This is a genomic window from Variovorax sp. YR266 (assembly GCF_900107295.1).
Lineage (GTDB): Bacteria > Pseudomonadota > Gammaproteobacteria > Burkholderiales > Burkholderiaceae_C > Variovorax.
In genome coordinates this window covers 114,204-171,874 of sequence record NZ_FNPM01000011.1, presented here as the reverse complement: position 1 = coordinate 171,874, position 57,671 = coordinate 114,204, and the positions used below count along the sequence as shown (strand labels likewise).

The window sequence follows — 57,671 nt, the reverse complement described above, 5'->3', positions numbered from 1 at the left end:
AGCGCCCTGGCCCATGCCCACGCACATCGTGACCATGCCGTACTTCAGGTTCTCGCGGCGCAGCGCGTGCACCACGGTCGCCGAGCGAATGGCACCGGTGGCGCCGAGCGGGTGGCCCAGCGCAATCGCGCCGCCCATCGGGTTGACCTTCGACGGATCGAGCCCCAGCGTGTTGATGACCGCCAGCGACTGCGCGGCAAAGGCTTCGTTCAGCTCGAACCAGTCGATGTCCTCGTGCTTCAGGCCGGCATAGCGCAGCGCGGCCGGAATCGCCTCGATCGGGCCGATGCCCATGATGTGCGGCGGCACGCCCTTGCTGGCGAAGCTCACGAAGCGTGCGAGCGGCGTGAGGCCGTACTGCTTCACGGCCTTCTCGCTCGCCAGGATCAGCGCGCCCGCGCCGTCCGAGGTCTGCGAGCTGTTGCCGGCCGTGACGGTGCCGCGCGCGGCGAACACGGTGCGCAGCTTGGCGAGGCCTTCGATGCTGGTGTCGGGGCGCGCGCCTTCGTCGAGGTTCACGGTGCGGGTCTTGGCAATCGACTCGCCGGTCTCCAGGTTCGGCGTGCGGTCGGTCACTTCGATGGGCGTGATCTCGTCGGCGAACTTGCCGGCCTTCTGCGCGGCCAGTGCCTTCTGGTGCGAGGCGAGCGCGAACTCGTCCTGCGCCTCGCGGCTCACCTTCCACTGCTGCGCGACCTTCTCGGCCGTGAGGCCCATGCCATAGGCAATGCCCACGTCGCCTTCGCGCTCGAAGATCGAGGGCGACAGCGAGGGCGAGTTGCCCATCATCGGCACCATGCTCATGCTTTCGACACCGGCTGCGATCATCACGTCGGCCTCGCCAACGCGGATGCGGTCGGCCGCCATCTGCACGGCCGACAGGCCCGAAGCGCAGAAGCGGTTGACGGTGATGCCGCCGACACTGGTCGGCAGGCCTGCCAGCACCGCGCCGATGCGCGCGACGTTCAGGCCCTGCTGCGATTCGGGAATCGCGCAGCCGCAGATGATGTCTTCGATGGCCTTCGGGTCGAGGCTGGGCACGGCAGCCAGCGCAGCGCGCAGCGTGGTGGCCAGCAGGTCGTCAGGACGGTAGTTGCGGAAGTAGCCGCGGTGCGACTTGCCGATGGGGGTGCGGGTGGCGGAGACGATGTAGGCGTCTTGTACTTGCTTGCTCATGAAATCTGTCCTTAGTTGCGCACTGGCTTGCCGGTGCTGAGCATCCCCATGATCCGCTCCTGCGTCTTGGGATGCACGATGAGCGAGCAGAACGCCTTGCGTTCCAGCGTCATCAGGTATTCCTCGGTCACGAGCGAGCCCGCGTCCACGTCGCCGCCGGTGACCACGTTCGCGATCAGGCTGGCAATGTGGAAGTCGTGCGCGCTGATGAAGCCGCCGTCGCGCATGTTCACGAGCTGGCCCTTGATGGTCGCGGCGCCGCTGCGGCCCGCCACGCGGAAGGTGCGGCGCAGTGGTGCGCGGTAGCCGGCGTCGGCCATGGCCTTGGCCTGCTGCAGCGCCACGTACAGCAGCTCGTCCTTGTTCGGCACGATCACGTCGCTGTCGAGCAGGTAGCCCAGCTTCTTCGAATCGAGCGCGCCGGTGCCGACCTTCGCCATCGCCGCAGCAGTGAAGCCTTCGGTGAGGAACGGCAGCAGGTCGCTACCCGTGGAGGCCGCTGCGTTCTCCGCAGCACGACGCGCGATGTAGGTCAGGCCGCCGGCGCCGGGGATCAGGCCCACGCCGACTTCGACCAGGCCGATGTAGCTTTCCATTGCAGCCACGCGCTTGGCCGAATGCACGGCCAGCTCGCAGCCGCCGCCCAGCGCCATGCCGCGCACGGCCGAAATCACCGGCACGCTGGCGTAGCGGATCTTGAGCATCACGTTCTGCAGCTCTTCCTCGGCGCCTTCGACCGCGCCGATGCCTGCGACCACGAAGGCCGGCAGCATCGCCTGCAGGTCGGCGCCGACCGAGAACACCTCGTCGGGCGACCAGATCACAAGGCCCTTGTATTCGGCCTCAGCCAGCTCGACCGCGGCGCCAAGCGCCTCGGCCACGTCGGGACTGATGGCGTGCATCTTCGAATGGATGCTGGCGATGAGCACTTCGCCATCGAGCGTCCACACGCGCACGTCGCCTTCGTCGCTGATGGTGGTGCCGGCCGTGTTGGCATCGGCTGCGTTCGCGCCGAGCACGCTCTCGGGGAACAGCTGGCGGTCATGCACCGGCAGCCTGCGCTGCGGCACGAATTTGTTCTGCGATGCGCTCCACGAGCCTTCGGGCGTGTGCACGCCGCCAGCCTCGGCCACCGGACCTTCGAACACCCACTTGGGCAGCGGCGCGCTGCTGAGCGCCTTGCCTGCGTCGATGTCTTCCTGCACCCACTTGGCGACCTGCGCCCAGCCGGCCTCTTGCCACAGCTCGAACGGGCCCTGCTTCATGCCGAAGCCCCAGCGCATGGCGAAGTCGATGTCGCGTGCGCTCTCGGCGATGTCGCCCAGGTGCACGGCGGCGTAGTGGAAGCCGTCGCGCAGGATCGCCCAGAGGAACTGGCCCTGCGGTCCTTCGCTCTCGCGCAGCAGCTTCAGGCGTTCGCCCGCGGGCTTCTTCAGCATGCGGCCATACACCTCGTCAGCCTTGGCGCCGGCGGGCACGTACTCGCCGCTCTTCAGGTCGAAGCGCAGGATGTCGCGGCCGACCTTCTTGAAGAAGCCGGCCTTGGCCTTCTGGCCCAGGTTGCCCAGCTCCAGCAGCTTGGCGAGCACCGGCGGCGTCGCGAAGTTGGCATAGAACGGATCGGTCTCTACGTTGAGGTTGTCCTGCAGCGTCTTCACGACGTGGGCCATCGTGTCGAGGCCCACCACGTCGGCGGTGCGGAAGGTGCCGGAGCTCGCGCGGCCCAGCTTCTTGCCGGTGAGGTCGTCCACCACATCGGGCGTCAAGCCGAACTTCTCGACTTCCTTCAGCGTGGCCAGCATGCCGGCGATGCCGACGCGGTTGGCGATGAAGTTGGGCGTGTCGTGCGCGCGCACCACGCCCTTGCCGAGCGTGCTGGTGACGAAGGCTTCGAGGTCGTCGAGCACCTGCGGCTGCGTGGTGGGCGTGTTGATCAGCTCCACCAGGAACATGTAGCGCGGCGGGTTGAAGAAGTGAATGCCGCAGAAGCGCGGCTTCAGCGCTTCGGGCAGTGCCTCGCTGAGCTTGGTGATCGACAGGCCCGAGGTGTTCGAGGCCAGGATCGAATGCTTGGCAACGTGGGGCGCGATCTTCTTGTACAGATCGAGCTTCCAGTCCATGCGCTCGGCAATGGCTTCGATGATGAGGTCGCACTCGCCGAGCTTGGCAAGGTCGTCTTCGTAGTTGGCCTGTTCGATCAGGCCCGCATCGGCCACGTCGCCGAGCGGCGCGGGCTTGAGCTTCTTGAGGTTGTCGATGGCGCGCGTGACGATGCCGTTCTTCGGGCCTTCTTTTGCGGCCAGGTCGAACAGCACGACAGGCACGCGCACGTTGACGAGGTGGGCCGCAATCTGCGCGCCCATCACGCCGGCGCCGAGCACGGCGACCTTCTTCACTTGAAATCGGGACATGTTGCTTGGTATTTCTTGGATTGGTTGCGCGCAGGCTTGTTACTGCACGCGGTTCCAGGTTTGGGTACGCCAGAAGGGGCCCAGGTAGCCGCGCACTTCGAGCTTCTTGCCGCCGTCGACGGGCGTGTAGCTCGCGCGGTATTCCTTGCCGTTCTCGGGGTCGAGGATCTTGCCGCCTTCCCAGACTTCCTTGCCTTCGGCCTTCTTGCCGCCGCGGATGATGTCCAGGCCCACCATGGGCTTGCCCTTGCGGTCGTCGCTGCATTCGTCGCAGGTGGCGCCGGGCTTGGCGTCCTTGCCCAGTGCCTTTTCGATGCGGCCGAGCAGCGCACCGTTGGTTTCATCGATGCGGATCTCGGCCTTGACCTCACCGGTCTTGTCGTCAACGTTGCGCCACAGGCCGACCGGCGTGACCTGGGCCATGGCCGAGGCTGCGGTGACGGCGAACAGAACGGCGGCGAATGTTTTCTTCATGCGTGTCTCCCGGCGAAGTGAAGGAAAAGGCAAAGGGCTTGCTTCAGGCCAGTGCCGCGTCGGTGTCCATCAGCACCTTGCTGCCGGCGCGCGCGGTGCGCATCAGCGTCGCGGTCTCGGGGAACAACTTGGCGAAGTAGAAGCGCGCGGTCTGCAGCTTGGCGACGTAGAACGGGTCGGTGTTGCCGGCGGCGATTTCGCGCAGGGCCACTTGCGCCATGCGGGCGAACAGGTAGCCGAACACGAAGTGGCCAGCCACGCGCAGGTAGTCGACGGCGGCGGCGCCCACTTCGTCGGGGTTCTGGAAGCCCTTGAAGCCGATCTCGGTCGTGAACTTGGTGAGCTGGTCGCCCAGGCCCGCGATGGGGTTGATGAACTCGGCCATCTTCTCGTTGACGCCTTCTTCTTCCACCAGCTTCGCAACCAGCTTGCCGAACTTCTTCAGCGAAGCACCGTTGTTGCCCAGCACCTTGCGGCCCAGCAGGTCCAGCGACTGGATGGTGTTGGTGCCTTCATAGATCATGTTGATGCGGTTGTCGCGCACGAACTGCTCCATGCCCCATTCCTTGATGAAGCCGTGGCCGCCGAACACCTGCATGCAGGCGTTGGTCGCAACGTGGCCGTTGTCGGTGATGAAGGCCTTGACGATGGGGGTCAGCAGCGCGACCAGTTCGCCGGAGTCCTTGCGCACCTTTTCGTCGGGGTGGTTGTGCTCCTTGTCGAGCAGCAGCGTGCAGAAAATTTGCAGCGCGCGGCCGCCTTCGGCATAGGCCTTGGCGGTGAGCAGCATCTTGCGCACGTCGGGGTGCACGATGATGGGGTCGGCTTCCTTGTCCTTGGCCTTCACGCCGGAGAGCGAACGCATCTGGATGCGGTCCTTGGCATAGGCCAGCGCGTTCTGGTAGGCCACTTCGGTCAGGCCCAGCGACTGGTTGCCCACGCCCAGGCGCGCGGCGTTCATCATCACGAACATCGCGGCCAGGCCCTTGTTGGGCTCGCCCACCAGCGTGCCGGTGGCGCCTTCGATCACGATCTGCGCGGTGGCGTTGCCGTGAATGCCCATCTTGTGCTCCAGGCCGGCGCAGAAGATCGGGTTGCGCTCGCCGAGCGAACCGTCGGCCTTGACCTTGAACTTCGGCACCACGAACAGGCTGATGCCCTTGCTGCCCTTGGGCGCGTCAGGCAGGCGGGCCAGCACCAGGTGAATGATGTTGCTCGTCATGTCGTGCTCGCCGGCCGAGATGAAGATCTTGCTGCCGCTGATGCGGTAGGTGCCGTCCGCCTGCGGCTCGGCCTTGGTGCGCAGCAGGCCGAGGTCGGTGCCGCAATGGGGTTCGGTCAGACACATGGTGCCGGTCCATTCGCCGCTGGTGAGCTTGGGCAGGTAGGTCTTCTTCTGCTCGTCGGTGCCGTGGGCCGCCAGCGCCTCGTACGCGCCGTGCGAGAGGCCGGGGTACATGGTCCAGGCCTGGTTGGCGCTGTTGAGCATCTCGAACAGGCACTGGTTCACCACGAACGGCAGGCCCTGGCCGCCGAAGGCCGGGTCGCACGACAGCGCGGGCCAGCCGCCTTCGATGTACTTGGCGTAGGCGTCCTTGAAGCCCTTGGGCGTCTTCACTTCATGCGTGGTCTTGTCGAGCGTGCAGCCCTCTTCATCGCCGCTGATGTTGAGCGGGAAGGTCACTTCGGCTGCGAATTTGCCGGCCTCTTCGATCACCGCGTTGATGGTGTCGGCATCGGTCTCGGCATGTGCCGGAAGCGCCTTGAGTTCCTCGGCGACGTTGAGCACTTCGTGCAGCACGAACTGCATGTCGCGCACGGGTGGGTTGTAGGTAGGCATCCGGAACTCTCCTGGTCGAAGCTAGATAGAAAAAGAAAAAGGGGAAAACGAAAACGGGGCAGGCCGCGCGCTTCTTCAGCGCACGGTCTTGAGGCGGCGGCCGGCCGGCGCGGCCGTGTCGGCCTTGGGCGCATCGGGCGTGGCGCTGCGCGCGAGGATGTTGTCGAAGCCGACGTTGGCGCGGCCGATGGAGCCGGGCACCTGCAGGAAGCGCGCTTCGTAGTGCAGCGCGAGGATCAGGCCGTGAATCTCGAACGCCACCTGGCGCTCGTCGGCGTCGGCGCGCAGATGGCCTTCGCTCTGCGACTGCACGATGGCGCGCAGCACTGCCGCCTGCCAGATGCTGACCGACTCGACCAGCGCATCGCGCACCGGGCCTGGGCGGTCGTCGAATTCGGAAGCGCCGCTGATGTAGATGCAGCCCGAGTCGATTTCGGTCGAGGTGCGCTTCATCCAGTTGGCGAACATGGCGCGCAGGCGCGGCAGGCCGCGCGGCGCCTTCAGGGCGGGGAAGAACACTTCCTGCTCGAAGCGTGCGTGGTATTCACGCACCACCGAGATCTGCAGTTCTTCGCGCGAGCCGAAGTGGGCGAACACGCCCGACTTGCTCATCTTGGTGATTTCAGCCACCGCACCGATCGACAGGCCCTCGAGCCCGATCTGCGCGGCTAGCGCCAGCGCGGCGTCGACGATGACGGCCTTGGTCTGCTGGCCCTTCTGGGCGGCGCGAACGGGCTTGGCGGGAACGGCTGCTGCGGTCATCGTGGAATTTCCATGCAAAAACGAACGGTCGTTCTATTTTGCAGGGCTTTACCACTTTCGCCCGCAAGAAACCTTCAGGTATTGAAGGTTAATTGATGCGGGACGGGGCGCAATCGGCCCCATCCCTACCCCTCGGAAGCTCTCTTCAGAATTCCTGCGACACCGGCCGCAGCACGACTTCGTTGATGTCCACGTTCGCCGGCTGCTCCACCGCGTAGACGATGGCGCGCGCCACCGAATCCGACGGGATCTGGTTGGCGTCGTAGAACGCCTTCACACCCGCAGCGGACTCTGCATCGCTGCTGCCGAACTTCAGCTCCGATTCGACCGCGCCGGGCGACACGATGGTCACGCGCACGCCGCTGTTGCCCACTTCCACGCGCAGGCCTTCGGAGATGGCGCGCACCGCGTGCTTGGTTGCGCTGTAGACGGTGCCGATGGGCGTGAACACCTTCAGCCCGGCAATGGATGCGACGTTGACGATGTGCCCGCTGCCTTGCGCCTGCATGCGCGGCAGCACGGCGGCAATACCGTAGAGCACGCCCTTGATGTTGACGTCGATGGTGCGGTCCCACTCGTCGACCTTGAGCTTGTCGAGAGGCGACAGCGGCATCACGCCCGCGTTGTTGACCAGCACGTCGATGCGGCCGAAGGCCTCGACGGTGGCGGCTGCGAGCTTGTCGAGGTCGGCGCGCTTGGCCACGTCGGTGGCCACGGCGATGGCCTCGCCGCCGGCTTCGCGGATCTCGGCGACGACCTTGTCGAGCCGGTCGGTGCGGCGGGCCGCGAGCACCACTTTTGCGCCGCGCGCAGCCAGGTGGCGCGCCGTCGATTCGCCGAGCCCGCTGCTCGCGCCGGTGACGATGGCGACCTTGCCCTTGATGTTGTCTTGAACGGATGTCATGGGAAATTCCTTTCGGGTGTGTGGAAGAAGTGCCTCCAGTGTGGAAAATCCACATGTTCCCGTAAATGAAACTCTGGCGACTTCAGAATTCCTCAGAAAGGAACTCTCAACACCATGTCCAATCGTCTCGAAGCCCTGCGCGTGTTCTGCGCCGCCGCCGATGCCGCCAACTTCCGCGACGCGGCGGCGCGGCTTTCGGTGTCACCGCAGGTGATCACGCGCGCGGTGCGCGAGCTCGAAGACGAGCTCGGCGAGCCCCTCTTCCACCGCAGCACGCGCGGCGTGCAGCTCACCGACTTCGGTCGGCAGCTCTCGGAGCGGGCGCGCACCGCCCTGAGCGGAGTCGACGAACTCTTCCATCGCACCGACCGCCGCGCACTGTCGCAGCACGAGGGCACGGTGCGGGTCACGGCGCCGGGCATCTTCGGGCGCCAGCTCATTCCGCAGGCGCTGGCGCCGATGCTCGCCGCGCACCCGGGCCTGGTGCTCGACCTGCGCGTCTCGGAGTCGCATGCCGACGTGGTCGGCGAGCAGATCGACATCGGCGTGCGCGTGGGCCCGCTGCGCGATGCCCGCTTCGTCGCGCGGCCGGTCGGCCGGATGGCGCTGCACGTGGTGGCCGCGCCCTCGCTGATCGCGCGTACCGGCGTGCCGAAGAAGATCGAGGCGCTGGCCTCGCTGCCGCTCACCGCATTGATCGACCGCAAGTCGGGCCGTCCCTGGCCGATGATGTTCCGCAAGGGGCGCCAGCTGGCCGTGAGCTCGCCGGCCTTCGTCACCGACGACTTCGACACCGAGTGCGCCGCGGTGCTCGCAGGCCTGGGCTTCGCCCAGTTGATCGGCTCGCTGGCCGAGCCCTGGATCGAGCGCGGCGCGCTGGTGTCGGTGCTGGAGGCCGAGGCGCCCGAGCCGTGGCCGATTTATGTCTACCGCTCGCAACGGGCGCCTGTGCCGGCGCGCGTGCGGCTGGTGTACGACGAGTTGATCCGCGTGCTGCGCTGAACGCTACGCCCGCTGCCAGGCGCCGGGCGTGAAACCGAAGTGGCGCGTGAAGATGCGCGTCATGTGGCTCTGGTCCGCGAAGCCGCTTGCGGCGGCGGTGTCCGCGAGGTTCGTGCCGCGTCGGATCAAGGCGCGTGCGCGTTCGGCACGCTGCAGCAACAGCCATGCGTGAGGCGGCACGCCGTAGGCCTTCTGGAAACGACGCAGCAGCTGGAACTTGCCGAGGCCGGCCATCGCTGCAAGCTCATCGAGCGTGGGCGCGGCAAGCAGGTCATCGGCGAGGCGCTCGCGCACCAGCCGCACGTCGCCATCGATCTCGGGCTGCGGCACGGCGGTGGAATGGCCATCGAGCAGCAGGCCGCAGACTTCGACCAGCGACTCTTCGCAGGCTAAGGCTTCAGCGCTCGCAGAGGCGCTCGCGGCGCAGTTACGCCAATCATCGAGGCGGGTGAACAGGCGGCGCAGTGTTTGGACCAGCCGCAAGTCCTTGAGCACGGGCCGTGTGAATTCAACGCTGCCGTCCATCGCAGCGCCGCCCAGCATGCCCGCCATCACTGCCGCGTCGAGATACACCATGCGCCAACGCCGCGACGGGCCGCCAAACGGCCGGCCGTCGTGCACTTCCCCGGGATTGGTGGTGATCAGATCGCCCGCATAGGCATCTACCTTGCCACGGCCGCTGGCCGAGCTTTGCGCGCCATGGTCGAGAAGGCCGACGCCGTAGGTCGAATGCCAGTGCCGGCCGTAGTGGCGGGCACTGTCCATCGCGGTGCCGTGGACGCCCTCCCAGGGCGTTCCAAAGACCTGCGAGCGATGGTCCGGCGGCGTCTTCATCCGCCGGATGATCTCAGAGAACCGCGTTCAGAGCTTGAACGGAATCACTTCCTGGCGCTGCTCGCCCAGGCCTTCGATGCCCAGCGTCATCACGTCGCCCTTCTTCAGGAAGAGCGGCGGCTTCATGCCCATGCCGACGCCGGGCGGCGTGCCGGTGGTGATGACGTCGCCGGGCATCAGCGTCATGAACTGGCTCACGTAGCTCACGATCTTGGCCACGCTGAAGATCATGGTCTTGGTGCTGCCGGTCTGCACGCGCTGGCCGTTCAGGTCGAGCCACATCGAAAGCTTCTGCGGGTTCTCGATTTCGTCGCGCGTCACCAGCCAGGGGCCGAGCGGGCCGAAGGTGTCGCAGCCCTTGCCCTTGTCCCAGGTGCCGCCCCGCTCGATCTGGTATTCGCGCTCGCTGATGTCGTTGATGGTGCAGTAGCCGGCCACATAGTCGAGCGCGCTCTTTTGCGACACGTAGCGTGCGCGCGTGCCGATGACCACGCCGAGCTCGACTTCCCAGTCGGTCTTGACCGAGCCCTTGGGCAGCATCACCGGATCGTTCGGGCCCTGGATGCAGCTGTTGGCCTTGGTGAACACCACGGGCTCCTTGGGCACCGGCAGGCCCGATTCGGCCGCGTGGTCCGCATAGTTCAGGCCGATGGCGATGAACTTGCCGACGTTGGCCACGGGGCTGCCGAAGCGCGGCTTGCCCTTGACCAGCGGCAGCTTGTCGATCTTCTGCTTGCGCAGCTTGGCAATGGCGGCATCGCCCAGTTGCTCGGGGCCGATGTCCTTGACGACGGCGCTCAGGTCGCGCAGCTGGCCCTTGTCGTCGATGAGGCCGGGCTTTTCCTTGCCGGGGTTGCCATAGCGGACGAGTTTCATGCTTTCCTTTCAGTGCATTGAATTGAATTGATCAGTACGTGGAGCGGCCACCGGAGAGGTCGAAGACCGCGCCGGTGGAGAACGAACAATCTTCGGTGCAGAGCCAGCCGACCATCGCGGCCACCTCCTCCACCGTGCCGAAGCGGCCCATGGGAATCTTCGAGAGCATGAAGGCGATGTGCTCGGGCGTCATCTGGTCGAAGATGGCCGTCTTCACCGCCGCGGGCGTCACGCAGTTCACGCGGATGCCGGTGTCGGCCAGCTCCTTGCCGAGCGACTTGGTCAGGCCGATGACGGCCGCCTTGCTCGCGCTGTAGGCACTGGCGTTGGGGTTGCCCTCCTTGCCGGCCACCGAGGCGATGTTGACGATGCGGCCATAGCCACCGCTACCGCCGGTGCCCTGCTTGCGCATCTGCGCGACCACTTCGCGGCAGCACAGGAACACGCCGTTGATGTTGACGTCCATCACCTGGCGCCAGTCGTCCACGGGGTAGTCCCACAGCCTGGTGTTGGGGCCGGTGATGCCGGCGCTGTTGACCAGCGCGTCGATACGCGGCGCGTGCGCCAGCGTGGCGGCCACGGCCTTGGCGACAGAGGGCTGCTGCGACACGTCGACCTTCAGCGCAAAGGCCTTGTCGCCGAGCGACTTGGCCGCCTTCGCGGCGGCGTCTTCATCGCGGTCCCACAGCGTGACGCTGCCGCCCGAGGCCACCAGCCGCTGCGCGATGCCGAAGCCGAGCCCCGTGGCGCCCCCGGTGACGACTGCGTGGCGGCCCTTGAAGTCGAGCTGGTTCATATGGTGATGCCGCCGTCGACGGTGAAGGCCTGGCCGGTGGCGAAGACCGATTCGTCGCTGGCGAGGAACACCACCACCGGCGCGATTTCCTCGGCCTGCGCGAGCCGGCCCATGGGCTGGCGCGCGATGAAGGCCTTGCGCGCGGCTTCAGGGTCGGCATTGGCGTTGATGCGGTCGCCGAGCGAGGGCGTATCGACCGTGCCCGGGCAGACGGCGTTGCAGCGGATGCCGCGGGCCACGTAGTCGGCCGCCACGCTCTTGGTGAGGCCCAGCACCGCCGCCTTGGTGGTGCCGTAGACAAAGCGGTTGGGCAGGCCCTTCATGCTGGAGCACACGCTCGCCATGTTGATGATGCTGCCGCGCCCGGCCGCCAGCATGCCGGGCAGCACGGCCTGGATGGTCCACATCTGGGCGCGCACGTTGAGGCTGAAGGCGAAAAGCAGCTCGTCGTCGGTGGCCTGCTCGATGGTGCCGTTGTGCACCACGCCCGCGCAGTTGAAGAGGACGTCGAGCGCGGGCAGCTTCGCCACCACCGCGCCGATGGCGGCCTTGTCGAGCACGTCGAGCTTGAGCGCGGTGACGTTGGGCACGCCCGCGTAGCGTTCGAGCAGCTTCTCGTTGACGTCGGTGGCCCAGACCTGCGCGCCCTCGGCGGCCATGGCGAGCACGCTGGCGTAGCCGATGCCCTGGCCGGCGGCGGTGACCAGCGCGGTCTTTCCCTGCAATCTCATCGGTGTCTCCTCTGGTCGTGTCTTCGGGTTAGGCCCGATGATGGCGCGGGCGGTGTATCGTATTCTGAATTGGCCTTACCACTTGTCCAATTCAGGACAACCCTTAAGCCCCTCGACCTCCTTTTTTCGCTCCCGTGCCGATCCAGACCCTCGAACCCCAGCGCCTCTACCGCCAGATTGCCGAACAGTTGCGTGTGCTCATCGGCAAGGGCGAGTTCGCGGTGGGCGCGCGCATTCCGGCCGAGCGCGACCTGGCCAAGCAGCTGGGCGTGAGCCGGCCCTCGGTGCGCGAGGCGCTGATTGCGCTGGAGGTGGAAGGCTGGGTCGAGATCCGCACCGGCTCGGGCGTGTACGTGCTCGACCGCTCGCACCGCACGGCGCCGCCCGCCAACGGAGCGGCTGGCGCCGAGTGGGGGCCGCTCGAAATCATCCGCGCGCGCCGCCTGGTCGAAGGCGAGACCGCCGCCACGGCGGCCCAGTACGGCAAGCGCAAGGACGTGGACGCCATCCGCCGCGCAATCAAGATGATGCGCGAGATGGCCGCGCGCAGCGAAGTACCGCACGAGGGCGATCGCGCCTTCCACCTGGCCATCGTCAACGCCTGCGGCAACGTGGTGCTGACCGAGACGGTGCAGGGCTTCCTGGAGTCGCGCCACGGGCCGATCTTTGCGCGGATGATCGATTACTTCGAGACCATGGACTCGTGGCAGGCCGCCATCGGCGAGCACGAAGCCATCCTCGACGCCGTCGCTGCGCGCGACCCGGCAGCGGCGCGCGAGGCAATGCACCAGCACATGGACAAGTTCCACCAGAGATTCAGCGCGAGCTGGCGCCGCGCGAAGGTCTCCTGACAAACAAACAAGCGCCGACAGGCACTCACGATGACTCCCTACATCCGACTCCACCCCGCCGATGACGTCGTCATCGCGCGCTCGCAACTGCTCGGCGGCACCGTCGTCGAAGGTGTGGCCGTTCGCGGCCTGATTCCGCCGGGCCACAAGATCGCGATGCGCGACATCGCCCAGGGCGAGCCGGTGCGGCGCTACAACCAGATCATCGGATTCGCGAGCAAGCCCATCGTCGCCGGCGAGCACGTGCACACGCAGAACCTGAACATGGGCCCGGACAAAGGAGACTTCGAACGCGATTACGCCTTCGGCGCCGACGTGAAGCCCGCCCCTGCGAAGCGCGAGGCCACCTTCATGGGCATCAAGCGCGCCGACGGCCGCGTGGCTACGCGCAACTACATCGGCGTGCTGACCAGCGTGAACTGCTCGGCCACGGCCGCGCGCGCCATTGCGGACCATTTCTCGCGCAAGACCAACCCGCAGGCGCTCGCGGCGTTTCCGAATGTGGACGGCATCGTCGCGCTCACGCACGGCACCGGCTGCGGCATGGACACGCAGGGCATGGGCATGCAGATCCTGGAGCGCACGCTGACGGGCTACGCCACGCACCCGAACTTCGCGGGCGTGCTGGTGGTCGGGCTCGGCTGCGAGGCCAACCAGATCAACGCCTGGCTCGCGACCGGCCACCTGGCCGAGGGCGAGAACTTTCGCACCTTCAACATCCAGGACACGGGCGGCACGCGCAAGACGGTCGAGAAGGGCGTGGCGCTCATCAACGAGATGCTGCCACGCGCCAATGCGGTGAAGCGCGAGCCGTGCAGCGCGGCGCACATCACCATCGGGCTGCAGTGCGGCGGCTCGGACGGCTACTCGGGCATCAGCGCCAACCCGGCGCTGGGTGCGGCGGTCGACCTGCTGGTGGCGCATGGCGGCACCGCCATCCTCAGCGAAACGCCCGAGGTGTACGGCGCCGAGCACCTGCTGACGCGCCGCGCGGTGAAGCGCGAAGTGGGGCAGAAGCTGGTGGACCGCATCAAGTGGTGGGAGCACTACACCGAAATCAACGAAGGCGAGATGAACAACAACCCCTCGCCGGGCAACAAGGCCGGCGGGCTCACCACCATCCTGGAGAAGTCACTGGGCGCGGTGGCCAAGGGCGGCACCAGCAACCTCGAGGCGGTGTACGAATACGCGGAGCCCGTTACCGCGCACGGCTTCGTCTACATGGACACGCCGGGCTACGACCCGGTGAGCGCCACGGGCCAGGTGGCCGGCGGCGCCAACCTGATCTGCTTCACGACCGGGCGCGGCTCGGCGTATGGCTGCGCGCCTTCACCCTCGCTCAAGCTCGCGACCAACTCTGCGCTGTGGCAGCGGCAGGAAGAAGACATGGACATCAACTGCGGCGAGATCGTGGACGGCACGGCGTCGATCCAGGAGATGGGCCAGCGCATCTTCGAGCTGGTGCTGGCGACCGCTTCGGGCGCGCAGTCGAAGAGCGAACAGCACGGCTACGGCCAGAACGAGTTCGTGCCGTGGCAGGTCGGCGCGGTGATGTGACGTGATGTGAATCCATCGACAAGGAACAGCATGGCCAACCTCCCCTTCGGATTTCTCGAGGGCACCGGCTTCGAGCACAGAGACCCTCGCTTCAAGTCATGCATTCCCGGCCCCGAGCGCGTGCAGCGCCTGTGGACCGGTGCGCGCTGGTGCGAAGGCCCCGTGTGGTTCGCCGCGCACCGCACGCTGGTGTGGTCAGACATTCCGAACAACCGCATGCTGCGCTACGACGAAGTCAATGGCACGGTCGGCATCTTCCGTGAGCCGTCGAACAACACCAATGGCAATACGGTCGACCGCCAGGGCCGACTCGTGAGTTGCGAGCACCTCACGCGGCGCGTGACTCGCACCGAGCATGACGGCACGATCACCGTGCTGGCCTCGCAATGGCAGGGCAAGCGTCTCAATTCGCCCAACGACGTGGTCGTGCATTCGGACGGCGCCGTGTGGTTCACCGACCCGAGCTACGGCATCCTCTCCGACTACGAGGGCCTGAAGGCAGACAGCGAAATCGGCGCCTGCCATGTCTACCGCATCGACCCGGCGAGCGGCGAAGTCGAACGCATGGCCGACGATTTCGTGAAGCCCAACGGCCTGGCGTTCTCGCCCGACGAATCGACGCTGTACATCGCCGACACGGGCGCGAGCCATGCGGCGGACGGGCCGCGGCACATCCGCCGCTTCAGTGTCGGGCCTCAAGCCCGGAGGCTGGACGGCGGCGGGGTGTTCGCCGAATGCACCAACGGGCTGTTCGACGGCTTCCGGCTCGACACCGAAGGCCGCATCTGGACCAGCGCACTCGACGGCGTGCACGCCTATCACCCCGACGGCACGCTGCTCGGCAAGATCCTGATCCCCGAGCGCGTGGCCAACGTCTGCTTCGGCGGACCCAAGCTCAACCGCCTTTTCATCTGCGCGACCACGTCGCTCTATGCCATCACACTGAACGCGAAGGGAGTCTGATCCATGTCCAGAACACTGGAGGCCAACGGCCTGCAAGCCACCGTCACCCGCATCCTCGAGGCCGCGGGCAGTTCACCGGCCGAAGCGCAACAGGTGGCCGCCAACCTGGTGCTGGCGAACCTGAGCGGCCACGACTCGCACGGCGTGGGCATGCTGCCGCGCTACGTGGATGCGGTGGCCGAGGGCGGGCTGAAGCCGAACGCAGCGGTGCGCATCAACCTCGACATCGGCACGCTGATGGGCCTGGACGGCCAGCACGGCTACGGGCAGATCGTCGGCGTGCAGGCGATGGAACTCGGCATCGCGCGAGCCAAGCAGCACGGCAGCTGCATCTTCACGCTCTCGCACGCGCACCATCTGGGGCGCATCGGGCACTTCGCGGAGATGGCGACGGCGCAGGGGCTGGTGGCCATGCACTTCGTCAACGTGCTGTCGCGGCCGGTGGTCGCGCCGTGGGGCGGTGGCGACGGGCGCTTTGGCACCAACCCGTGCTGCATCGGCATTCCGCTCGCGGGTGCCGAGCCCTTCGTGCTCGACTACGCGACCAGCCGCGTGGCGCAGGGAAAGATGCGCGTGGCGCACAACAAGGGTGAGCGCGTGCCCGACGGCTACCTGATCGACGAGAACGGCGCGCCGACCAACGACCCCGGCGTGGTGGTGGTGCCGCAGGGCAACGGGCTCTTCGGCGCGCTCATGACTTTCGGCGAGCACAAGGGCTACGGGATGGCAGTGGCGTGCGAGCTGCTCGGCGGTGCGCTCACTGGCGGCGGCACATGGCACCGGCCGGCGGACACCGCGCGCACGGTGTTGAACGGCATGCTGACGGTGCTGATCGACCCGGCGCGGCTGGGCACGCAGAAGTCTTTCGACGAAGAGGCGCGTGAGTTTGTCGAGTGGCTGAGGCAGAGCCCGACGGGGCAAGGCTTCGACGAAGTGCAGATTGCCGGCGAGCCGGAGCGCAAGGCGCGCGCGGCGCGGCGCAAGGACGGAATCTGGGTGGATGACGCGACGTGGGGAGAAATCGTCGCGGCGGGAGCCAAGGTAGGCGTGGCCGTCGCATAGGGCTTTGGCGCCGGCGGCTATCGGCGGGCACTTCGCGACTTCTGGCTCAGCACCAGCGCGATGCCTCCCAGAATTGCCACCGAAGCAGCCGCCAGCCGCGGCGTGATCGCCTCCGACAGGAACAGCACGCCGCCGAACGCAGCCAGGAGCGGCACCGACAACTGCACGGTGGCCGCGCGCATGGCCGAAAGACGGCTCAGCGCCGCATACCAGACCGCGTAGCCGAGGCCCGAAGTCAACGCGCCGGAAGCGACAGCAAGCACAAGGCCGGTCGCGTCCACGCGAGCGCTGGCCGCAAACACCAGGCTCAACGCCAAGGCAAGCGGCACGGCCCGCGTGAAGTTGCGTGCCGTAGCGGCCAGCGGGTCAGCCACCCCACGGCCGCGCAAGGAATACACGCCCCACGCCACACCCGCGATCGCCATCAGCACGGCGCCGAGAAGCGGCGGCGCGGCGATGCCCGGAGACACCAGGTAGACGAGTCCGCCAGCCGCCAGGACGAAGCCGAACCATGCGAGAGCCCCGAAGCGCTCGCCGCCGGAGCGCAAGCCCACGCCGAACATCGTCAGCTGGACCGCGCCGAACAGGATCAGCGCGCCCGTGCCCGCCGACAGGCTGAGGTAGGCGAAGGAGAAGAACGCGACATAGCCGAACAGCATGACGGCGGCCAGCCAGTCGACGCGGGCGGACGAGGCCGGCGGCTGCGCCCTGAACCGCACGATGAGCCCCAGCATGAGCGCTCCCGCCACGAGCCTGACGCTGCCGAAGCTCGCTGCATCAATGCCTTTATGCTGCAGCGCGAGCCGGCACAGCAGCGAATTGGCCGCGAACGCGAGCATGGCCACCGCCGTGAGGAGGATCGTCTGCAGCGTGGGCTGCCGGTTGTCGCGCGCGTCATCGGGCATGCGCCCTCCGTCGAGGAACCTGCGCAAACATTGGCCTGCCGCCGAGGCCCGGCGGCAAGGGGCGAGTTGATGCTACTCCGCTCGAAGACTCAAGGCGAGCCGGCCGACGTCCCGCAAGGGACGAGCGCGAATCAAACGATCAATGCGATCGTGGCTTCAAGGTGCTCAGACGGTGCGCGGCGGAAACCCGAGCGCGCAAAGCGCTGCAGCTGGCCCACGACGAAGGCCGTGAGCGCAGCGGCGCGCACCTGGGCGTCGACGCTGGGCGTGGCCGAGCCGTCGGCCGCGGCAGCCCCGCGCAACACCTGGCGCAGGGTGGCTTCGATCTTGTCGAAGAACTGGTTCATGCGCTGCTGCAGGCGTTCGTTCTCGTAGACCAGCGCGTCGCCCACCATGACGCGGGTCATGCCAGGGTTGCGCTCGGCGAACTGGACCAGCAGCGTGAGGATCTTGGCGGCCTGCTGGGCGCCGGTGGCGCCCTCGCGCTCGAGGATCTGGTTGACCAGCGTGAAGACGCTCTGCTCGATGAAATCGATCAGGCCCTCGAACATCTGGGCCTTGCTGGCGAAATGGCGGTAGAGCGCGGCCTCGCTCACTTCGAGACGGGCGGCCAGCGCGGCGGTGGTGACCCGCTCGGCACCGGGCTGCTCGAGCATGGCGGCGAGCGCCTGCAAGATCTGCACGCGCCGCTCACCCGGCTTCGGGCGCTTGCGCGCCGGGGGAGTGAGCGTGTCCGCGGGGGTCTCTACGCCGGAAGCACTGGTCGTCTCTTCGTTCTGCATGGGAGCGCGTGCAAAGATGTAATCAATTGATTCTCGCACAGCGCAGTGAGCACGCGCCCACCCGTTCAACGGGCGCGGATCATCGTCCCGTAAGCCTGGTCGGTCAGGATCTCCAGCAGCATCGCGTGCGGCACCCGGCCGTCGATGATGTGCACCGCGTTCACGCCGCTCTTGGCGGCGTCGAGGGCGCCTTCGATCTTGGGCAGCATGCCGCCCGAGATGGTGCCGTCGGCGAACAGGTCGTCGATTTCGCGTGCGCTCAGGTTGGTGAGCAGCTTGCCGTCCTTGTCGAGCACGCCGGGCGTGTTGGTCAGGAGCATGAGCTTCTCGGCCTTGAGCACTGTGGCCAGCTTGCCGGCCACGACGTCGGCGTTGATGTTGTAGCTTTCGTTGTCCTCGCCGAAGCCGATGGGGCTGACGACGGGGATGAAGGCGTCGTCCTGCAGCGCCTTCACCACGCTGGGATCGATGGAGACGATGTCGCCGACCTGGCCCACATCATGGTGCACGTTGGGATCGGCGCGGTCGGCCAGCTTGAGCTTTTGCGCGCGAATCAGCCCGCCGTCGCGCCCCGTGAGGCCCACCGCCTTGCCGCCGGCCTGGTTGATCAGGCCCACGATGTCCTGCTGCACCTCGCCGGCCAGCACCCATTCGACGACTTCCATGGTCTCGGCGTCTGTGACGCGCATGCCCTGGATGAAGCTGCCCTTCTTGCCCAGGCGGTTGAGCGCCGCCTCGATCTGCGGGCCGCCGCCGTGCACCACCACCGGGTTCATGCCGACCAGCTTGAGCAGCACCACGTCTTCGGCAAAGTCTGCCTGCAGCGCCGGATCGGTCATGGCGTTGCCGCCGTACTTGATGACGATGGTCTTGCCGTGGAACTTGCGGATGTACGGCAGCGCCTGGGCCAGGATCTCGGCCTTGTCGCGCGGGGGGATGTTGAGGACGGGGTCGGTCATGGGCGGTCAGGCTCCAAAGCGAAGGACGGAAGGAAATTCTCGCAAAGAAAGATGTCGTCAGGGGCGCAACCAGCGGGGCACCTTGAAGCGCACGATCATCAGGTACGCCCCCACATAGGTGGTGACGAACAGCAGGCAGAAGAACATCAGCACGATCGTGTTGTTCCAGAACAGCACGGCCGGCACCACCGACAGCGCGGCAAACATCCACAGATACGGCGAGGTGCGGTTGTTGCGCGCCAGCAGTTGCCGGGCCTCGTCGTCCGCGAAGGCCACGCGCACGATGCGCCGGAAGATCAGCTGGTGGAAATGCAGCGCATCGGCCGTGCCGGGCGACTGGCCGCGCGCCAGCTTGCGGTAGATGGAGAACAGCGTCTCCCACACCGGATAGATCAGCAGCAGCATCGGGAACCAGGGCGACACCACGCGGTGCCGCTGCACCAGCGTCACGCAGGCCACGGCGATCACCATGCCCCAGACGTAGGCCCCGCCGTCTCCGGCGAAGATCTTGCCGCGCGGGTAGTTCCAGACCAGGAAGCCGAAGGTGGCGCCAACCAGGCAGATCACCATGGCCGCCAGTTGCCGGTCGCCCACCTGCAGCGCCACGTGGGAAATTGCCAGGCAGACCAGCACGGCGACCGTGCCCGCGAGCCCGTTGTAGCCGTCGATGATGTTGAAGGCATGCGGCAGGCCGCCGATGGCCAGGGCCGCGAACAACACGGTGGCGTACGGAATCATCGCCAGCCAGCCGTCGACCGTCTCGAAGCCGGTGCGCGCCACGCCCAGCCCCAGCAGCCAGCACACGAGCAGCGCCGAACCGATGGTGAGCCCCAGCCGGTAGCGCACCTTCACGTTCTGGGTAACGTCTTCGACGATGCCGCCCAGCACCGCCGGCAAGATGCACAGCAGCGTGAGCATCGAGGTCTTGACCGGCCACGACACATTGAACGGATCGGTGCCGGTGATGCCGGCCGCCAGCCAGGCCACCCCCATGCCCACCAGAATGCCCGCACCGCCCAGGCGCGGCACGTGGCCTTTGTGGAAGCGCTGGGGCATGTCGGCGCCGTAGAGGCGGGCATGCCTGCGCGCGCGGCGCATGAACAGCTGGACCGAGAAGGCAGCGACGAAGAAACTGATGACGATCAGAGCAATCATGTGTGGGGGTTGGGGAACCCTAGAATTCCCGAGCGAAATTAGACCATGCCCACGCCCCCCTCCCCCCGCCCCCCGATCACCATTTCAATCGTGAGCCACGGCCAGCTCGCGCTGGTGCTGCCGCTGCTCGAGCAGCTGGACCGGCACAGCCGCGAAGTCATCGACAAGGTTTTGCTCACATTGAACATTCCCGAGCCCGATGTGCTCGCTGGCCGCAACTGGGGCTTCGAGGTGGAGCGGATCGAGAACGCGAGCCCCAAGGGCTTCGGTGCCAATCACAACCAGGCCTTCGAGCGCTGCGGCACGCCGTGGTTCCTGGTGCTCAACCCGGACATCCGCTTCGACAGCGACGTGCTGACGCCGTTGCTCGCGCAGGCCGCGGCCGACGCCGGCCTGCTGACGCCGCGCATCCTGGAGCCCGGCAAGGCCGAGCCGGAGCCGCACCGGGCGATGCTCACGCCTCTTGAAATCGTAGGAAGAAGGAAGCCCGGCTATGTGCGGCCGACGGTGCCCGCGTGGATTCCGGGGCTGTTCATGCTGTTTCGCAGCGAGGTCTACCGGCAGCTCGGTGGCTTCGACGAGAAATTCTTCATGTACGGCGAAGACTTCGACATCTGCGCCCGCACCCGGCTCGCGGGGTGGAAACTGCAGGTCGGCGAAGACTTGGTCGCCCGGCACGACGCGCAACGAGAAAGCCACCGGAGCAAGAAATACCTGTACTGGCACGTGACCAGCCTGCTGAAGGTGTGGCTGTCGGGGTCGTTCTGGCGGTACTGGCGGCTTCGCGGTTGACCGATCAAGTCTGTCAGCCGCGTTCGAGCAAGTCTTGCGCGATGGCGTGCCCGCCGCGGCCGAAGCGCGCATAGCGGCCGCGCGCCGCCTCGATCAGGATCGGCAGCAGACGCAGCGCCCGCGCCGCCGGAAGCTCGGCCCGGAACCGCTGATGCTCGACCTTGGCGCGCTGCGCCTCCAGGTAAGCGGCCGGCACCCGGGTGCCAAGCTGCTGCAAGCGCTGCAGCAGCGCTTCGGCCCTGCGCAGCCGCGCCACGTGCTTGTCGCCGCGTTCGGCAAAGGCCTTGGCCATCTTCTCGGACAACGTGAGCCGCCGTGCGCCGATCTGGTTGCTGGCGTGCTGGCGGTAGTCGATGGTCGGCTCGGGCAGCACGTCCATGCGGCCGATGGCTGCCGCCACGGCGGCCAGCCACTCGTCGTGCACCCACTCCGGTGCGAACGGCAGCGCTGTGTCGAGCAGGGTCTTGCGGAACATCGTGGTGGCGCCGGTCACGAGATTGCGCCGCAGCAGGACACCGAAGGCCTCGCCGCCCGCGATGGCCGCCAGTTCGGCAGGCTGCACCTCCAGCGCGTGGAAGAGCGTGGAGCCCAGGGGCTTCAGTTCGGCATCGACGAGGCGCGCGTCGGTGTGCAGCAGCAGCAGGTCGGGCCGCGCCTCGAACTGCGCCACCATGCGCGCGAGCCGGCCTGGATGCCAGGCGTCGTCCTGGTCGCACAGGGCGATGAGTTCATGGCTGCAGGCCCGCACGGCCTGCTCGAAGTTACGCGTGACGCCCAGGGGCGGCGTATTGCTGAACACGCGCAGCGCGACCTGGTCCGCCACGCCGCACTGCGCGAGGGTGTCACGCACGACGGCCAGGGTGTCGTCGGTCGAGCCGTCGTCGGACAGCACGATCTCCCGCGGCAACGGCGTCTGCGCGCAGATGCTTCGGACCTGCTCGGGAAGATAGCGCGCGCCGTTGCGGGTGCAGAGCGCGACGGAAACGTCGAGGGCCATCAGACCGGAGGCAGGCGGGGCGGCCAAGCGTAGCTGAAGTCTTCGCGGGCCAGCATGAGGTTGGGGCTGTAGGCGGGGTCGTTCTGGATGATGGCGCCCCAGCGTTTGTGCATGTAGGCGGCTTCGTCCTGGAACTGTGCCTGCTTCTGCGGCGAGACATCCTTGGCGCGGGTGGCGGACTCGTAGTGGAACAGCTCCGCGTAGGGCGTCCAGACGTTGCGCAGGCCCGCTTCGCGCAGCCGGAGGCAGAAGTCGATGTCGTTGAAGGATTCCTTCAGGTGCACTTCGTCAAGGCCGCCGACTTCGAGGTAGTGGCACTTCTGGATCACGAGGCAGGCCGCGGTGACCGCGGAGAGAGTCTGGATCAACGCCGCGCGGCCAGCATAGCCTTCGCGGCCCATCGGCATGCGGCGGTGCGAATGCGCGGCGATGCCCCCCACGCCCAGAATCACGCCGGCGTGCTGCAGAGTCTTGTTGGGGAACCACAGCCGCGCCCCCACGGCGCCCACGCCCGGCTGCACCGCAAGGCTCACCATCTCACTGAGCCAGTCCGGCGTGATGACCTCGATGTCGTTGTTGACCAAGGCCACTAGTTCGCCATTGGCCGCGGCAACCGCGCCGTTGTTCAGTGCCGCGTAGTTGAAATCGCGGTCGTCGCGCAGCACGCGGACATTCGGCTTCTCCGCGGCAATCCGCTTGAACCAGGCCAGCGTGTCCGGATCATCGGAGCCGTTGTCGACGATGATGATTTCGTAGTTCGAATAGCTGGTTTTCTCCAGGATCGATTCGACGCATTGCCGGGTCAGCTGCAAGGCGTTGCGTGTCGGGATGATCACGGAAACCAGCGGTAAGACATCGGGCAAGGCGTAATGCACGCGGTACCCGAAATCGAGGTGTTCGGCTGTGGCACGCACGCCTGTGCGCATGAAATGCTCGTTCAGCGCGCGCTCGCCTGCGATGGCCGCATAGGGCTTGGCGCTCATCGAACGGGCCGTGCTCTCGACGTGCACGCGCCAGTGGTACAGCACGCGCGGAATGTGCTGGATCTGGCTGGGCTGTATCCGCTCCATGCAGCGCAACACCAGATCCCAGTCTTGCGAGCCTTCCATGCCGACGCGGAAGCCTTCGACTGAACGCATCAGTTCGGTCGAAAGCACGCCCAGATGGCTGAACATGTTCTGCGAGCGGAAGAGATCGACGTTCCAGTCCGACTTGAAATAGGGCCCGAACCTGTGGCCGCCCTCGTCGACCTTGTCTTCGTCCGAATAGATCAGCTTCACGTCAGGATGGGTCGCGATGCAATCGGCCACCCAGAAAAGCGCGTGGGCCGGCAGCAGGTCGTCGTGGTCCATGAGCGCGACCCAGGAGCCCGAGACCAGTTCCAGCGCGCTGTTGGAAGCGGCCGAGATATGACCGTTTTTAGGGCGAAACACCACCTTGATGCGCGGGTCGCTCTCGCTGTACGACTTGAGGATCTCGCGCACCTCGGCCGAAGGCGACGCGTCGTCGGCGATGCAAAGCTCCCAGTTCGGATAGATCTGGCTGCGCACCGACTCGATAGCCTCGCGCAGCCACGCGGGGTTGGGGTTGTAGGTGGGCATCACGACCGAAATCAGCGGCCTGTCTTTCAGGGCAGCCACGCGCTGGGCGATCTTGTCGCGCAATTCGGGAGTAAGGGTGTCATAGCGCTGCACCCACTTCGTATAGTCGTTGTAGCCGCCGAAGCGCCGGCCCAGTTCCCAGCGGATGCCCGCCCACCCCGACTTCTTGAACATTCGCCATGCCCGCTGCACGCGCCCCATCATTCCGGGGCCTTGCCAGAGTCCGGCCAGGCCGAGGATGAATCGATAGACAGATTTCATAGATTGCGCACCCGCGAGGCGGATGAGGCGGAGCTTGTGGGAGAAATGTCGAAAAAAAGGCGGCGCCGAAACAATGCGTCACCGGCTGCGCGGGAGGGGATTATCTTCGCAACCATCTATCACGATGGCCGACGACAGCCGTTTCACCCCCGAACCAGTCCTCGGAGGGCTGCCCGTAAAATTGGCGGGTTACAAAGCAAAAGGAAAAGAATGAGGCTGCTCTCAGTGGTGCTCTCGGGAGGCGCCGGCTCCAGGCTCTGGCCTGCTTCACGCCAAGCCTTTCCCAAGCCGTTCATGAAGATCGGCGACTCCACGCTGCTCCAACAAGCCATCGAACGGGGCCAGGCTTGCGGCACCGGCGACCTGATGATCGTCACCAACAAAGACCATCTGTTCCTCACGAAAGACGTGCTCGGGCAGATGAGCGACCCGCCGACCACGACGTTTCTCCTTGAACCCAGGGGACGCAACACCGGTCCGGCCATCGCGCTTGCAGCGCTTCAATGTGCGCGCCAGTTCAGTGGCGACACAGTGATGCTCGTCCTTTCCGCAGACCACCTGGTGCCCGACGTGCATGCTTTCGTGGCCAGCGCGACGGAAGCCTTCCGCCTGGCGCAGGAAGGCAATCTCGTGGTTTTCGGCGTGAGCCCGACGAGCCCCGACACGGGCTTCGGCTATATCGAGGTCGAGCATGTCTCGCGCGAGAGCCAGGAAGTCAAGCGCTTCGTCGAGAAGCCCGACCTCGGGACGGCGCAGAAGTACCTGGCCACCGGCCGTTACTACTGGAACAGCGGCATGTTCGCGTTCACTGCCGACACCATCATCGCGGCGCTCGAGAAGCACGCCCCCGAGGTGATAAGAGCGGCAAGGCGCGCACTCGAAACCGCCAAGACCTCTGGCGCATCGGTCAATTTCGATCTGCATGCGTTCGGTTTGCAGCCGGACATCAGCATCGACTACGCGGTGCTGGAGCACGCCTCGAATGTCCACGTGGTGCCCGCCAAGTTCAGCTGGAGCGATGTGGGTTCGTGGCCTGCGGTGTCCAATGCGCTGACGCCTGACGCCAGCGGCAACACGCTTCCCGACGATGTCGTAGCCCTCGACACGACAGGCACGCACGTGCAGGTCGAAAGCTATGGCCCGAAGGTCGTTGCCACCATTGGCGTTCACGATCTCGTGATCGTCGACACGCCCGATGCGCTGCTAGTGCTTCACAAGGACAGCGCACAAAAGGTGAAGAAGGTCGTCGACGTGCTCAAGGCTCGCAAGCACGACACGGTGCACCTGCCGCCGGTGGTCCACCGTCCGTGGGGCACATACGCCTCGCTCAAGGAAGAGGAAGGCTACAAGGTCAAGCGCATCACCGTCAGACCCGGCGAAGCGCTGTCCCTGCAATACCATCACCAGCGCGCGGAGCACTGGGTGGTCGTACAGGGGCGCGCCATCGTGCAAATCGGAGACACCGAGCACGAGACGCTCCCGGGCCAGTATCGGTACATTCCCCTGAAGGAAAAACACCGCCTGACCAATATCGGCGACGAGGAGCTCGTGCTCATCGAAGTCCAGTGCGGCGGCTACCTGGGCGAAGACGACATCGTCCGCCTCGCAGACACTTACGGCCGTACATGAGTCAAGTCCACTCCAATCTTCACCGAAGCGCCTTGTCCGACTGGTGGCAAGGCACCCGCCGCACCGATATCTGGTGGACCCTCGCCTGGTTCGACATCGTCCTGCGCTATCGCCGCTCCATGCTCGGCCCGATGTGGCTCACCCTGAGCATGGGCGTGATGATCGGTGGCATGGGGCCGCTGTACAGCTCGCTGTTCGGCACCGAGCTCTCGCGCTTCTTTCCGCACCTGGCACTGGGCATCATCTTCTGGGGCTTTTTCTCCAGCATCGTGACCGATGCCTGCAACGCCTTCGTCGGATCGTCGAACTACCTGAAGCAGGGTTACTTTCCGATCAGCCTATTCGTCTGGCGCAGCCTGGCGCGCAACCTGATCCAGTTTGCACACCAGATCGTGCTCTACATCCCCGTGGCGATCTGGGCCGGCATTTCGCTGTCCTGGTCGGTGCTGCTCGTGCTGCCGGCCTTCGCCATCCTGATCGTCAACGCGCATGCACTGGGCCTGTTGCTGGGGCTGATTTGCACCCGCTACCGCGACGTCACGCAGATCGTCACCAGCGTGATGCAGATGCTGATGTTCCTGACACCAGTGTTCTGGCTGCCCGAAAGCCTCCCAGGCCGCGCCAAGTACGTGCTGTGGAACCCGTTCGCGCAGATGCTGGACCTGCTGCGCACGCCCCTGATGGGCGGCGTGGCGCACATCCACAGCTGGATCGGCATCCTGTTCTGGACGGTGTTGTGCCTGACTCTCGCCATCCTTCTGTTCTCGAAGTACCGCCGCCGCGTCGTCTACTGGCTCTGATCCATGGCATTCATCTCACTCAAAAACGTCGCCGTCAACTTTCCGATCTACGGTGCCGGTGCCAACTCTCTCAAGAAAACCCTTGCGGCCTCCGTGACCGGCGGGCGCTTCGGCAAGGAAACTGGCGTGACCGTGGTGCAGGCGCTCAGCGGCATCAACCTCGAGCTCAAGAGCGGTGACCGGCTCGGCCTGGTAGGCCACAACGGCGCGGGCAAGTCGACATTGCTGCGCACGCTGGCCGGCGTCTATGAGCCATCCTCAGGAGAGTTCGCGCGCCAAGGCTCGGTAGCCAGCTTGATCGATCCTTCGCTGGGCATCGAAATGGACGCGACGGGCGTGGAGAACATCATGCTGCGCGGCCTCGTGATGGGCATGAGCAAGAAGGAGATCGACCGCCTCACGCCTGACATCTGCGAATTCAGCGGCCTGGGCGAGTATGTGAACATGCCCGTGCGCACCTACTCGACCGGCATGATGATGCGCCTGGCGTTCTCGATCTCTACCAGTGTCGAAGCCGACATCCTGCTCATGGACGAATGGCTCTCGGTGGGCGACGCGGAATTCACCGAAAAGGCCGAGAAGCGGATGCGGGACGTGGTCTCGAAGTCCGGCATCCTGGTGCTCGCATCGCATTCGCCGGAACTCATTGCCAAAGAGTGCAACCGTGTGATTCACCTGGAGCACGGGCGGATCGTCGAGCAGTAATGTTTGGCGCGCAAACTCAGCGCCTTGTGCGCCGCAGCACGTCGATCTCTTCTAGACGTGCCTTGATCCTTCGCCCTGCGGCCTCCAGAGAGAGGTTGGCCTCGGCGCTCGCCTTGGCGCGAGCGCCGAGGCCACGCGCCCATACCTGATCGTCGTAGAGGCGACGCATGAGCCGTGCAGCGTGCTCGACCGACGGCTCCGCCCACTCAAGGTCGGCGTCGTAAGGAGGAATCGGCTTGCCGAGCTTCACGAGTTCATAGGGCACGAGCAGGCTGTTGCCGTCGTCCATGAAATCGACGTTGCCCGAGAAGTTGGTGGCGATCACGGGCTTGCCCATGAGCATGGCTTCCGCCATCGTGAGGCCAAGGCCTTCGCTGCGGTGGAGCGACACGTATGCGTCACAGGCATTCATGAGCGAGAGCACTTCATCGGGGCTGAACACTTGGTCGATGACCGTGATGTTCGCGCCGGCAGCGGCATCGCGCAGCTTCTGCAGCTCCGCCGGATGCCGGTCGCCGAACGAGGTTTTGAGGACCAGCGAGACCTTCTCGTCCTCACGAAAGGCGGCCCTGAAAGCGCGAATCAACCCCAACGGGTTCTTGCGCTCCATGACGCTCATCATGTGAAAGGTGAACAGGAAGGTGTAGCGGCCCTCGTCCAGACCGAAATCGCTGCGCTTGCGCACCTCGAAAGGCGTCAGCCGCACCCCAGGAAATAAGGTGCGAACCGGCACGGACAAGCGCTCGCGCAGGCCGCGTGCGATGAATTCCGTGGCCGTCCAGACCTCGTCGACCTGTTTCGCGCTTTCGACCCAGGCATCGGGGATCGAGTCGAACTCCCAGTACCAGTAAGCGATCCTGTAGGTCCGGGGCGAGCGTTCTGCAAGGTCGGCCCTCGCGTAGGCCTCCGGAAAAAAGGGTTCAGGCTGCGTATGTATGACCGTGACGTCGTACACCTCAAGGCCGTCGAAATCGACATGGTGCGGATCGTCCTTGGCGTCCGTTCGCAGGTCGCGCAGCGAAGTGTCGAGGCCGACCTGCCCAAGTGCCTCCGCGATCGACTCGACGGAGACTCGCAGGCCAGACGGATAGCAGAAATGGCCGATGATGTTCACGCCCGGCGTGAGCAGCGCCGACGCCACCGCGCGGGCATCCAGCGCCTGGCACCATCGACGGGCCTCGGCGCTCAGGCCGGCCTCCTCCGCGGAGGCCATCCATTCGAGCAACGCGAGCGCCTGGCCGGGATCTGAAAGGGCCTGTGGATGCCTGGCCTGCCACGCCGCCTGCGCGCCATAGCCCAGGCGAACCTGCAGCGCCGGCTCGTACCACTCGGGGGCGGCGTCCACGCCGACCCACTGCGGGTCGGCGCCGTAATGACGTGCGAACCAGGAGGCAAATGCGGACCAGCCAAAAACGGTCAACGCATCGGGAAACTGCTGCTGCCAATCAGGCGTGAACAAATAGGCCCGAGCCAACTCGGCGCGGGGGTTCTCGGCCGCCTGCATGAAGAGCCAGAGGATCTCTTCACGCCGCAAATGAGCCTCGGCCTCGCTCCACACATGCTGCATGAACCACCCGAGCAGGCTGTGCCGGCCCGCCGGAGTCAGCCCATGAGGCAGTACTTGCCGGATGCGCGGCTCGGCCATGAACGCCTGTCGCGCCCGCGCTGCGAAGTCCCCGGAAAAAAGTCCGGCGACATGCGCCTGCGAAACGGGCGTCAGGCCTGTGTCTTGCGCGCCATCGTCGCTTTGAAGCCACACCAGAAAGGCGTTCTTGTCAGCCGTCTCCGACAAAGCATAGGGAAACCTCGCATACAAGTCCTTACGGCCACGCAACAAGGACATGCAGAAGCGCGCGGCCGTCCACGTGTCGGTTACCGCCCCAGGATCGACGGAGGACCCGACGACCGACGCCGTCGGCGTGCCCGCCGCCTCGGACAGCGCAGCATCGCTGCACAGGTCCAGCAGCGCCGGCATGCCCGCCGCGACGTTGCCCTGCGCCAGCGCCTCCAGACGAGCGCGCTCCCTCTCGATCAGCCCCCCCAGCAGCTGCTCTCTCTCCTGGCTGGCCGCACGCTCTCGCAGGAAACGAAGCCGCTCGGGCATGCGCCATGGCGTCATCAACCAGAACGCGGCCTTCGGAACCCTTCGCGCGTTTCGGCGCAGCGCATCGAACCCTGTCATTTGTTATTTACTTTCTCTCGCAAACGTAATTTCTTCCGGATCGTGGGGTAATCGACGAGGAGATCATGCCCAAGAATGGGCGCTTTCACCTCGTAAAATGCGAAACATCCGCCCATCTGAGTGCATGTTTCCCAGGAACGTCCGCAGTCTTGCCGGCTGGTCCTTTTTGCACTTTTTGTTAACGACCCATGACGTTTATCTCATACGCGCAGAATTTCGAAGACGTCATGCTCTGGCGAGCACTCAAGCACGTGCCGGCCGGAAGGTACATCGACGTGGGCGCCCAGGACCCCGTCGTCGACTCGGTCAGCAAGGCGTTCTACGAACACGGCTGGCGCGGCATCCATGTCGAGCCGGTCCCTCGCTATGCGGACATGCTGCGCCGCGATCGCCCCGATGAAACGGTGTTGCAACTGGCGTTATCGGACGAAGCGGGCATCCTCGAACTCAACGTGTTCGAGGACACCGGCCTGAGCACCGGCGTCAAGGAGTTTGCGGACAGCCACCGCACACAGCACGGCCTCGCGCACCGCACCGTTGCGACGCCGATGCTGCCGATGCGCACCGCTTTCGCATCGCTCGCGGGGCAGCCGGTGCACTGGCTCAAGATCGACGTCGAGGGACTCGAAGAGGCAGTGCTGCGCGGCTGGGACAGCGAAGTGCTTCGGCCCTGGATCATCGTCATCGAAGCGACCGTGCCGATGTCGACCGAAGTCCGCTACCAGGGCGCGGAAGACATCCTGTTGGACGCCCGCTACGAATTCGTCTACTTTGACGGCCTCAATCGCTTCTATATCGCGGCCGAGCATTCTGAGCTGAAAGCGGCCTTCTCTTCACCGCCCAATGTGTTCGACGGGGTGCGCCTCAGCGGCTTGGCCAACTCTGAGCTATGCAGAGGGTTGCTGGAGGCCCATCGCGCCGAGATGGACAAGCTCGGCGAAACCATCCGAGTGCAGCGAAGCGAGGCCCTCGAAGCACTGGCCGAGGCAAGGGCTCAGGCTCAACGAAGGCAAAGCGAAATCGAGGCACAGGCCCAGCGCGACGTGCAGACCGCGTCCGCCGCACTGCAGCTGGCCGAATTGCAACGCAGCGCGGTTCAGCATCGGCTCGATGCCGTCCTGCACAGCTCGTCCTGGCAAATCACCGCCCCCATGCGCTCGGTTGGCACACTGTGCCGACGGCTACTTTCCGCGTTCCGTGAGGGCCGGTTGACCAGCGGCATCAAGCGCCGCATCAAATCTGGCCTGCGCATCTGCGCCCTCGCCGTGATGCGGCACCCGACGCTCAAGAGTGGCCTGCTGACCGTCCTGAAGCTCGTGCCCCCCCTGCACCGGCGGCTGCGCGCCATGCTCGCGCCTCCGCCCGCCGCACCACAGGGTGGCTCGCTGCCAGGCGACACCCTGTCGGCGATGTCGCCCGCCACGCGCGCCGTATACCTGGCACTGAAGGCAGCCAACGGACGCGAATGAGAGCGCCGCGCGCGCCGGTTTCCGCGCTGCCCCCGACCCCACATCACAAAGCCAAACGCTCGGAGTACTGCAAATGATCATCGTCACTGGAGCGACAGGCTTCATCGGATCGAATCTGGTCGCCCATTTGAATCAACTGGGCCACACCGACATCGTCATCGTCGACTGGCTCGGCACCGGCGAGAAATGGAAGAACATCGCCAAACACCGTTTCATCGAGTTCGTCTTTCCACAGGATTTCCCGGCCTTTCTCGAGAAGAGCAGCGGCGTGGTGGAGGCCGTGTTTCATATGGGCGCCATCTCGTCGACGACCGCAACGGACGGCGACGAAGTCGTCAGCAACAACATCCAGTTCTCGATGAATCTCTGGAACTGGTGCGCCGCCAGCCAAGTGCCCTTCTTCTATGCATCGTCGGCCGCAACCTACGGAGACGGTGATCAGGGGTTCGACGACACGCACGACATCGCCCCGCTTCGCCCGCTGAACCTGTACGGCTGGTCCAAGCAGGCATTCGACCGCTGGGCGCTCGGACAGGCGGAAAAAGGCATCTGCCCTCCCCGCTGGGCCGGCTTCAAGTTCTTCAACGTGTACGGCCCGAACGAATATCACAAGGCCGACATGATGAGCATCGTCGCGAAGAACCACTCCCGCGTGATGGCCAAGGAGCCTATCCACCTCTTCAAGTCGCATCGCCCCGACTTCAAGGACGGCGAGCAACTGCGCGACTTCGTTTACGTGAAGGACTGCTGCAAGGTCATGTCGTGGTTCATGGCCGACGCGCGCCAGAACGGCGTCTACAACCTCGGCACGGGTTCAGCCCGCTCGTTCCGCGACCTCATCGAGGCTGTGGGCACGGCATGCGGCATCAAGCCGGACATCCAGTACGTGCCCATGCCCGAAAACCTTCGCGGCAAGTACCAGTACTTCACGCAAGCGGCCATGCAGAAGCTTCGCGCAGCAGGGTATGACGAAGGCTTCTACTCCCTCGAAGAGGGCGTGGCCGACTACGTCCAAAGCTATCTCAACACGCCCGACAAGTTCGCCTGATATGCAGCAGCCTTCTTCCTCCCCCGCCAAGCCGCGCATCCTGGTCGTCGGCGACATCATGCTCGATCGCTACGTGATCGGCGAGGTGTCGCGTATCTCGCCGGAAGCGCCAGTTCCGGTGCTGGCCGCCAAGCACGAAGAAAACCGGCCTGGTGGCGCCGCCAACGTAGCTGCCAACATTTCAGCCATGGGCGGCGATGCGACGCTGCTGGCTGTTGTCGGTGAAGACAACGCCTCGGCGGAACTCGATGCCTGCCTGCAGCGCTACAACGTCAACACACTGTTCGTGAAGGACCCACAGGCCGGCACGACCCAGAAGACACGTCTGGTGGTCGGCTCGCAGCAAATAGCCCGTGTCGACCGGGACGTGCGGCCCACGGGCCAGACACAGCAACGGTTGCTGGAGGAGTTCGAACGCCAGGTGAGCCGCTACGACCTGGTGGTTTTTTCCGACTATGCCAAGGGCACGCTGGACCGGCTGCCTGAGTTCCTCGAAGCCGCGTCCAGGCAAGGCGTACCGACACTGGTCGACCCAAAACGGGTCACTCCGGAGTTCTATCGAGGGGCCTTCCTGCTGAAGCCGAACAACAGCGAATTCATCGGCCTCTTCGGCGCATACGGCTCCGACCAGGAGTTGATGGCCAAGGCCAGCGCCGCGATCGACGCGCTGCAGTTGCAGCACCTCGTCATCACGCGTGGTGCCAAAGGCATGGTCATCGTCAGCGCCGGCGGCCACACGGATTTCGTTCCCACTCGGGCACGTGACGTTTTCGACGTGTCAGGCGCGGGTGACACGGTGCTGGCCGCGCTGGCCACGGAACTGTCGGCCAAGCACTCCATCTCGGATGCCGTTCACCGAGCGAACGTGGCGGCCGGCATTGCCGTATCGCACCCCGGTACCTATGTCGTCAGCGAGCAAGAGATCGATGCGGAAGCCAACGACTTCAGCCACGAACACCCGAAGGTGCTGACCGAAGACCAGCTCAAGATCGCCCTGGTCAATCCCAGGCTGCATGGCAAGAAGATCGTCTTCACCAACGGTTGCTTCGACATCCTTCATCCGGGCCATGTCCGACTGCTGAAGGCGGCCCGTGCGCTGGGCGATGTTCTGGTGCTCGGGCTGAACTCCGACGACTCGGTCCGCAAACTGAAAGGGCCAGGCCGCCCGATCAACAACTTCCCCCACCGTGCGGAGGTGCTGGCCGGTCTAACCTCGGTGGACTACATCGTCGAATTCGATGCGCCGACACCGCTGGAAACCATCCAGTACGTGTTGCCGGACATTCTCGTGAAGGGTGGGGACTATCCCGTGGCCGATATCGTCGGTTACAGCGAAGTGACGGCACGCGGCGGACAAGTCATCGCACTCGATTTTCACGACGGATATTCGACGACCCGGATCGTCGATGAGATCAACAAGACCCGAAAGTCGTGACACAGGTGGAAAATTTCGAGGAACTGCGCGCGCGAATCGGCAACTGGCTGAGCGCCGACGCACTTTCACTATGGGTCGATAGCGGGCACGACGAAAAGTTCGGACTCTTCCACGAGAAACTCGATTTTTCGGGCCGCCCGCTTGAAGCGCTACCGCGGCGCCTGATGGTGCAGTGCCGCCAGTTGTACGTGCTAGCGCACTTGAGTTTGCGCGGCATGCGCGACAGCCGTGCCTTGATCGACCGCACCTGGCAGCAGGTGTTGCGCCGCTTCTATCGCAAGGACCTGCCGCATCGCTGGGCATTCTCCATCGGCCCCGACGGGGAGATCCATGACTGCAAGTGCGATTCGTACACGCTGGCATTCCTCCTTTTCGCCCTCGCCTGGCTCTACCGGCTGAAGCCCGATCCCTCTTACCTCGCGCTGTCCGACGAGGTGTTCGCGGTCCTTGAAGGCCCTTTGGCCGCCAGCAAGGGAGGCGTCATCGATGCACTGCCGAGGCCCGATGGTTTTCTGCGGCAGAACCCAACGATGCACTTGCTGGAGGCCTGCCTGGCACTCTATGAATCCGCAGGACGCCCACAGGACCTGACACGCGCGCACGCACTACACGCGAACTTTTCCACGCAGATGCTCTGGCGAGCGCAAGCCGCGTTGCCCGAACAACACGATGACGCCTGGAACGCCGAAGGCATCGCAGACAACTGGTACGAACCCGGCCACCATTTTGAATGGGTGTGGCTGCTGCGCCGCTTCTCGGTGTTGAGCGACGTGAATGTCGACGACGACGTTCGAATCCTGCTATCGCGCGCAGAGCGCGAGGGCATCGATGCCGAGGGCTTCGCCGTAGAGCGCGTCAGCATTCTTGGCGGCGCTCCGGTCGGCAGCCGCCGCTCCTGGGGCACCTGCGAATATCTGAAGGCTTGCGCCGCCGAAGCGGAAGCAACACCCGCAGATGCGGACAAGTGGCGAGATAAGGCTGCCAGCGCGCTGGCAGCCTTGCATAGCGGCTTCCTTTCGATCGAGCCCTACGGTCTTTGGCGAGACCGCATCGATGCCCAAGGAAAGACACTATCGGCCGATGTTCCGGCTAGCAGCCTTTATCACTTCGTCTTTGCACTCATGGAGTGCGAGCGTGTGTTCGGCCGCGTTCTACAGCATCCTCCCGCCTCGACATCGGCGAAGGCGCCCGCGCTGTTTCTTGACCGGGACGGCGTGATCAACATCGACACGCACTACCCGAGCAAACCCGAAGACATCACCTTCATCGAAGGGGCGAGCGACGCCATCAGGCTCGCCCAGTCCCTAGGCTACAAGGTCGTGGTGGTGTCGAATCAGTCGGGCATTGCCCGCGGCTATGCCAGCGAAGCCCAGTTGCTGGCCCTGCATCAGTGGATGGCCGCACGTCTCCAGGAAAAGGGGGCTCATGTCGATGCCTGGTATCACTGCCCTTTCCACGACGAAGCAAAGAATCCGGCCTACCGACACGAAGATCACTTCGATCGCAAGCCGAATCCAGGCATGGTTCTTCGTGCAGCACTCGACCTGAACATCGACCTCAACCGCTCGCTGCTGATTGGCGACAACGAATCGGATGTCACCGCTGCCACTCGCGCGGGCGTTCCTGGCCATCTGTTCAAAGGTGTGGACCTGTTTGAATTCGCACAACCGCTATTGGGAAAAGTCTAGATCTCGGTCTTCTCATCTGTCACGCCAAATCACCAGTAAATCCGATGCGAATCATCATTGACATGCAGGGAGCCCAGACCGAAAGCCGCTTCCGCGGAATCGGACGGTACAGCCTCTCGCTGGCCTTGGCCATTGCACGAGTCGCGGAAAAGCACGAAGTCTTCCTGGCACTGAACGGGCTGTTGCCCGATTCGATCGACGCCATCAGGGAAGCCTTTGCAGACATTCTTCCGCGCCAGAACATCCGCGTCTGGAATGCCCTCGGGCCCACGCGCGAACTCGACCCCGCCAATAGCACGCGCCGGGAAATTGCAGAGCACGTGCGCGAAGCTTTCATTCTTTCGCTCAAGCCGGACGTCGTGCTGGTAACGAGCCTTTTCGAAGGACTGGGCGACGATGCAGTCGTCAGCGTCGGCAATTTCGACACGAAGACACCGACGGCCGTCATCCTGTACGACCTGATCCCACTGCTGAACCCCGATATTCACTTTCGCTCCAGTCCACTTCGCCAAGAGTACTACGCGCGCAAGATCGAATCACTAAAGCGCAGCAAGCTCTTGCTGGCCATCTCCGAAAGCGCCCGTGGCGAAGCGTTGCGGGGGCTTTCATTCGCACCCGACGATGTGACGAATATTTCGGGTGCGTGCGATGTCTCGTTCAAGAAAATCGCACTGACCGAGGCGGAGCAGCAGGCCATTCGTGCGAAGTTCTCGATTCCGCTGGAATTCGTGCTCTACACAGGTGGCGCCGACGAACGAAAGAACCTCGCGCGTCTAGTCGCGGCTTATGCGCAGTTGCCCACCAACGTTCGCCAGATTCACCGGCTCGTCATGGCAGGCCGCATGCCCAGCGGCGAAGTAATGGCCTTGCAGATCCGTGCCAGGGAAGCCGGACTGGGAAGCGACGAACTCGTCTTCACCGGCTACATATCCGACGAAGAGCTGCTTGCGCTCTACAACATGTGCAAGCTTTTCGTCTTTCCCTCCACTCACGAGGGCTTCGGGATTCCGCCGCTGGAAGCCATGTCCTGCGGCGCCGCGGTCATCGTCGCGAACAGTACCAGCCTGCCCGAGGTCATCGGCTCCAGCGAGGCGATGTTCGACCCTGAGTCGATCGATGCCATCAGGGACAAGATGCTTCAAGCCCTGACGGATGAGGCATTTCGCGCGTTGCTGTTGCGCAATGCCTCCGTGCAGGCAGCGGCATTTTCTTGGGACCAGAGCGGCCGCAAGGCGATCGAGGCCCTCGAACGCTTCGATGTCCAGGCAACAAGAAGCATCAGGCGTCTGTCACGCATCGAAAAGACGACCATCTTCCAGCCCAGCCACAAGCGCATTCTGGTGCTCAAGCTCGACCATCTGGGAGACCTGATCCTCGCGATGCCGGCCATCGCCAAACTGAAGGCGCGCTACCCCGACGCAACACTCGAGATCGCGGTGGGTAGCTGGAACCTCGAACTGGCGAAGATGTTTCCCTTCTTCGACAAGATCCACACGCTAGACTACTTCAAGAAGCAATCCGCGAGCCAGGCATCGATAGCCCAGGAAGAACTCCGATCCTTCTTCGCCCAGCTTGGCACGTTCGACATTGCCATCGATCTGCGCAGGCAAAGCGACACACGCTTTGTGTTGAAGGGCGTCAAGGCCGAGCTGAAGATCGGCTACCAAACCTTCGATCCAGCCGTCGACTCTGTACTCGACATTGCCCTGGACGCAGTCCAGGATGCGCCGTTCCTCGAAACCTCGATGAACCGCACCTCCATCAGCAATCAGATGCTCGCGCTGGTCGATGCGCTTCCCACCGATCCGGGCGACTTCATTTCATTGCCTCGCCTTTTCGCGTCGACGGAAAGAAAAAAAGGCTCCATCGCGCTTTTCCCGTATGCGGGCAACGACGTCAAGGAATGGGAGATCGCGAAGTTTCAGGCGCTGGCTTCCAGGCTCTGTGCTGCGGACAGCGTGACGGAGATCAACATCTTCTTTGCGTCGCCGGCCGAAGCACAAAGGCACGCTTTCGATCCCTCCCCCAAGGTGATTGCGCATACGGGACTGAGCATTCCCGCGCTGATGGAATCGGTGGCGCACAACGCTGTCTGCATTGCCAACAATTCGGGTGGCGCCCATATCGCCTCCTATCTGGGCTTGACGGTGGTCGGCGTCTATGGCGGACACGAAACTGCGGCGGAATGGGCTCCCGTGTTCCCAAACAGCTTCGTCATCCATCGGGAGGCCGATTGCTCTCCCTGTCACATTGCGACCCGCGCCGACTGCAAGTACGAGCTGTACTGCCTGTCTGACATCACAGTTGACGAGGTTTACGACCTTGTCATGGAGGCGGTGAATGCGACAGGTATTTCGACCTCCGCGCCAGTGTTGACGAACAAGGCCATCACCAGCCAACTGATTGCTGCACTCGGGCCTCACCTGCGCAATGAGGCCGACGATGATGTCGCCGCAATTGCTCGTTGCATCACGTCGAACATTAGGCCGGCCAACTTCGGCGCCCGCATCTTCGTCGATGTCTCGGAGCTCGTTCACCGCGATTCCAAGACCGGCATCCAGCGCGTGACCCGAAGCATTCTCAAGGAGTTGCTCGAGAACCCGCCAGCCGGTTTCGAGATCGTGCCCGTCTACGCCACAATGGAAACGAAGGGCTACTTCGCTGCAAGGAATTTCCTGACCAAATTCGGCGGGAAAGGCTTTCAGCATGGCGTTTCCGACGAAGCTGTCGATTTCTATACCGAGGACATCTTCCTGGGCCTGGACTTCCATCCGCATGTGGTGTGCGCGCAAAAGAGCGCCTTGGACAACATGCACCGCGCCGGGGTCAAGGTTCTATTCGTGGTGTACGACCTGCTGTGCGTTCAAATGCCGCAGCATTTCGTCGACGGCACCGTCCAGGGCTTCAGTCAATGGCTGGACGCCATTGCAGCCTACGACGGCGCATTCTGTATTTCGAAGTCGGTGGCAGACGATCTTTCTGCCTATATGCAACGAGTTCATCCCGCACGAGCAAGGCACTTCGACATTGGCTGGTTCCACATCGGTGCGGACATCGAGAGTTCGAGCCCAAGCAAAGGCCTCCCCGCCAATGCAGAGCAGATTCTGCAGTCACTGCAGGCACGCCCCAGCTTCCTGACAGTGGGAACCGTCGAACCGCGCAAAGGGCACACACAGACCCTTGACGCCTTTGACCTGCTCTGGGGGCGCGAGGTCGATGCGAATCTGGTTATCGTGGGCAAGCAGGGCTGGCTCGTCGACAGGCTGGCCGAGAGGTTGCGCAACCATCCCGAGGCAGGCAAGCGGCTTTTCTGGCTGGATAACATCAGCGACGAGTACCTCGAACGCATCTATGGCGCGTCGACCTGCCTGGTCGCGGCTTCGGAGGGCGAAGGATTCGGGCTACCCCTGATCGAGGCCGCACGCCACAAGACTCCGATCATCGCGAGGGATCTGGCGGTCTTCAAGGAGGTGGCAGGGCAAAATGCATACTATTTCCATGGAATCACGGCAAGTGCACTGGCGGACGCTATCCAGTCATGGTCCACGTTGTTCAAGGAACAGTCCCACCCGAAGTCGGACGCCATGCCATGGCTGACTTGGCGCCAAACCACGCAAGACCTGTTGAAGCTGGTCCGTTGTGCCGATGCCGGCACACCATGTATCCAATCCAAACCCCTCGAAGAGTTGAGTCATGAATAAAAGAGCTGTCATCACTGGAATCACGGGCCAAGACGGGGCCTATCTGGCCGAACTGCTGCTGGCCAAGGGCTATGTCGTCTACGGAACCTACCGCCGCACGAGTTCGGTGAATTTCTGGCGCATCGAGGAACTCGGCATTCAGAATGACCCGAACCTGCACCTCGTCGAATACGACCTGACCGATCTGGGCAGTTCCCTGTCCCTGATCCGCGACACCACACCAGACGAGGTGTACAACCTTGCTGCGCAGAGTTTCGTGGGCGTGAGCTTCAACCAGCCCGCAGCCACCGCCCAGATTACCGGAGTGGGTGCGCTGAACCTGCTCGAGGCCATTCGCCTGACGAACACCAAGATCCGCTTCTACCAGGCCTCGACTTCGGAAATGTTCGGCAAAGTCCAGGCCGTGCCGCAGGTCGAAGACACGCCCTTCTATCCGCGAAGCCCTTATGGCGTCGCCAAGCTCTACGCACACTGGATGACGATCAACTACCGCGAGAGCTACGACATCTTCGGCTGCAGCGGCATCCTGTTCAATCACGAGAGCCCGCTGCGTGGCCGCGAATTCGTGACGCGCAAGATCACCGACAGCGTCGCCAAGATCAAGCTCGGCAAGCTCGACGTTCTGGAACTCGGCAACCTCGACGCCAAGCGCGATTGGGGCTTTGCCAAAGAGTACGTCGAAGGCATGTGGCGCATGTTGCAGGTCGCCGAGCCGGACACCTATGTGCTTGCGACCAATCGCACTGAAACCGTTCGCGATTTCGTGACTATGGCTTTCAAGGGCGCCGGCATTGCCGTCGAGTTCAAGGGAACCGGCGAAGGCGAATCTGCCGTAGACACCGCCACCGGCAAGGCGGTGATGCGCGTGAATCCGAAGTTCTACCGTCCAGCCGAAGTCGAGCTGCTGATCGGCAACCCGGCCAAGGCGCACGAAAAGCTCGGTTGGAAGCCGCAAACCACGCTGGAACAGCTGTGCCAGATGATGGTCGAGGCCGACCTTGAGCGGAACAAGAAGGGCTTCTCGTTTTGAAGATCTTCCTGACCGGCGCAGAGGGGTTCACCGGTCGCTACTTTGCAGATCGGGCCGCCGCCGCCGGCCACAACGTCGTCCCTATGCAGGCGGACCTGACGAACCGCGAAGCGCTGACTCGCGAGGTGCTGTCGGTGCAGCCGCAGGTCGTTGTGCATCTGGCGGCCATCAGCTTCGTCGGGCATACGGACAGCAGTGCGTTCTACGCAGTGAATGTGGTCGGCACGACGAACCTGCTCGAAGCCTTGACACGACTGCCATCTGCGCCGCATCGCGTGCTAATCGCCAGCAGTGCAAACATCTACGGCAACAGCGAACAATCGCCGCTGACTGAAACCCAGCCACCAGCGCCCGTCAACCACTACGCGATGAGCAAGCTGGCGATGGAATACATGGCCAGAACGTTTGCCGAGCGGCTGAACCTTGTCATTGCTCGCCCGTTCAACTACACGGGCCACGGCCAGGACATCAACTTCGTAATCCCCAAGCTCGCCAAGCATTTCGCCGAGAGGGCCAGTTCCATCTCGCTCGGCAACCTGGATGTGGAACGCGAGTTCAACGACGTGCAAATGGTGTGCGACGCTTACCTCTGCCTCATGGAGCACGGCCGTCCCGGTGAAGCCTACAACGTGTGCTCGGGTCAACCCCATACGCTGCGAGAGGTGATTGCATGTTTCGAAAAGGTCACCGGCCATCGCATGGATGTCGAGGTCAATCCTGCTTTCGTTCGCAAGAACGAGGTGCACCGCCTCTGCGGCAGCCCCGACAAGCTGAATGCCTTGCTGCGCGACTGTGGCGTGGCTTTTGCACCGCCGACGCTTCAAGACACCTTGGCGCGCATGCTCTGATGCGGCCGCCAAGACCGCAACGAGATAACGTTCGAGCCTCCCAATTCCCGTTTTGATCAACCATAACAACATCATGAGCCAGTCCATGTCGACGACTCTCTATCGAGGGCAGCGCGTTGCGCTGATCGTTCCCTGCTACAACGAAGATCCCACCATCGCCGGTGTGGTCAGGGACTTCCGCGCGGCCATGCCATGCATCGACGCCTACGTCTACGACAACATGTCGAGCGACAGGACCGCGGATTTCGCCAGGGCGGAAAATGCGCACGTGAGAACAGTCACCCTGCGCGGCAAGGGCAATGTCGTGCGGCGCATGTTCGCGGACACCGAGGCGGACGTCTACGTGATGGTGGATGGCGACGGGACCTACGATGCATCCTCGGTTTGCCGAATGGTGGACAAGCTTCTCGACGAGGGCCTAGACATGGTCGTGGGATGCCGGGAGACCAGTGCCGAAGATGCTCAGGCCGCCTACCGGCGCGGGCACCAATGGGGCAACAAGATGCTCACCGGGAGTGTGAAAGGCATTTTCGGCGGCGACTTCAATGACATGCTGTCAGGGTATCGGGTGTTTTCGCGCCGGTACGCCAAGTCTTTTCCCGCACTGTCGCGGGGATTCGAGATCGAAACCGAACTGACAGTGCACGCGCTCGAACTGCGCATGCCCTACGGGGAACTAATGACTCCGTACGGATCGCGCCCCGAGGGATCGGCCAGCAAGTTGTCGACTTACCGCGACGGCTGGCGCATTCTCAAGACGATCATTCGGCTTCACGCCAGCGAGCGCCCGATCGCATTCTTCGGCGGCTGGGCTGCCGCGTTCTGCATTGCGGCGCTGGTGCTGGCCTTTCCTCTTCTCGTTCAGTATCTCGAGGCCGGCAATGTCCCGCGCCTGCCGACAGCAGTGCTGTCCGCCTCTCTCATGCTCATGGCCATGCTTGCGCTGACCTGCGGGTTGATTCTGCAGAATATCACTCAAGGCCGGCATGAAATGAAGTGCCTGGCCTTCCTGGGAATTCCAGCCACGCGCGCTGATGCCACCGAGCACTGACGCGATGAAGTACCTAAGAGAAACAAGAATTCCGATCTGGTTGGTCCTGGGTCTAGGCACGCTGGTCTACTGCTACTTCTACCTGAACCACCCGGCGCTGCCAGGCAACAACCTCGAGTACCCGCGCGGATGGTGGGGCTGGTTCGATCAAGGCGAGTACATCAAGGCGGCAGCGGCCATCAGGATTGGCGATTTTTCTCACGCCAAGCACGCCTACCCACCGCTGTACCCGGCGATCGGATCGATCTTCATGCCGGTCTTGCCGGTGCATCCGTTCTTCTTCTTCAACCTGCTGAGCCTGCTGGCGTTTGCGTACGTTTTTGTAGCGTTCGCAACGCGCTACATGTCGCAGTTGGAGGCGTTCGCGCTGCTGGCGATTTCGCTGTACTTCAACGAAATCATCATCCTCAACTTCGCCATCCCCTGGACCACCACGGGTACGACGCTGATCTACGCGGTCACCATCTATCAACTGCTTCAAAAGTCTAAACAAGAGAAGCCGAGTGACGGCATGGCGCTGCAGAGCGCCAAGGCCTTTCTCTTTTCGAGTGCGTTCAGCCTGCTGGCCATTCTTCGACCTGTGGACGCAGGGGCGGCAGCGGTCTTCTATCCGGCCTACCTGTATTTCTCGTTCAAGAGCCTGAGCGGGACCGCAGCGCCTAGACGCACAGCACTCTTGCTCGCTCAGGCCGTCTCACTCGGTGCTGGCCTGCTCGTCGGGATGGGGCTCTTCTTCCTGTTCAACCTGAAAGTCCATGGCCATGTACTGGGGGGCTACTTCCAGTCGACGGCTACGGCGTCCGGCTACTTCCCGCTGGAACTGCCCAGAAAAATCTTCTCGCTCGTCTTCGACTCCAATACCGTCTTTCTCGAGCCGAACGGGGCGCTGATCACACACTTTCCGTGGTTGGTCTTGAGCATCATCGGAGTGACCGCAGCGCTGGTGCGCGGATCCGCAATGCTTCGGGTGATGGCTGCAGCCCTCTGTCTGCAGTTCTGCCTGTACGCCCCCTATGGAGACCTGCTTCCGAACGGCGTCTACCGCTACTACAACATCCACTACTTCAAGTGGATGTTCCCGTACCTGGCATTCTTTGGATGGCTTGTCGTGCGATGGATTTTCCAGAGTCCGGCAAGCTCTCGTCCGAAGGGCCTGACGGTTCGGACACTGGTGGTCCTGATCGCAGTTGCTGCTCTGCTGTCGCCACAGTACAAGGTCAAGCCAGCGTCACCGATTGCGCTCGAGAAGATCGGGCCAGACAACCGGGTCGCCTTCTCGACCAACGGAGACGGTATCGACTTCATCGATTTCTATGGCATGGCCGGCGGCTTCAATGAAATTTACCTTGGCGATCACCATATGCTCGCGGACGGAAAGCCGCTGAACCGCGTCAAGGAGTTCCGGCTGCTGCCCGCGCCATGGGGCGTGCGAGTCTTCTTCAATAAACGGGTGCGTGCCAAGGAATTCGTGCTCACACCCGACAAGGGCGTGAACCTGCCCGCCGGTGAACTGACGATGAAGGCTTCAACCTATCGATTCAGGCTCGGCATGCCGAAATTGATTCACGACGCTCCACCAAAAATTCACTGAAATATTTCAGCGGCATCGAAGCTCAGCCCTGCCGCGTCCTTCGCGGACAACGCAGGGACAGCCCCAGTATCCGGCCACTCGATGCCGATCGACGCATCGTCCCAGCGAATGCATCGCTCATGCGCCGGCGCGTAGTAGTCAGTCGTCTTGTAGAGAAAATCGGCGGTTTCGCTCAGCACCAGGAAGCCATGGGCAAATCCCGCCGGCACCCACAGCTGCTTGTGGTTGCTTTCCGAGAGCTCGACACCAACCCATTGACCGAAGGTCGGCGATGAGCGGCGAATATCTACCGCCACGTCGAACACCGCGCCGCTGACCACGCGTACGAGCTTCCCCTGTGGCTGCTGAACTTGGTAGTGCAATCCACGCAGCACACTCCTCACCGAGCGGGAATGGTTGTCCTGCACGAAGTCGACATGCCGGCCAACGGCCTCGTCGAAAGCCTTCTGGTTGAAGCTCTCGAAGAAGAAGCCGCGTGCGTCGCCGAAGACCTTGGGTTCGATCACCAGAACGTCGGGAATGGATGTAGATGTTGCTTTCATGGCTGGGGAATCAGAGAGTGATGGATCAAGCCACGCGCTTGAGGTAACCGTCCGGCGCCACGCTGACGAGCAACTTGTTGTCCATGGCGCGGTCGATCTCGAAAGAGGCTGCATGGGTCTTGAGGAATTCGTGAACCGCCGTCTTGGGGTTATCGCCAGGGCCCCAGGGCCGGTCCGGGAACATGCTCTCAGGCAGATCTTCCACGACGGTGTCGAACACGACGCAATAGCTGCCGACCGTCACCATCGGCGCGTAGGCCCGCAACTCGTCGAGAACGTGGGCATGGGTGTGGTTGCTGTCGAGACACACCAGCACGCTGCGCTTTCCGGATGCGACTGTGCGAACCTTCTCGATCACGTCCGTCGCGATGCTGGAACCCTCGATCATCGAGATGCGCTTGACCATCGGATGCGTCTCGATAGCCTTGCGGTTGTGCGCACGGATGTCGATATCGATTCCGAGCACCTGCGCATCGGCAGGGCCTCCGCATGCGGCATTCAGCTCGAGCATGGCCGCGGAGAAGATGAGCGACCCGCCGTGTGCAATTCCGGTTTCGATGATCAGATCGGGTTGCACGCGCCAGATGATCTCCTGCATTGCCACGATGTCCTGCGGATACTGGATGATCGGGCGGCCCAACCAGGAGAAGTTGTAGGAATAGCCAGCCTGAATGGAAGACTTCATCAAGGCCTTTGCATCGCCCTGCAAGGTCTCGTTGGTTTCGTTGGCTGCTACGCGCGCCGTTACTTCAGCTTCAAATGTCATTCTGGTCTACCTTAACAAGACGAAACCTGCCGCGAGACTGATTCGCGATCTCGCCGAAATAGTTGGAGTTCATCACAAACACGAGGGAATCCGGCGGCAGCATCTGCAACGCGTCTTCCGGCGACACGATCTTCAGCCCAGTGCCCGCCATGTATCTGTTTTGCTTGATGGGGTTGATGTCCACCGCCACATCGAACTCGATGCCTGCGGCCCGCAGATGGTGAGAAAAAATGACGCCTTTGGAGGAGGCACCCCAGATAGCCTTCGGGCCCGGGGTCGCCCGCGCGAGAGCCTTGCTCTGCTCGATGCCCGAGAAGAAGCTCCCCGGCAACTCGACCTGGTCCTGCAACTCCCCAGCCGGCTGCCGCAACGACGCGAGATCGGCCACCACGTAAAGATACTGTCCGCCAAACACGTGGCCCAATTCATCGATGCGCGTGAACATGCGCCGGAAATCGGCAGCCCGGAAGTAGTTCACATGCTCGTAGAAGATGTCGAACCACGCGCGCCGCTCGCAGATCCAATCGAAGCACGGCACCTCGATGTAGATCTTGCCTTGGCCTGCATTAGCTCGCGCAATGTCCTGCAGAAAACGCACTGGCTCCTGAATGTGCTCCAGCACATGCCGAAGCACGAGTGCATCTGCAGACAAGCCCAGCGACGGGGAGAACGGGGCCTTGATGGCGTGCGGGCTGTCTCCTTCGTAAGCGGGGTCGATTCCCGTTGCATCGTAGCCTGCCGCTCTCAGATGATTCAGGAAATAGCCTTTGCCGCAGCCGACCTCGATCAGCGATGGAGTCTGAAAGTGGCGCCGGATGATAGACAAGACCGCATCCAGATGCTCCCGAAAAACCGATGAACACGCCTGCTCGTTCTGGTAGTCGGCGTCGTAGGTCAGCAGGTCCGGGTCGAACTCCCGGTTGAAGACCAGGCCGCTGCTCAGGTCCTGGACGAGGACCATGTTGCCTTGCGGCGAAGCCATTCCTGAGGAGGCTCTGTCAAACACCCGATTTTGCAAGACCGGCAAGCCCTCGATGCGCAAGAGTTCGTGCTGCATCAGCGCGCCTCCGTCAACTGCAGCAACTTGGCATTGCTGCCCCAGAACGCCATCGGCTCATAGCTCGGATAGGGAAAGTGCCCCAGGGCAAGCTTCATCGGCACGCCCAGCGCCTCTCGCCAACCCTCGACAAGTGATCGCACCGACGTCGGCCGGCCCGAGCAGACGTTCACGATGCCGTTGCCCGACGCTGTGCGAGCCAGCAGAGACAAATAGCGCGCGACATCTTCCGCTGGAAGATAGTCACGCAATTGCTCTCCGCCGGACATCCGGAATTCAGCATCGCCGCGCGCCTGAGCGGCCATGAACTGGCTGTACAGCGCCCCTGCCGCCTGTCCCTCGCCATACATATAGAACAGACGAGCCCAGGTCAACTTGACCCCTATATCTGCGGCAAGGAACTCGAGTTCCCGCCTCAAGGCATCCTTGGCGAAGCCATAGGGGTTGCGGGGATCGGGCAGCAGCGATTCAACCAATTCGCCGGATTGCATGCCGTACTCAAAGCAGGTGCCCGCGCACACCAGCGTCGAAAGGCCGGAGGTCATGAGTCGCTCGAGAAACCGGTATTGCTCAGACAGGTGCGTTTCGAAATGATGCCTCGACTGGTAGTTCGGCAGTCCGCTCCAGGCCAGGTGGATCAGTACATCGGGGCGCCCGAGCATGGTGAATGCGTCAGCGGGTGCCGCTGCCAGGTCGATGCTCACATGACGGACACCCGGCTGCATCCACGAGCCGGGTGTCTGGCGTGACACGGCCACGACCTCGGCATCGCCGGCATCGGCCAGCACCCGCAACACATGGCGCCCCACAAAACCGCTTGCTCCGGTAACTGCGATTTTCATGGTCACAGAACCTCGAGCCGTGGAACCGCACAGACGAATTGGCCGCCCCATTCGCGAATGTAGGCAAGCTGATTCATCACTTCCACCTTGAGATTCCAAGGCAGGACAAGCACGTAGTCAGGTTGCTCACGCTGCAAGCGGGCTTCGTCGACGATCGGAATCCGGCTGCCCGGCATGTATTGGCCCTGCTTGGCGGGATTGCGGTCGACGACCCAGGGAAGCAGACCAGGCCGTATACCGGCATAGTTGAGCAAAGTGTTTCCCTTGGCAGCCGCGCCGTAGGCAGCCACGCGTTTACCGGTCTTGCGTGCTTCGATCAGGAAAGTCACGATACCGTCCCGTATGTCGTCCGCGCGTGCCTGAAAGCCCGCGTAGTACGCCGCCGTTTCGACGCCTGCTTCGGCTTCGGTGTTCAGCAGTCTTTCCACACGAGGCTCGATCAGACGCAAGCCCCGATCGCTGCGCTGTGCGTAGACCCGCAGACTTCCTCCATGCGTGGCAAGCTCCTCCACATCGAAAATTCTCAGCCCATTGGCTTCGAACAATCGGCGCACCGCAGCCAGGGACAGGTAGGAAAAATGCTCGTGGTAGATCGTGTCGAACTGGCAACCGGACACCAGCTGCATCAGATGCGGAAACTCGAAGGTGGCCACACCGTGAGGCTTCAGCAGCTTGGCAAAGCCGGAAACGAAATCGTTGACGTCCGGCACGTGCGCAAGCACGTTGTTGGCGGCGACGAGGTCGGCCGCTTTTCCCTCGGCAACGAATTGCTCGGCCAATGCGACACCGAAGAACGATTCGACGATCTCCAACCCTTTGGCCCGCGCCGCCCGCGCGGTGCTCGCCGTCGGTTCGATACCAGTGCACGGGACGCCAGCCTGCTGCACGTATTGAAGCAGATAGCCGTCGTTGGCTGCCACTTCGACGACGTGCGATGCCGACGACAGCCCGAAGCGTTGCACGACTTCGTCTACATAGCGTTTGCTGTGGGCCAGCCAGCTCGTCGAGAACGAGCTGAAGTAGGCATAGTCGCTGGAGAAGAGCTCCGCATAGTGCGCATAGTCTTCCGTCTGTACCAGCCAGCATTGCGTGCACGTGAACACACGCAGCGGATACCACTTCTCTGGCGCGGCAAGCTGCGCCGCATTCAAGTATGCGTTCGAAGGAGGCGAGGCCCCCAGGTCCATCAATTGCAGTGAGAGCTCCGCATGGCAATGGCGACATTTCATATCAGATACCGCCGAATTCAGGGGTGAGGCAGGCATGCGCGGCATCGCGTTGCGACACCTCTGCAAAAGACAGCGGCCACGCAATGGCAAGCATCGGATCGGCAGGATTCAAACCACCTTCCGCGCTTTGAACATGGGGCGTCGAGTGAAGGTACAACAATTCTGCGTCATCGGTGAGGGTCTGGAATCCATGTGCGAATCCCTTGGGAATGAACAGGCTGCGACCGTTCTCAGCGCTGAGCCTTTCCGCATGCCAGTGAAGAAAGGTCGGTGAGCCTCTGCGTATATCGACCGCAACGTCGAAGATCTCGCCGCGCAGGCAACTGACCAACTTGTCTTCGGTATGGGGCGGGTACTGGAAATGCAATCCTCGCACGGAGCCGCAGCGCCGCGTCATCGTGTGGTTCATCTGTGCAACTGGCTGCGTGAAACCGACATGCGCCAGCTCCTCGGCACAGAAGAAGCGACTGAAGAATCCGCGCGAATCCTCAAGCTTCCGCCGATGGATCAGCTTCAGGCCATCCAGCGCCGTGGAGTCAACGACGAATCTAGCCATGCGCCGCCGCGCCTTCATGTGTCTCGATTTGCGAAAGGCAGACCTTCTGCATGTCATTGCTCCCGCGCCAGGCACGGTCCCATGCCACAGTCTTGTCGAGTGCCTCTTCGAGCCCCCAACGCGGTTGCCACCCGAGCACGCTCTTCGCTTTGCTGCTGTCGAGCTTTAGATAGCCTGCTTCATGCAGGGCCGACTCATCGGTTTCCCGCCACTGCGCTCCTTCGACTTTGCTCACCAGCCGATCCAGCAGTTGTCGCACGGGCACGGCATCCTCATCGGCCGGGCCAAAATTCCACGCAGCTGCGAACTGCGGATCTTCTTCCGCCAGCCGCTCGGCAAGCAACAGGTAGCCCGACAGAGGCTCCAGCACATGCTGCCAGGGCCGCGTCGCGCCCGCATAGCGCACCTCGAGTGGACGACGGGCATGGGCCGCACGAAAGAAGTCCGGCACCAGCCGATCATCGGCCCAATCCCCGCCACCAATCACGTTTCCCGCCCGAGCGGTGGCAACCGCTATGCCAGCCTGCGTCAGAAAGGAAGCCCGATACGCGGCCGTGACAAGCTCCGCGCAGGCCTTGCTGCTGGCATAAGGGTCGGAGCCACCCAATGCTTCGCCTTCGCGATAACCCCAGACCCACTCCCGGTTGTCATAGCACTTGTCCGTCGTGACATTCACGATGGCACGCACATCCTTGCACGAGCGCACTGCCTCCAGGAGGTTGACCGTTCCCATGACGTTGGTGGCATATGTCTCCACCGGCGCATGATAAGACTGGCGAACCAGAGGCTGCGCTGCCAAGTGGAAAACGATTTCCGGATCAGCTGCTCGCAAGGCTTGCAGCACGGCCTCACCATCGCGAACATCGGCAACGACGTGGCTCTGCAGTAAATCGGTGACACGTGCCACCGAGAACAGGTTGGTCGGCGTCGGTGGCGCCAACGCATAACCGTGGACTTCAGCGCCCAGGCTGCGCAGCCACAGTACCAGCCAACTGCCTTTGAATCCAGTGTGCCCTGTCACCAGCACCCGCTTGCCCTGCCAGAATGCGCGGTTCACGACCACACCTTCCAGGGCGCAGCATTGCTGGCCCACAACTGCTCGAGGTGCGTCTTGTCGCGTAGCGTATCCATCGGCTGCCAGAAGCCTCCGTGCTCGAATGCCATCAACTGACCGTCTCGTGCGATCTGGGCGAGCGGTTGCCCCTCCCAACTGGATTGATCCCCCTCGATGTAGTCGAGGCATTTCGGAGAGAGGACGAAGAAGCCGCCATTGATCCAGCCGCCGTCGCCGCGGGGCTTCTCGATAAATCCCCGCACCACATCGCCATCCCTTTCAAGAGCGCCATAGCGCCCTGCGGGCTGGACTGCCGTCACCGTCGCCAGACGACTGTGCGCGCGGTGGAAGTCGATCAGCTGATCGATTCGCAGGTCCGCAACACCGTCTCCGTAAGTGAAGCAGAACGCCTCTTCGTCCTTCAGGTAGTCACCCACCCGCTTCAAGCGCCCGCCAGTGAGGGTTTCGTCGCCGGTATCGACCAGCGTGACCTTCCAGGGCTCGGCCTTGCGCTGATGCACGTTCATCTCGTTGCTGCGCATATCGAAGGTCACGTCGGACATGTGGAGGAAGTAGTTCGCAAAGTACTCCTTGATCACATAGCCCTTGTAGCCGCAGCAGATGATGAAGTCATTGATGCCGTAGGCCGAGTAGAGCTTCATGATGTGCCAAAGCACGGGCTTCGCACCGATTTCAACCATCGGCTTGGGTTTGAGGTGGGTCTCTTCCGAGATGCGTGTGCCCAACCCGCCGGCAAGAATGACTGCTTTCATCGTTTTGACTTCGCGATTCGAAAGAAAGAAAAGATCCTGACGGCCCCTATAGCTGTCAGCACGCGATGAAAGCCCCCAAGCCCCGCGTCTTCGCTCGGGGCGCTATGCGGCAGAGGGAGGCTTTCTGAACAAACTGAGCGCTTTGCGCACCAACCGTTTCGGAACATAGCGCAACGAACCCATGCGTTGGGCCTCGCCGAGGCTGTGCTCCAACTGCGCACATGCTTCTCGCCAAGCTTGTGCCTGTGACACAAGATCGGCCGTATTGGCAGCCGCAGCGGTGAGGTCGACATGCGTCTGACGGCGGGTTTCAGCCGCCTCGTGATGCGCACGCAACGCGCTCTGTCTTTCCGCCTCGACCTGTGCACGCATGTCGGGCAGCGATGGGAGATCGAACGGAATAGCCTGCCTGTCGATACCGAGCAGCGACGTCGTCAAGCTGACCGCACCCGAAACATCCTTGACGCCAAACGGCGCTGCATCCAGGCTCAACGTGACACCGTCAAATCCAAACCGGCTAGGGCGGAACGTGTGGGCAGACGCGGGCGGCAAGTCCGGTGCCTCAGTGTCGAACCATTGCAGTAACTCGGCACAGTCGGCAATCGAGGCCCGGATGATCTGCCGCACCTCGGCACGCTCCTGGGGATCTGTTTCCAGTATCGCCCCCAGATAGCGCTCGGTGATCGCCTTTCGATCCAGCACCAGCGTGTCGTCATTGGGAAAGAGCGCGTCCTTCGCATGGAGAAAGGAGTCGGCAACATGAACGGGGGCGAGGATCATCTTGTCCGGTACGAGTGGATGCCTCCGATAGCCGAAGGCCTCATTCAGTCGCGAGAAATCGCTCGCTATCGCGGTCTTCTTTTCTTTCATCAGCGTCGCCACACCATTGCTGGCATGCGAGAGACCCGCGATATTCATAGGCGTGCTGATCGACAGATAGGACCCCACCAGATACCCGAAGCCGAAGCCGGAGTAGATGTCGGGATAGACGTTCAGAAAAACGCGCCCCGTTGCCTCTCGATGCTGCGCAATCAGATCGCGGTGAATGGCCGAGCAATAGATCATTGGCAGCGAGTCGGTGCCATCCTCGAACCGGATCACTTTGGCGATCTGCGCCCGTCCGTCGATCTCGGTGATTGTTCGGGACAGCGTGATGGCGAGGAGGTTCGCTTCGCCTTCGACTCCGATCGTTGGCCAGGTATAAATTCCGCGTTGCCAACGCATGGCCTTGGCCCCCGTGCGCGAAGCGAGGCGATCCAGTTCGCGCAACGCGTAGGGCATGAGCCCATCGTCATCACCGAGCACCGTAACGTATTCGCCGCGCACCTGGCTCAAACCGCGCTCCCAATTGGCGCTCATTGCCAAAGGGCGTTCAGGTGGCAAATACCGGATGCGCGAAGAGGCTGCCACGGCGACGATCTCAGCCACCTGCGCCGCTGCGGCCGGATCGCTGTTGTCGCAGACCAGAATCTCGTAGTCATCGAAATCCTGATCGAGACAGGTCGCCAGTGAATGGCGCAGGGTCTCGGGACGGTTGCGCGTCGGTACGACGATGCTGAACCGTGGAGTGGCGAGCATCGAGTACTTCGACATTAAGAACGGACTTCTTCGCTCAGCAAATGCCTGAGGTACTTGCCATATCCGCTCTTGGCCAGAGGCGTCGCCAGCTTCTCGAGTTGCTCACCCGTGATGAACCCATTGCGCCATGCGATTTCTTCGGGGCAGGCGATCTTGAGCCCCTGCCGATGCTCCAGCGTCGCAATGAACTGCCCCGCTTCCAGCAGGCTGTCGTGCGTGCCCGTGTCCAGCCACGCATAGCCACGCTGCATGATTTGCACATTCAGCTGATCGCGATCCAGGTAGGCTTGGTTCACCGCAGTGATCTCCAGTTCCCCACGTGCGCTTGGCTTCACAGCCTTGGCGATGTCGACCACCTGGTTGTCATAGAAGTACAGCCCCGTCACCGCATAGCTGCTCTTGGGCTTCAGCGGCTTCTCCTCGATGCTGCTCGCCTTGCCCTCGGCATCGAAGGCCACCACGCCGTAGCGCTCGGGATCATGGACGTGATACGCGAACACCGTGGCTCCGGAGGTCTTCGTGTCTGCATCGGACAGCAGATGCACGAAGTCGTGCCCGTAGAAGATGTTGTCCCCCAACACCAGCGCGCTGGACGAATTTCCTACGAACTTGTCCCCGATGATGAACGCCTGCGCGAGCCCGTCAGGACTGGGCTGCACCGCGTACTGCAGGTTGATCCCCCACTGGCTCCCATCGCCCAGCAACTGCTGGAACCGCGGCGTGTCCTGCGGCGTGCTGATGATCAGGATGTCGCGCATGCCGCCCAGCATGAGCGTGCTGAGCGGGTAGTAGATCATCGGCTTGTCGTACACCGGCAGCAGCTGCTTGCTGAGCGCCAGGGTCGCGGGGTGCAGGCGGGTGCCGGAACCACCGGCCAGGATGATGCCTTTGCGTTGCGTCGTCTTGGTCATGTTCTTTTTCTCGTGAAAGTTCAAAGAATCTCGCGCAGCATGCGCGCGACGCCTTCCTGCCAGGGCGGCAGGCGCAGGCCGAACGTGGCCTGCAGCTTGGTGGTGTCCAGGCGCGAGTTGTGCGGGCGCTTTGCCGGGGTCGGGAAGGCGCTGGTCGGCACGGCCTCGACGGCCTCCGGGCCGGCCTTGAGTTCGACACCCGCCGCCTTGGCTTGCTCGATCACGAAGCGCGCATAGCCGTACCAGCTGGTCTCGCCACCAGCGATGGCGTGATAGAGGCCGGCCTTGGCCGGATCCTGCAGCGTCGCCCGAATGGCATGCGCCGTCACGTCGGCCAGCAGCTCCGCACCCGTGGGCGCGCCGAACTGGTCGTCGATGACGGTCAGCTTGTCGCGCTCCTTCGCCAGCCGCAGCATCGTCTTGGCGAAGTTGCCGCCGCGCGCCGCGTACACCCAGCTGGTGCGGAAGATCAGGTGCTTCGCGCAGTTCTGCGCCACCAGTTGCTCGCCTTCGAGCTTGGTGCGCCCGTACACGCTGAGCGGACCCGTCGCATCGTCTTCCTTCCAGGGCTTCGTGCCGCTGCCGTCAAAGACGTAATCAGTCGAGTAGTGAACCATCAGCGCGCCGATCTGCTGGGCCGCCTCGGCCACGATTCCCGGCGAGGTCGCGTTGAGCTTGCGCGCAAAGTCAGGTTCGCTCTCGGCCTTGTCGACGGCCGTGTGCGCCGCCGCATTGACGATCACGTCGGGACGCACCTTCAATACTGTCTCGGCCAATTGCTCCGGCCGGCTGAAGTCAGCGTTGAAATCCGTGCTGTCGAAGTCGAGCGCGACCAGTTCACCCAGGGGCGCCAGGCTGCGCTGCAGCTCCCAGCCGACCTGTCCGCCCTTGCCCAGCAGCAGCAACTTCATGCCGCAGCCTTCGTCGTGTCGTATTGCTTCTCGACCCACTCGCGATACGCGCCGCTTTGCACGTTGCGCACCCACTCGCCGTTCGCGAGGTACCACTCGACGGTCTTGCGGATGCCGGTGTCGAAGGTCTCGGCGGGCTTCCAGCCGAGCTCGGCCTCGAGCTTGCGCGCATCGATGGCATAGCGGCGGTCGTGACCGGGACGGTCGGTGACGTAGGTGATCTGTTCCTTGTAGGGCTTGCCGTCGGCCCTGGGGCGCAGCTCGTCGAGCAGCGCACACACGGTGTTGACGATCTCGATGTTGGGCTTCTCGTTCCAGCCGCCCACGTTGTAGGTCTCGCCCAGCTTGCCGGCTTCGAGCACGCGGCGGATGGCGCTGCAGTGGTCCTTCACGTAGAGCCAGTCGCGCACCTGCATGCCGTCGCCGTACACGGGCAGGTTCTTGCCGGCCAGTGCGTTGACGATCATCAGCGGGATGAGCTTCTCCGGGAAGTGGAAGGGGCCGTAGTTGTTGGAGCAGTTGGTGGTCAGCACCGGCAGGCCGTAGGTGTGGTGCCAGGCACGCACGAGGTGGTCGCTGGCAGCCTTGCTGGCCGAGTAGGGGCTGTTGGGCTCGTACTTGTTCTCTTCGGTGAAGGCGGGGTCGGTCTTCGACAGCGAGCCGTAGACCTCGTCGGTGGACACGTGCAGGAAGCGGAAGGCCGTCTTCTGCTCGGCTGGCAGCGCGCTCCAGTGGCCGCGCACGGATTCGAGCAGGCGGAAGGTGCCAAGCACGTTGGTCTGCACGAAGTCTTCGGGGCCGTGGATGGAGCGGTCCACGTGCGATTCGGCGGCGAAGTTCACGACTGCACGCGGCTTGTGCTCAGCCAGCAGGCGGTCGATGAGGGCGCTGTCGCCGATGTCGCCCTGCACGAAGATGTGTTTCGGGTTGCCCTTGAGCGACGCGAGGGTCTCGAGGTTGCCTGCGTAGGTCAGCTTGTCGAGGTTCACGACCGGCTCGTCGCCGTTGGCGATCCAGTCGAGTACGAAATTGGCGCCAATGAAGCCAGCGCCGCCGGTAACCAGGATCATGAAGTCCCCTGCTGATATATGGAACGATCGCCTTGCGGCAAATCAACAGGCGATTATCCCATTCGGCCAGAGGAGAGAAATCAAAGGTTGGCGCCCGCGCAAGCCCCGCCTACAATCGCCCCACTGCAGGAGAGCGGGCCACCCCGGTGGCCCTACCGAAGGCGCAAACTCCCATAAACGCTCAGGTCGGTCCGAACAAGGGACCTGTACTGCACCAACTGAAACGCCGTCTGGAGAGCCATCACACCGCCCAACGTGGTCGTGATGCACCGAAGGAGCAAACCCTCTGCGGGCGCAGCGGGTGAATCTCTCAGGTACCGAGGACAGGGGGAGCGGCAACTTGGACTACGGTCGTCCGGTTGCTTTGCTATTTATTCAATAGCACACCACGCCCGTCGTTCAAGCGCTGCAACCTCAAAGGTACTTGAAATGCGCGTGATCGTTCTTGGCGCCGGCCTGCTCGGCGTGACCTCGGCTTACTACCTCCAGCAACTCGGCCACGAAGTGACCGTGATCGACCGGCAGGCCACCCCGGCCGCCGAAACCAGCTTCGCCAACGGTGGGCAGATCTCCGTCAGCCACGCCGAGCCCTGGGCCAACCCCAGCGCACCGCTCAAGGTGCTGCAATGGCTGGGCAAGGAAGACGCCCCGCTGCTGTTCCGCATCCGCGCCGACATGCGCCAGTGGCTCTGGGGCCTCCAGTTCCTGCGCGAATGCACGCCGGCGCGCACCCGCCACAACATCGAGCAGATCGTGCGTCTCGGAACATACAGCCGCTCGATGTTGCAACAGTTGCGCCGCGACACCGGCCTGAACTACGACCAGCGCACGCAGGGCATCCTGCACTTCTACACGACGCAAAAAGAGTTCGACGGCGCCCTCGCGCCCGCCGAGCAGATGCGCGCCCTGGGCTGCGAACGCCAGGTCATCTCGGCCGACGAAGCCGTGAAGATCGAGCCCGCCCTCGCCCACATCCGCCCGAAGCTGGCCGGCGCCACCTACACGGCCGAGGACGAGTCCGGCGACGCCAACCGCTTCGCGCGCGAACTGGTGGGCCTGGCCACCGCGGCGGGCGTGAAGTTCCTGATGAGCCACACCGTGACCGCGCTGCGCGAAGCCGGCGGCAGCATCGATCACGTCGAAGCCACCGATAGCGAAGGCCGCTTCCAGCGCATCCGCGGCGACGCCTTCGTGCTGGCAATGGGTTCATTGAGCCCGCTGTATGCCGCGCCGCTGGGCATTCGCCTGCCGATCTACCCGGCCAAAGGCTATTCGGTGACGCTGCCCGTCAAGGACGCGTCGAAGGCCCACCAGGTCTCGCTGACGGATGACGAATTCAAGCTCGTGTTCTCGCGCTACACCTCGGAGTCGGGCGACCGCCTGCGCATTGCCGGCACGGCCGAGCTCAACGGCTATGACCGCGACCTGAACCGCGTGCGCTGCGAGGCCATCGTGCGCCGCGTCGAAGAGCTGTTCCCCGGCGCCGGCGACACCACGCAGGCCCAGTTCTGGACCGGCCTGCGCCCCGCCACGCCGAGCAACGTGCCGCTGATCGGCAAGACCAGGCTGCCGAACCTGTTCCTCAACACGGGCCACGGCACGCTCGGCTGGACGCATGCCTGCGGCTCGGGCAAGTCGATCGCGCGGATCGTGAGCGGGCTGGCGCCTGAGGTGGATTTCGCGTTCACGGGTATCGCTCCCGCGAGCCGCACCGGTGCGGCTCGCGCTCACTCCACAAGCGCATCCTGAAGCGAGACGCTCGCAGCCTCACTGTCATTCGCCACGACCACTTCGGCCTTCAACAGCCGAAGTCCGAAGCCGAGGCAGCGGGCGTCGACGCTTTCGGATATGTCGCAAGGCCGGTGGGCGCCGCTCACGACAAGCTCGACAGCCAGGAACGGCCTGGCGCGCAATTGCTGCACATCCAGATCGCAGGACAAGGTCAGTGAATCGCCCGCCCTGGCAGCCTGGCAAGCCCTGCCATTGATTTGGACCTCCAGTGCAACCCGCGTGCTCCCGCTCGGTTGATAGAGTGCACCCGCCACGCTAGTTCGTAGCTGCCCGGTTGCAGGGAGCTTCGTGGTGTCGAGCACGAACAGCAAGGCAGCCTTCTCCCCCGAACTCCAAACACCCCAGACTTCCGGCTCGTGCCAGCCGGACAACAGCCCCCCCGCATAGGGGCTCCCGCTTCCGAACTGGACATCTTCGCCCAGCGCCACCTTCGGGCTCGAGCGCAGTCCCGCGGCGTCGAGCTGAAGGCCCCAGCGAAACCCGAATGCCCGATCCACCATGTCCGCGTTTGCAGCCGACATGACTGTGGAATAGCGCTTCCGGGGCATCAGAAAGAACGGCAGGCGCACTCGGCCGACGATGTCCCTCATCACAGGAAGGGAGGCAATTTCGCTTCCAACGGGAATCCAATCCGTACATCCATCTGGAAGATGCGCGGCGTTATTTCTATCTGGCTCGGCGAGCATTTCTTTTCGGCGACCAAAATACTCCGCTTCAGTTAATGCGCCCGATGAAATTCCTGCGAAGAATTCAATATTTTCGGCACAAAACATTGCGTAGATATTGGATTCGATTTTTATCGCGTTCGGTATGCGCCTCAACAGGTCGTCGAGCAGCACCGTATTTTCTTGATACGGATGAGGCTTGATTGCCAGGACGTCCACTTCAGCCGCGAGATCTGCAACCCTCTCAGCGACATCCGCTGGACGCACAAGTCGGCCATTGCTGACGAGGGCCAGGTCAACCTCCGTCTGCCCCAAAAAAACGCCCACCCTGGAATCGCGGCAAAGCAAGGCACCGTCGCCTCGCCGCGAGAACATCGCCTTCATTCCAATCGCTGCGCTTTGAAATGCCTCATCCGGAGTTTGGATTTTCGAAAGAATGCGGGAAATCCGCCGGCTATTGGTTCGCACGCCCAGCTGGAGGTGCCTGGAAAATCGCAGCGGATGCACCTCCACATCAATGAATACCGCGCCGCGGGAAGCGATGTATTTCAACAGTGAGGGAGGCATTCCCCATCCAATGACCAGGCTCCGTTCGCCAAATCCGCGAACTTCACATCCGTTGAATGCAGGCTGCAGATCGGCAATGGCGGCGCTCGCCCACCCTTCCACCGCTCGGGGCAAACCCAGCGAATCCATCATGAGCCCGACAGGAATTCGCCCTCCATTGGAGGTGGGGTACTCCTCGCGCATTGGAATACCGAGAGATTGGCCCGCGAAATCAAAAAGTCCCCGAAGAAAGCGTCTATTGGATGGATGAGATTGAAGCCCAGCCTCTTCCGATCGAAAGAAATCATCCAGAAAAATGACCTCATCAAAAGACAAATAGCTCATCGCGCGGGGAAATTCGATCTCGACTTGGGTAGAAGCATGACATTAAAAATAACGCCAAAGTATTATTTTTCATACACCGGCTTTCGCGCGCAGCGCTTCGCCAGCGGTCTTTATGACAACTTGATTACATCAAATAACAATTACCCCTTCGTTAGGCGACTGAATTC

49 protein-coding genes and 2 riboswitches (1 of these 51 only partly in view) are annotated in these 57,671 nt (G+C 63.5%); of the genes, 19 read left to right on the top strand and 30 right to left on the bottom strand.

Annotated features, from left to right (window positions below; translation table 11 throughout):
- The 6 genes from BLW48_RS26185 to BLW48_RS26160 all read right to left on the bottom strand — a co-directional run.
- Positions 1–1,176: the 5' portion of an acetyl-CoA C-acyltransferase gene (locus tag BLW48_RS26185; RefSeq protein ID WP_093057296.1), read on the bottom strand. The gene continues 24 nt to the left of window position 1, outside the view; 1,176 of the gene's 1,200 nt are visible here — the first part of the coding sequence; its start codon is at positions 1,174–1,176; its stop codon lies beyond the left edge, outside the window.
- Between the two features lie 11 nt (positions 1,177–1,187).
- A complete protein-coding gene (locus tag BLW48_RS26180) occupies positions 1,188–3,587 on the bottom strand; it encodes a 3-hydroxyacyl-CoA dehydrogenase/enoyl-CoA hydratase family protein (protein ID WP_093178351.1) in 2,400 nt (799 codons plus the stop codon).
- A gap of 39 nt (positions 3,588–3,626) precedes the next feature.
- Positions 3,627–4,061 carry a DUF2147 domain-containing protein gene (locus BLW48_RS26175; protein ID WP_093057294.1) on the bottom strand — a complete coding sequence of 145 codons (435 nt, stop codon included), beginning with the start codon at positions 4,059–4,061 and terminating at the stop codon, positions 3,627–3,629.
- Between the two features lie 43 nt (positions 4,062–4,104).
- Positions 4,105–5,901, bottom strand: a complete 1,797-nt coding sequence (locus BLW48_RS26170) for an acyl-CoA dehydrogenase C-terminal domain-containing protein (protein ID WP_093057293.1) — start codon at positions 5,899–5,901, stop codon at positions 4,105–4,107.
- Positions 5,902–5,976: 75 nt separating this feature from the next.
- Complete coding sequence (locus BLW48_RS26165) at positions 5,977–6,663, bottom strand: TetR/AcrR family transcriptional regulator (protein ID WP_093057292.1); 687 nt, start codon at positions 6,661–6,663, stop codon at positions 5,977–5,979.
- 145 nt (positions 6,664–6,808) lie between these two features.
- Positions 6,809–7,567: an SDR family oxidoreductase gene (locus tag BLW48_RS26160; protein WP_093057291.1), complete on the bottom strand. Its 759-nt coding sequence runs from the start codon at positions 7,565–7,567 to the stop codon at positions 6,809–6,811.
- A 114-nt stretch (positions 7,568–7,681) separates the two neighbouring features.
- Here BLW48_RS26160 and BLW48_RS26155 point away from each other — a divergent pair, with 114 nt between their 5' ends.
- Complete coding sequence (locus BLW48_RS26155) at positions 7,682–8,569, top strand: LysR family transcriptional regulator (RefSeq protein WP_093178349.1); 888 nt, start codon at positions 7,682–7,684, stop codon at positions 8,567–8,569.
- A gap of 3 nt (positions 8,570–8,572) precedes the next feature.
- On the opposite strand, the gene BLW48_RS26150 is transcribed toward BLW48_RS26155, so the two are convergent.
- From BLW48_RS26150 to BLW48_RS26135, 4 genes are read right to left on the bottom strand one after another with little or no spacing between them, the layout of a single operon-like run.
- Entirely contained in the window at positions 8,573–9,403 is an 831-nt protein-coding gene (locus tag BLW48_RS26150; RefSeq protein ID WP_093178347.1) for an AraC family transcriptional regulator, read from the bottom strand.
- Positions 9,404–9,430: 27 nt separating this feature from the next.
- Complete coding sequence (locus BLW48_RS26145; protein WP_093057288.1) at positions 9,431–10,279, bottom strand: fumarylacetoacetate hydrolase family protein; 849 nt, start codon at positions 10,277–10,279, stop codon at positions 9,431–9,433.
- Positions 10,280–10,310: 31 nt separating this feature from the next.
- Complete coding sequence (locus BLW48_RS26140; RefSeq protein ID WP_093057287.1) at positions 10,311–11,075, bottom strand: SDR family NAD(P)-dependent oxidoreductase; 765 nt, start codon at positions 11,073–11,075, stop codon at positions 10,311–10,313.
- Positions 11,072–11,806, bottom strand: coding sequence for an SDR family oxidoreductase (locus BLW48_RS26135; protein ID WP_093057286.1), 735 nt, complete (start codon positions 11,804–11,806; stop codon positions 11,072–11,074). Before BLW48_RS26135 ends, BLW48_RS26140 begins: the two co-directional genes overlap by 4 nt.
- A gap of 134 nt (positions 11,807–11,940) precedes the next feature.
- Here BLW48_RS26135 and BLW48_RS26130 point away from each other — a divergent pair, with 134 nt between their 5' ends.
- Genes BLW48_RS26130 through BLW48_RS26115 form a run of 4 tightly spaced genes read left to right on the top strand, consistent with a single transcriptional unit; the run spans position 11,941 to position 16,239 of the window.
- Entirely contained in the window at positions 11,941–12,657 is a 717-nt protein-coding gene (locus tag BLW48_RS26130; RefSeq protein WP_093057285.1) for a FadR/GntR family transcriptional regulator, read from the top strand.
- A gap of 30 nt (positions 12,658–12,687) precedes the next feature.
- Positions 12,688–14,214 (top strand): UxaA family hydrolase, encoded by a 1,527-nt coding sequence (locus BLW48_RS26125; protein ID WP_093178346.1) that lies wholly within the window; start codon positions 12,688–12,690, stop codon positions 14,212–14,214.
- 30 nt (positions 14,215–14,244) lie between these two features.
- On the top strand, positions 14,245–15,177 hold the full coding sequence (locus BLW48_RS26120; RefSeq protein WP_093178344.1) for an SMP-30/gluconolactonase/LRE family protein: 933 nt from the start codon (positions 14,245–14,247) through the stop codon (positions 15,175–15,177).
- A 3-nt stretch (positions 15,178–15,180) separates the two neighbouring features.
- Positions 15,181–16,239, top strand: coding sequence for a malate/lactate/ureidoglycolate dehydrogenase (locus BLW48_RS26115; protein ID WP_093178343.1), 1,059 nt, complete (start codon positions 15,181–15,183; stop codon positions 16,237–16,239).
- A 17-nt stretch (positions 16,240–16,256) separates the two neighbouring features.
- Here BLW48_RS26115 and BLW48_RS26110 read toward each other — a convergent pair whose 3' ends face one another.
- The 4 genes from BLW48_RS26110 to BLW48_RS26095 all read right to left on the bottom strand — a co-directional run bounded on the left by BLW48_RS26110 (position 16,257) and on the right by BLW48_RS26095 (position 20,040).
- Entirely contained in the window at positions 16,257–17,144 is an 888-nt protein-coding gene (locus BLW48_RS26110; protein ID WP_093079164.1) for a DMT family transporter, read from the bottom strand.
- A 131-nt stretch (positions 17,145–17,275) separates the two neighbouring features.
- Complete coding sequence (gene slmA, locus BLW48_RS26105; RefSeq protein ID WP_093057280.1) at positions 17,276–17,926, bottom strand: nucleoid occlusion factor SlmA; 651 nt, start codon at positions 17,924–17,926, stop codon at positions 17,276–17,278.
- 65 nt (positions 17,927–17,991) lie between these two features.
- Positions 17,992–18,885, bottom strand: coding sequence for an acetylglutamate kinase (argB, locus tag BLW48_RS26100; RefSeq protein WP_093057279.1), 894 nt, complete (start codon positions 18,883–18,885; stop codon positions 17,992–17,994).
- A gap of 57 nt (positions 18,886–18,942) precedes the next feature.
- The gene (locus BLW48_RS26095) at positions 18,943–20,040 is read right to left on the bottom strand and encodes a glycosyltransferase family 4 protein (RefSeq protein WP_093057278.1); all 1,098 of its coding nucleotides are present in this window, start codon (positions 20,038–20,040) and stop codon (positions 18,943–18,945) included.
- 45 nt (positions 20,041–20,085) lie between these two features.
- On the opposite strand from BLW48_RS26095, the gene BLW48_RS26090 reads away from it, so the two are divergent.
- Positions 20,086–20,832, top strand: a complete 747-nt coding sequence (locus BLW48_RS26090) for a glycosyltransferase (RefSeq protein WP_093057277.1) — start codon at positions 20,086–20,088, stop codon at positions 20,830–20,832.
- 13 nt (positions 20,833–20,845) lie between these two features.
- Here the strand turns inward: BLW48_RS26090 and BLW48_RS26085 are convergent, their stop codons facing one another.
- Positions 20,846–21,829, bottom strand: a complete 984-nt coding sequence (locus tag BLW48_RS26085; protein WP_093178341.1) for a glycosyltransferase family 2 protein — start codon at positions 21,827–21,829, stop codon at positions 20,846–20,848.
- Entirely contained in the window at positions 21,829–23,691 is a 1,863-nt protein-coding gene (locus BLW48_RS26080) for a glycosyltransferase family 2 protein (RefSeq protein WP_256330929.1), read from the bottom strand. Before BLW48_RS26080 ends, BLW48_RS26085 begins: the two co-directional genes overlap by 1 nt.
- A gap of 210 nt (positions 23,692–23,901) precedes the next feature.
- Between BLW48_RS26080 and BLW48_RS26075 the strand changes: the two genes are divergently transcribed.
- Genes BLW48_RS26075 through BLW48_RS26065 form a run of 3 tightly spaced genes read left to right on the top strand, consistent with a single transcriptional unit; the run spans position 23,902 to position 26,825 of the window.
- Positions 23,902–25,320, top strand: coding sequence for a mannose-1-phosphate guanylyltransferase/mannose-6-phosphate isomerase (locus BLW48_RS26075; protein WP_093178338.1), 1,419 nt, complete (start codon positions 23,902–23,904; stop codon positions 25,318–25,320).
- Positions 25,321–25,352: 32 nt separating this feature from the next.
- Positions 25,353–26,120, top strand: a complete 768-nt coding sequence (locus BLW48_RS26070; RefSeq protein ID WP_256330928.1) for an ABC transporter permease — start codon at positions 25,353–25,355, stop codon at positions 26,118–26,120.
- Positions 26,121–26,123: 3 nt separating this feature from the next.
- On the top strand, positions 26,124–26,825 hold the full coding sequence (locus BLW48_RS26065; RefSeq protein ID WP_093178336.1) for an ABC transporter ATP-binding protein: 702 nt from the start codon (positions 26,124–26,126) through the stop codon (positions 26,823–26,825).
- A gap of 16 nt (positions 26,826–26,841) precedes the next feature.
- Here the strand turns inward: BLW48_RS26065 and BLW48_RS26060 are convergent, their stop codons facing one another.
- A complete protein-coding gene (locus BLW48_RS26060; protein ID WP_093178335.1) occupies positions 26,842–29,007 on the bottom strand; it encodes a glycosyltransferase family 4 protein in 2,166 nt (721 codons plus the stop codon).
- A gap of 188 nt (positions 29,008–29,195) precedes the next feature.
- On the opposite strand from BLW48_RS26060, the gene BLW48_RS26055 reads away from it, so the two are divergent.
- From BLW48_RS26055 to BLW48_RS26015, 9 genes are all read left to right on the top strand, one after another.
- Positions 29,196–30,476 carry an FkbM family methyltransferase gene (locus BLW48_RS26055; protein WP_093178333.1) on the top strand — a complete coding sequence of 427 codons (1,281 nt, stop codon included), beginning with the start codon at positions 29,196–29,198 and terminating at the stop codon, positions 30,474–30,476.
- 73 nt (positions 30,477–30,549) lie between these two features.
- A complete protein-coding gene (rfaD, locus tag BLW48_RS26050) occupies positions 30,550–31,524 on the top strand; it encodes an ADP-glyceromanno-heptose 6-epimerase (protein WP_093178332.1) in 975 nt (324 codons plus the stop codon).
- A gap of 1 nt (position 31,525) precedes the next feature.
- Positions 31,526–32,959, top strand: a complete 1,434-nt coding sequence (gene hldE, locus BLW48_RS26045) for a bifunctional D-glycero-beta-D-manno-heptose-7-phosphate kinase/D-glycero-beta-D-manno-heptose 1-phosphate adenylyltransferase HldE (RefSeq protein WP_093178330.1) — start codon at positions 31,526–31,528, stop codon at positions 32,957–32,959.
- On the top strand, positions 32,956–34,647 hold the full coding sequence (locus BLW48_RS26040) for an HAD-IIIA family hydrolase (RefSeq protein ID WP_093178329.1): 1,692 nt from the start codon (positions 32,956–32,958) through the stop codon (positions 34,645–34,647). Before hldE ends, BLW48_RS26040 begins: the two co-directional genes overlap by 4 nt.
- Positions 34,648–34,691: 44 nt before the next feature.
- A complete protein-coding gene (locus BLW48_RS26035; RefSeq protein WP_093178327.1) occupies positions 34,692–38,348 on the top strand; it encodes a glycosyltransferase in 3,657 nt (1,218 codons plus the stop codon).
- The gene (gene gmd, locus BLW48_RS26030; RefSeq protein WP_093178326.1) at positions 38,341–39,378 is read left to right on the top strand and encodes a GDP-mannose 4,6-dehydratase; all 1,038 of its coding nucleotides are present in this window, start codon (positions 38,341–38,343) and stop codon (positions 39,376–39,378) included. The genes BLW48_RS26035 and gmd overlap by 8 nt, the downstream gene beginning before the upstream one ends.
- Complete coding sequence (locus BLW48_RS26025; RefSeq protein WP_093178324.1) at positions 39,375–40,226, top strand: GDP-mannose 4,6-dehydratase; 852 nt, start codon at positions 39,375–39,377, stop codon at positions 40,224–40,226. Before gmd ends, BLW48_RS26025 begins: the two co-directional genes overlap by 4 nt.
- A gap of 73 nt (positions 40,227–40,299) precedes the next feature.
- Complete coding sequence (locus tag BLW48_RS26020) at positions 40,300–41,277, top strand: glycosyltransferase (protein ID WP_256330926.1); 978 nt, start codon at positions 40,300–40,302, stop codon at positions 41,275–41,277.
- A 4-nt stretch (positions 41,278–41,281) separates the two neighbouring features.
- The gene (locus BLW48_RS26015) at positions 41,282–42,868 is read left to right on the top strand and encodes a hypothetical protein (protein WP_143047785.1); all 1,587 of its coding nucleotides are present in this window, start codon (positions 41,282–41,284) and stop codon (positions 42,866–42,868) included.
- Here BLW48_RS26015 and rfbC (BLW48_RS26010) read toward each other — a convergent pair.
- The 12 genes from rfbC (BLW48_RS26010) to rfbB all read right to left on the bottom strand — a co-directional run bounded on the left by rfbC (BLW48_RS26010) (position 42,862) and on the right by rfbB (position 54,157).
- Positions 42,862–43,410 carry a dTDP-4-dehydrorhamnose 3,5-epimerase gene (rfbC, locus tag BLW48_RS26010; protein WP_093178321.1) on the bottom strand — a complete coding sequence of 183 codons (549 nt, stop codon included), beginning with the start codon at positions 43,408–43,410 and terminating at the stop codon, positions 42,862–42,864. The two genes, BLW48_RS26015 and rfbC (BLW48_RS26010), sit on opposite strands and share 7 nt — an antisense overlap.
- A gap of 25 nt (positions 43,411–43,435) precedes the next feature.
- A complete protein-coding gene (locus BLW48_RS26005) occupies positions 43,436–44,176 on the bottom strand; it encodes a cephalosporin hydroxylase family protein (protein WP_093178320.1) in 741 nt (246 codons plus the stop codon).
- A complete protein-coding gene (locus BLW48_RS26000) occupies positions 44,166–45,233 on the bottom strand; it encodes a class I SAM-dependent methyltransferase (RefSeq protein ID WP_093178318.1) in 1,068 nt (355 codons plus the stop codon). Before BLW48_RS26000 ends, BLW48_RS26005 begins: the two co-directional genes overlap by 11 nt.
- Entirely contained in the window at positions 45,233–46,075 is an 843-nt protein-coding gene (locus BLW48_RS25995) for an NAD-dependent epimerase/dehydratase family protein (RefSeq protein ID WP_093178317.1), read from the bottom strand. The genes BLW48_RS26000 and BLW48_RS25995 overlap by 1 nt, the downstream gene beginning before the upstream one ends.
- A 2-nt stretch (positions 46,076–46,077) precedes the next feature.
- The gene (locus tag BLW48_RS25990; RefSeq protein WP_093178315.1) at positions 46,078–47,304 is read right to left on the bottom strand and encodes a class I SAM-dependent methyltransferase; all 1,227 of its coding nucleotides are present in this window, start codon (positions 47,302–47,304) and stop codon (positions 46,078–46,080) included.
- Between the two features lies 1 nt (position 47,305).
- The gene (gene rfbC, locus BLW48_RS25985) at positions 47,306–47,860 is read right to left on the bottom strand and encodes a dTDP-4-dehydrorhamnose 3,5-epimerase (protein WP_093178392.1); all 555 of its coding nucleotides are present in this window, start codon (positions 47,858–47,860) and stop codon (positions 47,306–47,308) included.
- Complete coding sequence (gene rfbG, locus BLW48_RS25980) at positions 47,853–48,917, bottom strand: CDP-glucose 4,6-dehydratase (RefSeq protein WP_093178390.1); 1,065 nt, start codon at positions 48,915–48,917, stop codon at positions 47,853–47,855. The genes rfbC (BLW48_RS25985) and rfbG overlap by 8 nt, the downstream gene beginning before the upstream one ends.
- Positions 48,914–49,687, bottom strand: a complete 774-nt coding sequence (gene rfbF / locus BLW48_RS35885; protein WP_093178314.1) for a glucose-1-phosphate cytidylyltransferase — start codon at positions 49,685–49,687, stop codon at positions 48,914–48,916. The genes rfbG and rfbF overlap by 4 nt, the downstream gene beginning before the upstream one ends.
- A 102-nt stretch (positions 49,688–49,789) precedes the next feature.
- A complete protein-coding gene (locus tag BLW48_RS25970) occupies positions 49,790–51,280 on the bottom strand; it encodes a glycosyltransferase family 2 protein (RefSeq protein WP_093178312.1) in 1,491 nt (496 codons plus the stop codon).
- A complete protein-coding gene (gene rfbA, locus BLW48_RS25965; RefSeq protein ID WP_093178389.1) occupies positions 51,280–52,176 on the bottom strand; it encodes a glucose-1-phosphate thymidylyltransferase RfbA in 897 nt (298 codons plus the stop codon). Before rfbA ends, BLW48_RS25970 begins: the two co-directional genes overlap by 1 nt.
- Positions 52,177–52,196: 20 nt before the next feature.
- Positions 52,197–53,087 (bottom strand): dTDP-4-dehydrorhamnose reductase, encoded by an 891-nt coding sequence (gene rfbD, locus BLW48_RS25960; RefSeq protein ID WP_093178311.1) that lies wholly within the window; start codon positions 53,085–53,087, stop codon positions 52,197–52,199.
- Positions 53,084–54,157, bottom strand: a complete 1,074-nt coding sequence (rfbB, locus tag BLW48_RS25955; RefSeq protein ID WP_093057257.1) for a dTDP-glucose 4,6-dehydratase — start codon at positions 54,155–54,157, stop codon at positions 53,084–53,086. Before rfbB ends, rfbD begins: the two co-directional genes overlap by 4 nt.
- Before the next feature lie 116 nt (positions 54,158–54,273).
- A riboswitch (glycine riboswitch) is annotated at positions 54,274–54,374 on the top strand.
- A 3-nt stretch (positions 54,375–54,377) separates the two neighbouring features.
- Positions 54,378–54,494, top strand: a riboswitch (glycine riboswitch).
- A 92-nt stretch (positions 54,495–54,586) separates the two neighbouring features.
- On the opposite strand from rfbB, the gene BLW48_RS25950 reads away from it, so the two are divergent.
- Positions 54,587–55,906, top strand: coding sequence for a D-amino acid dehydrogenase (locus BLW48_RS25950; RefSeq protein WP_093178309.1), 1,320 nt, complete (start codon positions 54,587–54,589; stop codon positions 55,904–55,906).
- On the opposite strand, the gene BLW48_RS25945 is transcribed toward BLW48_RS25950, so the two are convergent.
- Positions 55,885–57,504, bottom strand: a complete 1,620-nt coding sequence (locus tag BLW48_RS25945; protein ID WP_143047784.1) for a hypothetical protein — start codon at positions 57,502–57,504, stop codon at positions 55,885–55,887. The two genes, BLW48_RS25950 and BLW48_RS25945, sit on opposite strands and share 22 nt — an antisense overlap.
- Between the last annotated feature and the right edge of the window lie 167 nt (positions 57,505–57,671).

Coding starts and splice junctions, on each gene's coding strand:
- BLW48_RS26180 (WP_093178351.1), bottom strand. CDS start 3,587: ATGTCCCGATTTCAAGTGAAGAAGGTCGCCGTGCTCGGCGCCGGCGTG.
- BLW48_RS26175 (WP_093057294.1), bottom strand. CDS start 4,061: ATGAAGAAAACATTCGCCGCCGTTCTGTTCGCCGTCACCGCAGCCTCG.
- BLW48_RS26170 (WP_093057293.1), bottom strand. CDS start 5,901: ATGCCTACCTACAACCCACCCGTGCGCGACATGCAGTTCGTGCTGCAC.
- BLW48_RS26165 (WP_093057292.1), bottom strand. CDS start 6,663: ATGACCGCAGCAGCCGTTCCCGCCAAGCCCGTTCGCGCCGCCCAGAAG.
- BLW48_RS26160 (WP_093057291.1), bottom strand. CDS start 7,567: ATGACATCCGTTCAAGACAACATCAAGGGCAAGGTCGCCATCGTCACC.
- BLW48_RS26155 (WP_093178349.1), top strand. CDS start 7,682: ATGTCCAATCGTCTCGAAGCCCTGCGCGTGTTCTGCGCCGCCGCCGAT.
- BLW48_RS26150 (WP_093178347.1), bottom strand. CDS start 9,403: ATGAAGACGCCGCCGGACCATCGCTCGCAGGTCTTTGGAACGCCCTGG.
- BLW48_RS26145 (WP_093057288.1), bottom strand. CDS start 10,279: ATGAAACTCGTCCGCTATGGCAACCCCGGCAAGGAAAAGCCCGGCCTC.
- BLW48_RS26140 (WP_093057287.1), bottom strand. CDS start 11,075: ATGAACCAGCTCGACTTCAAGGGCCGCCACGCAGTCGTCACCGGGGGC.
- BLW48_RS26135 (WP_093057286.1), bottom strand. CDS start 11,806: ATGAGATTGCAGGGAAAGACCGCGCTGGTCACCGCCGCCGGCCAGGGC.
- BLW48_RS26125 (WP_093178346.1), top strand. CDS start 12,688: ATGACTCCCTACATCCGACTCCACCCCGCCGATGACGTCGTCATCGCG.
- BLW48_RS26120 (WP_093178344.1), top strand. CDS start 14,245: ATGGCCAACCTCCCCTTCGGATTTCTCGAGGGCACCGGCTTCGAGCAC.
- BLW48_RS26115 (WP_093178343.1), top strand. CDS start 15,181: ATGTCCAGAACACTGGAGGCCAACGGCCTGCAAGCCACCGTCACCCGC.
- BLW48_RS26110 (WP_093079164.1), bottom strand. CDS start 17,144: ATGCCCGATGACGCGCGCGACAACCGGCAGCCCACGCTGCAGACGATC.
- slmA (WP_093057280.1), bottom strand. CDS start 17,926: ATGCAGAACGAAGAGACGACCAGTGCTTCCGGCGTAGAGACCCCCGCG.
- argB (WP_093057279.1), bottom strand. CDS start 18,885: ATGACCGACCCCGTCCTCAACATCCCCCCGCGCGACAAGGCCGAGATC.
- BLW48_RS26095 (WP_093057278.1), bottom strand. CDS start 20,040: ATGATTGCTCTGATCGTCATCAGTTTCTTCGTCGCTGCCTTCTCGGTC.
- BLW48_RS26090 (WP_093057277.1), top strand. CDS start 20,086: ATGCCCACGCCCCCCTCCCCCCGCCCCCCGATCACCATTTCAATCGTG.
- BLW48_RS26085 (WP_093178341.1), bottom strand. CDS start 21,829: ATGGCCCTCGACGTTTCCGTCGCGCTCTGCACCCGCAACGGCGCGCGC.
- BLW48_RS26080 (WP_256330929.1), bottom strand. CDS start 23,691: ATGAAATCTGTCTATCGATTCATCCTCGGCCTGGCCGGACTCTGGCAA.
- BLW48_RS26075 (WP_093178338.1), top strand. CDS start 23,902: ATGAGGCTGCTCTCAGTGGTGCTCTCGGGAGGCGCCGGCTCCAGGCTC.
- BLW48_RS26065 (WP_093178336.1), top strand. CDS start 26,124: ATGGCATTCATCTCACTCAAAAACGTCGCCGTCAACTTTCCGATCTAC.
- BLW48_RS26060 (WP_093178335.1), bottom strand. CDS start 29,007: ATGACAGGGTTCGATGCGCTGCGCCGAAACGCGCGAAGGGTTCCGAAG.
- BLW48_RS26055 (WP_093178333.1), top strand. CDS start 29,196: ATGACGTTTATCTCATACGCGCAGAATTTCGAAGACGTCATGCTCTGG.
- rfaD (WP_093178332.1), top strand. CDS start 30,550: ATGATCATCGTCACTGGAGCGACAGGCTTCATCGGATCGAATCTGGTC.
- hldE (WP_093178330.1), top strand. CDS start 31,526: ATGCAGCAGCCTTCTTCCTCCCCCGCCAAGCCGCGCATCCTGGTCGTC.
- BLW48_RS26035 (WP_093178327.1), top strand. CDS start 34,692: ATGCGAATCATCATTGACATGCAGGGAGCCCAGACCGAAAGCCGCTTC.
- gmd (WP_093178326.1), top strand. CDS start 38,341: ATGAATAAAAGAGCTGTCATCACTGGAATCACGGGCCAAGACGGGGCC.
- BLW48_RS26020 (WP_256330926.1), top strand. CDS start 40,300: ATGAGCCAGTCCATGTCGACGACTCTCTATCGAGGGCAGCGCGTTGCG.
- BLW48_RS26015 (WP_143047785.1), top strand. CDS start 41,282: ATGAAGTACCTAAGAGAAACAAGAATTCCGATCTGGTTGGTCCTGGGT.
- rfbC (WP_093178321.1), bottom strand. CDS start 43,410: ATGAAAGCAACATCTACATCCATTCCCGACGTTCTGGTGATCGAACCC.
- BLW48_RS26005 (WP_093178320.1), bottom strand. CDS start 44,176: ATGACATTTGAAGCTGAAGTAACGGCGCGCGTAGCAGCCAACGAAACC.
- BLW48_RS26000 (WP_093178318.1), bottom strand. CDS start 45,233: ATGCAGCACGAACTCTTGCGCATCGAGGGCTTGCCGGTCTTGCAAAAT.
- BLW48_RS25995 (WP_093178317.1), bottom strand. CDS start 46,075: ATGAAAATCGCAGTTACCGGAGCAAGCGGTTTTGTGGGGCGCCATGTG.
- BLW48_RS25990 (WP_093178315.1), bottom strand. CDS start 47,304: ATGAAATGTCGCCATTGCCATGCGGAGCTCTCACTGCAATTGATGGAC.
- rfbC (WP_093178392.1), bottom strand. CDS start 47,860: ATGGCTAGATTCGTCGTTGACTCCACGGCGCTGGATGGCCTGAAGCTG.
- rfbF (WP_093178314.1), bottom strand. CDS start 49,687: ATGAAAGCAGTCATTCTTGCCGGCGGGTTGGGCACACGCATCTCGGAA.
- BLW48_RS25970 (WP_093178312.1), bottom strand. CDS start 51,280: ATGTCGAAGTACTCGATGCTCGCCACTCCACGGTTCAGCATCGTCGTA.
- rfbA (WP_093178389.1), bottom strand. CDS start 52,176: ATGACCAAGACGACGCAACGCAAAGGCATCATCCTGGCCGGTGGTTCC.
- rfbD (WP_093178311.1), bottom strand. CDS start 53,087: ATGAAGTTGCTGCTGCTGGGCAAGGGCGGACAGGTCGGCTGGGAGCTG.
- rfbB (WP_093057257.1), bottom strand. CDS start 54,157: ATGATCCTGGTTACCGGCGGCGCTGGCTTCATTGGCGCCAATTTCGTA.
- BLW48_RS25950 (WP_093178309.1), top strand. CDS start 54,587: ATGCGCGTGATCGTTCTTGGCGCCGGCCTGCTCGGCGTGACCTCGGCT.
- BLW48_RS25945 (WP_143047784.1), bottom strand. CDS start 57,504: ATGAGCTATTTGTCTTTTGATGAGGTCATTTTTCTGGATGATTTCTTT.